Source organism: Enterobacter sp. N5-15, from assembly GCF_057221635.1.
Genome location: NZ_CM170150.1, coordinates 4,639,456 through 4,697,126, shown reverse-complemented (window position 1 = coordinate 4,697,126; position 57,671 = coordinate 4,639,456). Strand labels below are relative to the sequence as shown.

The following is a 57,671-nucleotide window of genomic DNA, read 5'->3' as shown; positions in this document are numbered from 1 at the left end:
GTATTAAAGGTGTGGAAGCGACGGCACAGTTCGATACTGGCCCGGTCGGACATCAGATTTCCTATGATTATGTCGACCCGCGTAATGCAAAAACCAACGAAGTACTGGCCCGCCGCTCTAAGCAGCAGGTTAAGTACCAGCTTGACTGGCAGGTATGGGATCTCGACTGGAACCTTGCCTACCGTTATCTGGGAACACGCTATGATGTCGCGATTGATCCAGACACCTATTCGTCAGAACGCGTGAAAATGGGCGGTGTCAGCCTGTGGGATGTCGCAGTTTCGTATCCTGTCACCTCACATCTCACAGTTCGTGGTAAAATAGCCAACCTGTTCGATAAAGATTACGAGACAGTTTATGGCTACCAAACTGCAGGACGGGAATACACCTTGTCTGGCAGCTACACCTTCTAACCCGCGTCCCACCGTGCTGGTGTTTGATTCCGGCGTCGGTGGGCTTTCGGTCTATGATGAGATTCGGCATCTTCTGCCGGATCTCCATTACATCTACGCCTTCGATAACGTCGCTTTCCCGTATGGGGAAAAGAGCGAAGATTTTATTGTTGAGCGTGTGGTTGAAATCGTCACCGCGGTACAAAAGCGCTATCCCCTTGCGCTGGCCGTTATCGCCTGTAATACGGCGAGCACCGTTTCTCTTCCCGCCCTGCGTGAAAAATTCCCGTTCCCGGTTGTGGGCGTCGTTCCTGCAATAAAGCCTGCCGCGCGTCTGACGGCGAACGGCATTGTGGGTTTGCTGGCAACGCGAGGTACGGTAAAGCGTCCTTATACCCGCGAGCTGATCGACCGTTTTGCCAACGAATGCCAGATTGCGATGCTGGGTTCGGCTGAGCTGGTGGAGATGGCTGAAGCGAAGCTGCATGGAAAGGCGGTATCACTCGACGAGCTGCGTCGTATTCTTCGCCCGTGGCTGCGGATGCCCGAACCCCCGGATACCGTTGTGCTGGGCTGCACCCATTTCCCTCTATTACAGGAAGAGCTATTAGAGGTGCTGCCGGAGGGGACGCGCCTGGTGGATTCCGGTGCGGCTATCGCCCGTCGTACGGCCTGGCTGCTGGAGCATGAAGCACCCGATGCGAAATCTACCGATGCGAATATCGCGTTTTGTATGGCCATCACGAAAGAGACTGAGCAACTTTTACCCGTTTTACGCCGTTATGGCTTTGAAACGCTCGAAAAACTGGCGCTGTAGCACGGTTTTGAGCAAAAAAGAGACGGTTGAAAGTTTTTTTTAAAAGAGGGGTTGTCAACGTCTGAGAACTCCCTATAATGCGCCTCCACTGACACGGAACAACGGCTTACAGGCCGCCGGGTTAGCGGGGTTCAGAGATGAACGCCAGCAGAGAAAAGCGAAAATAATCACTTGACTCTGAATGAGGAAAACGTAATATACGGGACCTCGCAACGGTGAGCTTAACGCCGCGTTGCAACTGCTCTTTAACAATTTATCAGACAATCTGTGTGGGCACTCAAAGTGACATGGATTCTTAACGTCGCAAGACGAAAAATGAATACCAAGTCTCTGAGTGAACATACGTAATTCATTACGAAGTTTAATTCACGAGCATCAAACTTAAATTGAAGAGTTTGATCATGGCTCAGATTGAACGCTGGCGGCAGGCCTAACACATGCAAGTCGAGCGGTAGCACAGGGAGCTTGCTCCTGGGTGACGAGCGGCGGACGGGTGAGTAATGTCTGGGAAACTGCCTGATGGAGGGGGATAACTACTGGAAACGGTAGCTAATACCGCATAACGTCGCAAGACCAAAGAGGGGGACCTTCGGGCCTCTTGCCATCAGATGTGCCCAGATGGGATTAGCTAGTAGGTGGGGTAACGGCTCACCTAGGCGACGATCCCTAGCTGGTCTGAGAGGATGACCAGCCACACTGGAACTGAGACACGGTCCAGACTCCTACGGGAGGCAGCAGTGGGGAATATTGCACAATGGGCGCAAGCCTGATGCAGCCATGCCGCGTGTATGAAGAAGGCCTTCGGGTTGTAAAGTACTTTCAGCGGGGAGGAAGGCGATAAGGTTAATAACCTTGTCGATTGACGTTACCCGCAGAAGAAGCACCGGCTAACTCCGTGCCAGCAGCCGCGGTAATACGGAGGGTGCAAGCGTTAATCGGAATTACTGGGCGTAAAGCGCACGCAGGCGGTCTGTCAAGTCGGATGTGAAATCCCCGGGCTCAACCTGGGAACTGCATTCGAAACTGGCAGGCTAGAGTCTTGTAGAGGGGGGTAGAATTCCAGGTGTAGCGGTGAAATGCGTAGAGATCTGGAGGAATACCGGTGGCGAAGGCGGCCCCCTGGACAAAGACTGACGCTCAGGTGCGAAAGCGTGGGGAGCAAACAGGATTAGATACCCTGGTAGTCCACGCCGTAAACGATGTCGACTTGGAGGTTGTTCCCTTGAGGAGTGGCTTCCGGAGCTAACGCGTTAAGTCGACCGCCTGGGGAGTACGGCCGCAAGGTTAAAACTCAAATGAATTGACGGGGGCCCGCACAAGCGGTGGAGCATGTGGTTTAATTCGATGCAACGCGAAGAACCTTACCTACTCTTGACATCCAGAGAACTTAGCAGAGATGCTTTGGTGCCTTCGGGAACTCTGAGACAGGTGCTGCATGGCTGTCGTCAGCTCGTGTTGTGAAATGTTGGGTTAAGTCCCGCAACGAGCGCAACCCTTATCCTTTGTTGCCAGCGGTTCGGCCGGGAACTCAAAGGAGACTGCCAGTGATAAACTGGAGGAAGGTGGGGATGACGTCAAGTCATCATGGCCCTTACGAGTAGGGCTACACACGTGCTACAATGGCGCATACAAAGAGAAGCGACCTCGCGAGAGCAAGCGGACCTCATAAAGTGCGTCGTAGTCCGGATTGGAGTCTGCAACTCGACTCCATGAAGTCGGAATCGCTAGTAATCGTAGATCAGAATGCTACGGTGAATACGTTCCCGGGCCTTGTACACACCGCCCGTCACACCATGGGAGTGGGTTGCAAAAGAAGTAGGTAGCTTAACCTTCGGGAGGGCGCTTACCACTTTGTGATTCATGACTGGGGTGAAGTCGTAACAAGGTAACCGTAGGGGAACCTGCGGTTGGATCACCTCCTTACCTTAAAGAACCTGCCTTTGTAGTGTCCACACAGATTGTCTGATGAAAAACAGCAGTAAAAATCTCTGCAGGCTTGTAGCTCAGGTGGTTAGAGCGCACCCCTGATAAGGGTGAGGTCGGTGGTTCAAGTCCACTCAGGCCTACCAAACTCCTTTTAAAGGATGAGCGGTACAGAGATTACACACGATGGGGCTATAGCTCAGCTGGGAGAGCGCCTGCTTTGCACGCAGGAGGTCTGCGGTTCGATCCCGCATAGCTCCACCATCTTTTACTGCGAACATAAGAAAACTTCAGAGTGAACCTGAAAAGGTGCACTGCGAAGTTTTGCTCTTTAAAAATCTGGATCAAGCTGAAAATTGAAACGACACATCTTAAATGGTGTGTTCGAGTCTCTCAAATTTTCGCAATTTGATGATGAATCGAAAGAAACATCTTCGGGTTGTGAGGTTAAGCGACTAAGCGTACACGGTGGATGCCCTGGCAGTCAGAGGCGATGAAGGACGTGCTAATCTGCGAAAAGCGCCGGCGAGGTGATATGAACCTTTGACCCGGCGATGTCCGAATGGGGAAACCCAGTGTGATTCGTCACACTATCGTTAACTGAATACATAGGTTAACGAGGCGAACCGGGGGAACTGAAACATCTAAGTACCCCGAGGAAAAGAAATCAACCGAGATTCCCCCAGTAGCGGCGAGCGAACGGGGAGCAGCCCAGAGTCTGAATCAGCTTGTGTGTTAGTGGAAGCGTCTGGAAAGTCGCACGGTACAGGGTGATAGTCCCGTACACGAAAGCACACAGGCTGTGAACTCGAAGAGTAGGGCGGGACACGTGGTATCCTGTCTGAATATGGGGGGACCATCCTCCAAGGCTAAATACTCCTGACTGACCGATAGTGAACCAGTACCGTGAGGGAAAGGCGAAAAGAACCCCGGCGAGGGGAGTGAAAAAGAACCTGAAACCGTGTACGTACAAGCAGTGGGAGCACCTTCGTGGTGTGACTGCGTACCTTTTGTATAATGGGTCAGCGACTTATATTCTGTAGCAAGGTTAACCGTATAGGGGAGCCGAAGGGAAACCGAGTCTTAACTGGGCGTTAAGTTGCAGGGTATAGACCCGAAACCCGGTGATCTAGCCATGGGCAGGTTGAAGGTTGGGTAACACTAACTGGAGGACCGAACCGACTAATGTTGAAAAATTAGCGGATGACTTGTGGCTGGGGGTGAAAGGCCAATCAAACCGGGAGATAGCTGGTTCTCCCCGAAAGCTATTTAGGTAGCGCCTCGTGAACTCATCTTCGGGGGTAGAGCACTGTTTCGGCTAGGGGGCCATCCCGGCTTACCAACCCGATGCAAACTACGAATACCGAAGAATGTTATCACGGGAGACACACGGCGGGTGCTAACGTCCGTCGTGAAGAGGGAAACAACCCAGACCGCCAGCTAAGGTCCCAAAGTCATGGTTAAGTGGGAAACGATGTGGGAAGGCACAGACAGCCAGGATGTTGGCTTAGAAGCAGCCATCATTTAAAGAAAGCGTAATAGCTCACTGGTCGAGTCGGCCTGCGCGGAAGATGTAACGGGGCTAAACCATGCACCGAAGCTGCGGCAGCGACACTTAGGTGTTGTTGGGTAGGGGAGCGTTCTGTAAGCCGTTGAAGGTGTCCTGTGAGGGATGCTGGAGGTATCAGAAGTGCGAATGCTGACATAAGTAACGATAATGCGGGTGAAAAGCCCGCACGCCGGAAGACCAAGGGTTCCTGTCCAACGTTAATCGGGGCAGGGTGAGTCGACCCCTAAGGCGAGGCCGAAAGGCGTAGTCGATGGGAAACAGGTTAATATTCCTGTACTTGGTGTTACTGCGAAGGGGGGACGGAGAAGGCTATGTTAGCCGGGCGACGGTTGTCCCGGTTTAAGCATGTAGGCGGAACGATTAGGTAAATCCGGTCGTTTATTAACGCTGAGGTGTGATGACGAGGCACTACGGTGCTGAAGTAACAAATGCCCTGCTTCCAGGAAAAGCCTCTAAGCATCAGGTAACATCAAATCGTACCCCAAACCGACACAGGTGGTCAGGTAGAGAATACCAAGGCGCTTGAGAGAACTCGGGTGAAGGAACTAGGCAAAATGGTGCCGTAACTTCGGGAGAAGGCACGCTGATATGTAGGTGAAGCCCCTGCGGGTGGAGCTGAAATCAGTCGAAGATACCAGCTGGCTGCAACTGTTTATTAAAAACACAGCACTGTGCAAACACGAAAGTGGACGTATACGGTGTGACGCCTGCCCGGTGCCGGAAGGTTAATTGATGGGGTTAGCGGCAACGCGAAGCTCTTGATCGAAGCCCCGGTAAACGGCGGCCGTAACTATAACGGTCCTAAGGTAGCGAAATTCCTTGTCGGGTAAGTTCCGACCTGCACGAATGGCGTAATGATGGCCAGGCTGTCTCCACCCGAGACTCAGTGAAATTGAACTCGCTGTGAAGATGCAGTGTACCCGCGGCAAGACGGAAAGACCCCGTGAACCTTTACTATAGCTTGACACTGAACACTGGTCCTTGATGTGTAGGATAGGTGGGAGGCTTTGAAGCGTGGACGCCAGTCTGCGTGGAGCCGACCTTGAAATACCACCCTTTAATGGCTGGTGTTCTAACGTAGACCCGTAATCCGGGTTGCGGACAGTGTCTGGTGGGTAGTTTGACTGGGGCGGTCTCCTCCCAAAGAGTAACGGAGGAGCACGAAGGTTAGCTAATCCTGGTCGGACATCAGGAGGTTAGTGCAATGGCATAAGCTAGCTTGACTGCGAGAGTGACGGCTCGAGCAGGTGCGAAAGCAGGTCATAGTGATCCGGTGGTTCTGAATGGAAGGGCCATCGCTCAACGGATAAAAGGTACTCCGGGGATAACAGGCTGATACCGCCCAAGAGTTCATATCGACGGCGGTGTTTGGCACCTCGATGTCGGCTCATCACATCCTGGGGCTGAAGTAGGTCCCAAGGGTATGGCTGTTCGCCATTTAAAGTGGTACGCGAGCTGGGTTTAGAACGTCGTGAGACAGTTCGGTCCCTATCTGCCGTGGGCGCTGGAGAATTGAGGGGGGCTGCTCCTAGTACGAGAGGACCGGAGTGGACGCATCACTGGTGTTCGGGTTGTCATGCCAATGGCATTGCCCGGTAGCTAAATGCGGAAAAGATAAGTGCTGAAAGCATCTAAGCACGAAACTTGCCCCGAGATGAGTTCTCCCTGACCCTTTAAGGGTCCTGAAGGAACGTTGAAGACTACGACGTTGATAGGTCGGGTGTGTAAGCGCAGCGATGCGTTGAGCTAACCGATACTAATGAACCGTGAGGCTTAACCTTACAACGCCGAAGCTGTTTCGGCGGACGAGAGACAGAAGATTTTCAGCTTTGATACAGATTTAACAGAATTTGCCTGGCGGCTTTAGCGCGGTGGTCCCACCTGACCCCATGCCGAACTCAGAAGTGAAACGCCGTAGCGCCGATGGTAGTGTGGGGTCTCCCCATGTGAGAGTAGGGAACTGCCAGGCATCAAATTAAGTAGTAAGCCGGTGCATAAATCCGGTGGTTACAAGCAGTCTTCGGTGGAGCGGTAGTTCAGTCGGTTAGAATACCTGCCTGTCACGCAGGGGGTCGCGGGTTCGAGTCCCGTCCGTTCCGCCACTTATTAAGACATTAAGCCTGCCTTATTGGCAGGCTTAATGGCAAAAACTTTAGGGGCGTAGCTCAGTTGGTAGAGCACCGGTCTCCAAAACCGGGTGTCGCGAGTTCGAGTCTCTCCGCCCCTGCCATATAGAATCCTTTGCTTCGGCAAAGGATTTTTTTTTGCCTGAAACACGGCAGAAAACGCTCTTCTTAATTTTCAGCCAGCATTTCTGCTGGCTGATGTATCAATCCATTACGTTGATTTTTAACAGATCTTTTATCTGCGATTGCTTATCACTGTTTTGCAGCCAAATCGCATACAGCGGCCTGGTAAGCGTGGTGGAATCCATCACGGTATGCAGCCCGGCTTTAGTGTCTGCCCAGCGAACGGGTAACCAGGTACAACCTTTCAGCAGGGACAGCTGCTGACAGGCGATCTCTGCAGAGCTGGTCGTTAACTGCGGAACATCATCAGGTGCAATCAATCCCGTCTCATGCTGCTGAAAATCCGGCCCCCACTCAAGGCGTAAATAGGTCAGGTCTGCCTTCATCATCGAAGGTTCAGAGGCGTAAAGCGCCAGGCCAAACTGCCCCACAATCTGGCTGCTAAATTCGTCCATCTTGGGTGCTTCGGTGGTGATCAGAAGATCAAGCTGGCGCTCATGAAGTTGCTTAACCAGCGACTGCCGTTGTGCAATCCTGGCCTCAAATTGCAGGTGCCCGTGTGAGTGATATAGCCGGGTAAGCCACTGACTTAGCATGCATTCCCACAGAGAAGCGCTGGCCCCTATCGAGAACTCATTATGCCTCGAAGTATGTGCCACCTCTTTACGTGCCGCCTGCCAGGTATTCATCAGCGTTTCTGCGTACGGCAGCAGTTTCTCGCCGGCAGGCGTTAAGCGAATATTGTTACGATGGCGGGTAAAAAGATTCACACCCAATTGATTTTCCAGCTGTCGAATACGAAAACTGACTGCTGACTGCGTCAGGTAAAGGGCTTCAGCTGCTCGCCCAAAGTGGCGTGTTCTGCTCACTTCAAGGAAAGTTTTAAGCAATTCCGTATCCACATCTTTCTCCGCAAAATTATTTGTCGTTATGATTTAAATGTTTTGTTTTACACTCTGTCAAGCGTAACTAATACTCCGCGCCATAAATAGCTCGGCCAAAGAATTAGGAGCGTGTAGGATGGCGGAAAGCTTTACGACGACTAATCGTTTTTTCGACAATAAACATTATCCGCGCGGGTTCTCTCGTCACGGCGATTTCACCATCAAAGAAGCTCAACTGCTTGAGCGCCATGGTTATGCCTTTAACGAGCTGGATCTGGGGAAGCGTGAACCTGCTACCGAAGACGAGAAACAGTTTGTTTCTGTTTGCCGTGGTGAGCGTGAGCCGGAGTCTGAAGCGGAACGTGTATGGATCAAGTACATGGCGCGCATTAAGCGTCCAAAACGCTTCCATACGCTGTCTGGCGGCAAGCCGCAGATGGAAGGTGCAGAAGACTACACCGAGTCTGATGACTAGAATGAAGAGAAGGGGCTACGGCCCCTTTTTTTATGCCAGCAATTTCTGCAAATGCAGCAGTAAACGATCGATAGCGCGATAGCTCAGCGCCTCCTGCAAATGTTTCCTCTCAATGTCAGTGCACCCCTCCACGTCAGCAATGGTTCTGGCCACTTTCAACAAACGCTGCCACGCACGTATAGACAGCCCGAACCGCGTCAACGTCTCCTCCAGCCATCCCGCATCCTCAACGTTAAGAGAACAAAACTGCCGGATCCCGGCATTATCCAGCCGCGCATTCAGCCTGTTCTGACGAGCGTACTGCCGCGTCTGGGCTGCAATCACCCGCTCGCGTACATCCGCTGAGCTTTCACCCGTTATACCCGTTTGCCTGAGCAGACCCGGCGGGGGAAGGGGGATTTCGAGGGATAAATCGAAACGGTCGAGGAACGGGCCGGATAACTTACCCAGATAGCGCAACGTCTGCTCTGGCGTACAGCGGTTATGGTTGCCCTGGTAGTGACCCGTCGGGCTGGGGTTCATCGCCGCGACCAGCTGAAACCGCGCGGGATAGCTTATTTTGGCTCGCGTGCGTGAGATATGTATCTCACCGGATTCAATGGGTTCCCTCAGAGCATCCAGCACGCGGCGCTCAAACTCAGGCAGCTCATCAAGAAACAGAATGCCATTGTGTGCCAGCGAGATCTCTCCCGGCCCGGGGATAGACCCTCCGCCGACCATTGCCGTCAGTGAAGCGCTATGATGCGGAGAACGAAAAGGACGACGGCGCCACTGTTTTTGCAACGACGTCGAACTGATAAGGCTGTATATGGCGGCGCTTTCCAGCGCTTCATGATTATTGAGCGGTGGCAGCAACCCACTCAGCCTGCTTGCCAGCATCGTTTTACCCGTACCCGGCGGACCAATTAACAGAAGATTGTGTCCACCTGCAGCCGTAATCTCCAGAGCCCGTTTACCTTGCTCCTGTCCCATAATCTCGCTGAGATCCTCTGGAGCATCCGCTATAGCATCATCACACTCCTCCGGCTCGGACAGTTCATGTCGCCCTTCCAGCCAGGCACAAACTTCCTGTAAATGCCCCGCGATGAGACACCCCTTCTCGGCGATAAGACTCACTTCTGATGCGTTTTCATTGGCGACAATGATTTGCCGCCCAGCACGTATGGCTTCCAGCGCACCCGATATCGCACCGGGAACGCCTCTTAACGCGCCTGTAAGCGCGAGTTCGCCAACGAACTCATACGAGCCTAGCCGTGTCGTATTAAGCTGCTCAGAAGCCGCGAGAAGGGCAATTGCGATAGGTAAATCGTATCGTCCCCCCTCTTTAGGCAGATCGGCGGGCGCAAGGTTGATGGTGATCTTCTTCGCGGGGAAGGCATAACCGCTATTTATTATTGCGCTGCGAACGCGATCCCTGGCCTCTTTAACCGTCGTTTCAGGTAACCCGACAAGCGTGAGTCCGGGGAGTCCGTTACTCAAATGAACCTCGACGGAAATAAGCGGTGCCTTTACCCCGAGAGCCGCACGCGTATAAACAACTGACAGTGACATTTGCACTACCTCCTGGGGTAACTATGCCAGCGCCTGTTTTGTCTGTTTAGCGTCATTTTGCGAATTTACGCCGCCTGTTCATAGATTTTAAGCGCACAATGAAATCCTTGCATAACCGTGGAAGCCTCCTCGCAGAATGTAAAAAGCCCCGTTTTGACGCTTAAAACCGCAGTAAAAAAATGAAAAATATTCATTTTCTATTTTCCTCATATAAAACAACGATTTTAAGAAATATGATTTGCTGGCTAATCAAATGAGCCATAAATAAATCTTGTGTTTGTTTTGAATTCTGTGATAACTCTTTAGGTATTCCTTCGAACAAGATGCAGAAAGAACTGAAAATGACAGCCCTTCTACGAGTGATTAGCCTGGTCGTGATTAGCGTGGTGGTGATTATTATCCCACCGTGCGGGGCTGCACTTGGACGAGGAAAGGCTTAGAAATCAAGCCTTAACGAACTAAGACCCCCGCACCGAAAGGTCCGGGGGTTTTTTTATGACTAAAAAACGTAAATGAGGAGCAGAGAATGATGACTAGCATAAAATTCTGTTTCTCCCGATTTATGACGGGGAACTAACTATGAATGGGGCACAGTGGGTAGTACATGCGTTGCGCGCGCAGGGAGTCGAAACAGTATTCGGTTATCCGGGTGGCGCAATTATGCCGATTTACGATGCACTGTATGACGGCGGCGTGGAACATCTCTTGTGCCGACACGAGCAGGGCGCAGCGATGGCAGCTATTGGTTACGCCCGTGCCACGGGCAAAACCGGCGTGTGTATGGCGACTTCAGGCCCGGGCGCAACTAACCTCATCACCGGCCTGGCTGACGCGCTGTTGGATTCCGTTCCCGTTGTCGCCATCACCGGCCAGGTGGCGTCTCCGTTCATCGGTACCGATGCTTTCCAGGAAGTCGACGTCCTCGGTTTATCGCTGGCCTGCACCAAACACAGCTTCCTCGTCCAGTCTATCGAAGAACTGCCGCGCGTAATGGCAGAAGCGTTCGAAGTGGCAAGCTCCGGCCGTCCTGGTCCGGTTCTGGTCGATATCCCAAAAGATATCCAGGTGGCACTCGGCGATCTGGAGCCGCACTTCTCCACCGTTGAAAGCGACGATGCGTTTCCGGATGCGGAAGTGGAAGAGGCCCGTCAGATGCTGGCGCAGGCGAAACAGCCGATGCTGTACGTCGGCGGTGGCGTCGGCATGGCGCAGGCCGTTCCAGCCCTGCGCGAATTTATCGCAACAACGCAGATGCCTGCGACCTGCACGCTGAAAGGTCTCGGTGCTGTCGACGCGGATTACCCATACTACCTGGGCATGCTGGGGATGCACGGCACCAAAGCGGCAAACCTGGCGGTGCAGGAGTGCGATCTGCTCATCGCCGTAGGCGCCCGTTTTGACGACCGCGTCACCGGCAAGCTGAATACCTTTGCGCCGAACGCCAAAGTCATTCATATGGATATCGACCCGGCGGAGATGAACAAGCTGCGTCAGGCGCACGTCGCCTTGCAGGGCAGTCTCAACGCGCTGTTACCGGCATTGCAGCAGCCGCTGGATATCAACGCATGGCGTCGGCACACCGCAGACATGCGCGCCGAGCACGCCTGGCGTTACGACCACCCCGGCGAGGCCATCTACGCGCCGCTGCTGTTGAAGCAGTTGTCCGACCGTAAACCGGCTGACAGCGTTGTCACCACCGACGTAGGCCAGCATCAGATGTGGTCCGCGCAGCACATGACCTACACCCGCCCGGAAAATTTCATCACCTCCAGCGGGTTAGGGACGATGGGCTTCGGTCTGCCAGCAGCCGTTGGCGCACAGGTTGCCCGCCCGAACGATACCGTTATCTGTATCTCCGGTGACGGCTCCTTCATGATGAACGTTCAGGAGCTGGGCACCGTTAAGCGTAAGCAGTTGCCGCTGAAAATCGTCTTGCTCGACAACCAGCGTTTAGGGATGGTTCGCCAGTGGCAACAGCTGTTCTTCCAGGAGCGCTACAGCGAAACGACTCTCACCGATAACCCCGATTTCCTCACCCTAGCCAGGGCCTTTGGCATCCCTGGCCAGCACATCACCCGTAAAGATCAGGTTGAAGCGGCGCTCGACACCATGCTGAACAGCGATGGGCCTTACCTGCTTCATGTCTCAATCGACGAACTCGAGAACGTCTGGCCGTTGGTACCGCCTGGTGCCAGTAACTCACAAATGATGGAGAAATTATCATGATGCAGCATCAGGTCGCCGTACAGGCTCGCTTCAACCCGGAAACCTTAGAACGCGTTTTGCGCGTGGTGCGTCATCGTGGTTTTCAGATTTGCTCTATGAATATGGAGACGGCCACTGACGCCCAAAACATCAGTATCGAATTAACCGTTGCCAGCCCTCGGCCGGTCGACTTACTGTTTAGTCAGTTATCAAAGCTGGTAGACGTTGCCCATGTTGCCATCTGCCAGAGCACAACCACATCACAACAAATCCGCGCTTAAGCGTGACAGGACGAAAAAATGACGACAAAAAAAGCTGATTACATTTGGTTCAACGGTGAGATGGTTCGCTGGGAGGACGCGAAGGTCCACGTGATGTCCCACGCGCTGCACTACGGTACCTCCGTATTTGAAGGCATCCGCTGCTACGATTCTCACAAAGGGCCAGTGGTGTTCCGCCATCGCGAACACATGCAGCGTCTGCATGACTCAGCCAAAATTTATCGTTTCCCGGTTTCTCAAAGCGTCGACGAGCTGATGGAAGCCTGTCGCGACGTGATCCGTAAGAACAACCTGACCAGCGCCTATATTCGTCCGCTGGTGTTCGTGGGCGACGTCGGCATGGGCGTGAACCCGCCAGCCGGCTATACCACTGATGTGATCATTGCCGCGTTCCCATGGGGTGCCTACCTGGGTGCAGAAGCCCTGGAGCAGGGGATCGACGCAATGGTCTCTTCCTGGAACCGCGTGGCGCCAAACACCATCCCGACCGCAGCGAAAGCAGGCGGTAACTACCTTTCTTCTCTGCTGGTCGGTAGCGAAGCGCGCCGCCACGGCTATCAGGAAGGTATCGCCCTGGACGTGAACGGCTACATCTCTGAAGGTGCGGGCGAAAACCTGTTTGAAGTGAAAGACGGCATCCTGTTCACGCCGCCGTTTACCTCGTCCGCGCTGCCGGGCATCACCCGTGACGCCATCATCAAGCTGGCGAAAGATCTGGGTATCGAAGTCCGCGAGCAGGTGCTGTCCCGCGAATCCCTGTATCTGGCCGATGAAGTGTTTATGTCCGGTACCGCGGCTGAAATCACGCCGGTACGCAGCGTAGACGGTATCCAGGTGGGCGAAGGCCGCTGTGGTCCGGTCACCAAACGTATTCAGCAAGCGTTCTTTGGCCTCTTCACCGGCGAAACAGAAGATAAATACGGCTGGTTGGATCAGGTTAATCACTAAGCATAAATTTGGGACGGCACGCACCGTCCCATTAAATAGTCAGACGGGAGTAAATAAAGCATGCCTAAGTATCGTTCAGCCACCACCACCCACGGCCGTAATATGGCGGGTGCCCGCGCACTGTGGCGCGCCACCGGGATGACCGACGCCGATTTCGGCAAGCCGATTATCGCCGTAGTGAACTCCTTCACCCAGTTCGTACCGGGCCACGTGCACCTGCGCGATCTCGGCAAACTGGTTGCCGAGCAAATCGAAGCCTCCGGCGGCGTGGCGAAAGAGTTCAACACCATTGCGGTGGATGACGGTATCGCGATGGGTCACGGGGGCATGCTCTATTCACTGCCGTCGCGCGAGCTGATCGCCGACTCGGTTGAGTACATGGTTAACGCCCACTGCGCCGATGCGATGGTCTGCATCTCCAACTGCGATAAAATCACCCCGGGGATGCTGATGGCCTCCCTGCGCCTGAATATTCCGGTGATCTTCGTCTCCGGTGGTCCAATGGAAGCGGGGAAAACCAAGCTCTCCGACAAAATCATCAAGCTCGATCTGGTTGATGCGATGATCCAGGGCGCGGACCCGAAAGTCTCTGACGAGCAGAGTGACCAGGTGGAACGCTCCGCGTGTCCGACCTGCGGCTCCTGTTCCGGGATGTTCACGGCGAACTCCATGAACTGCCTGACCGAAGCGCTGGGTCTTTCTCAGCCGGGCAACGGCTCGCTGCTGGCGACCCACGCCGACCGTAAGCAGCTGTTCCTCAATGCCGGTAAGCGAATCGTTGAGCTGACCAAACGCTACTACGAGCAGGACGACGCCAGCGCGCTGCCGCGCAACATCGCCAGCAAGGCTGCGTTCGAAAACGCGATGACGCTGGATATCGCCATGGGCGGCTCCACCAACACCGTTCTGCACCTGCTGGCCGCCGCGCAGGAAGCCGAAATCGACTTCACCATGAGCGACATCGACAAGCTGTCCCGCAAAGTCCCGCAGCTGTGTAAGGTCGCGCCGAGTACCCAGAAATATCATATGGAAGACGTACACCGCGCGGGCGGCGTGCTGGGCATTCTGGGCGAGCTGGATCGCGCCGGGCTGCTGAACCGTGAAGTGAAAAACGTGCTCGGCCTGACGCTGCCTGAGTCACTGGACCAGTACGACGTGATGCTGACCAAAGACGACGCGGTGAAAAAGATGTTCCGCGCCGGCCCTGCCGGCATTCGCACCACCCAGGCGTTCTCGCAGGACTGTCGCTGGGATACCCTGGACGATGACCGCGCCGAAGGCTGCATCCGCTCGCTGGAACACGCCTACAGCAAAGACGGCGGTCTGGCCGTGCTGTACGGTAACTTTGCGGAAAACGGCTGCATCGTGAAAACCGCAGGCGTGGACGACAGCATCCTGAAATTCACCGGTCCGGCGAAAGTGTACGAAAGCCAGGACGATGCGGTAGAAGCCATCCTCGGTGGCAAAGTGGTGGCAGGCGACGTGGTTGTTATTCGCTACGAAGGGCCGAAAGGCGGTCCGGGCATGCAGGAGATGCTCTACCCAACCACCTTCCTGAAATCCATGGGGCTCGGTAAAGCCTGCGCGCTGATCACCGACGGACGTTTCTCCGGCGGCACCTCCGGCCTCTCTATCGGCCACGTTTCCCCGGAAGCGGCAAGCGGCGGCAACATCGCCATCATCGAAGACGGCGACCTGATCGAAATCGACATTCCGAATCGCGGCATTCAGCTCAAGCTGAGCGACCAGGAGATTGCGGCCCGTCGTGAAGCGCAGGAAGCCCGCGGCGACAAAGCCTGGACGCCGAAAGATCGCCAGCGTGAAGTCTCCTTCGCCCTTCGCGCCTACGCGAGCCTTGCCACCAGTGCAGATAAAGGCGCGGTGCGCGATAAATCTAAACTGGGGGGCTAATGATGGCCGAGTCACAACCCTTATCCGCCGCCCCCGAGGGGGCGGAATACCTGAGAGCGGTGCTGCGCGCGCCGGTCTATGAAGCCGTGCAGGTTACGCCCCTGCAGAAAATGGAAAAACTCTCTTCGCGCCTCGACAACGTCATTCTGGTCAAGCGCGAAGACCGGCAGCCGGTGCACAGCTTCAAGCTGCGCGGCGCTTACGCGATGATGGCCGGGCTGACCGACGAGCAGAAAGCGCGCGGCGTGATTACCGCGTCGGCGGGTAACCACGCCCAGGGCGTTGCGTTCTCGTCTGCCCGTCTGGGGCTGAAGGCGCTGATCGTGATGCCGGTCGCTACCGCAGACATCAAAGTCGATGCGGTGCGCGGTTTCGGCGGAGAAGTGCTGCTCCACGGGGCTAACTTCGACGAAGCAAAAGCCAAAGCGATTGAGCTGGCTCAGCAGCAGGGTTTCACCTGGGTGCCGCCGTTTGATCACCCGATGGTGATTGCCGGGCAGGGCACGCTGGCGCTTGAACTGCTGCAGCAGGATGCCCATCTCGATCGCGTGTTTGTGCCGGTCGGCGGCGGCGGCCTGGCTGCGGGCGTGGCGGTGCTGATCAAACAGCTGATGCCGCAGATTAAAGTCATCGCCGTTGAAGCGGAAGACTCTGCCTGCCTGAAGGCGGCGCTGGATGCGGGGCATCCGGTAGATCTGCCGCGTGTCGGGCTGTTTGCCGAGGGCGTGGCGGTGAAGCGCATTGGAGATGAAACCTTCCGCCTGTGCCAGGAATATCTCGACGATATCGTCACGGTTGATAGCGATGCTATCTGCGCGGCGATGAAAGATCTGTTCGAGGATGTGCGAGCGGTGGCGGAACCTTCCGGCGCGCTGGCGCTGGCGGGGATGAAAAAATACGTCGCGCAGCACAACATTCGCGGCGAGCGGCTGGCGCACGTGCTGTCTGGTGCCAACGTGAACTTCCACGGCCTGCGCTACGTTTCCGAGCGCTGCGAGCTGGGAGAACAGCGGGAAGCGCTGCTGGCGGTGACGATTCCGGAAGAGAAGGGCAGTTTCCTGAAGTTCTGCCAGCTGCTGGGCGGTCGTTCGGTGACGGAGTTTAACTACCGTTTTGCCGATGCCAAAGACGCCTGTATTTTTGTCGGCGTGCGCCTGAGCCGCGGCGTGGAGGAGCGCAAAGAGATCCTCAACCTGCTGCATGAGGGCGGCTACAGCGTGGTCGATCTCTCTGACGACGAGATGGCGAAGCTGCACGTGCGCTACATGGTCGGCGGGCGTCCATCGAAGCCGCTCAGGGAACGTCTGTTCAGCTTTGAGTTCCCGGAATCGCCGGGCGCGCTGCTCAAGTTCCTGCACACGCTGGGCACGCACTGGAACATCTCTCTGTTCCACTACCGCAGCCACGGCACCGACTACGGCCGCGTGCTGGCGGCGTTTGAACTGGGCGAGCACGAGCCGGATTTCGAAACGCGGCTGAACGAGCTGGGCTATGAGTGTCACGACGAAACCCATAACCCGGCCTTCCGCTTCTTCCTGGCAGGCTAGTGGTTCGGCAAAATCTGCCAGAACGCATCAATAAGCGGCTCATGCAGCCGCTTTTTTTGTGCGCACACGCCAAGCTCAAACGGCGTCTTCTCGTCACTGCGCTCCAGAATCATCACGCGATTGCGCACCGGTTCCGGGCTGTTCTCCAGCACCACTTCCGGCAGAAGCGCCACGCCGCAGCCCAGCGCCACCATCGATACCATCGCCTCATGGCCGCTGACCGTTGCGTAAATCGACGGGTTGCTGATTTTCTGACGGCGGAACCACAGCTCAATGCGGCGGCGCACCGGTCCCTGATCGGCCATGATAAACGGCACCGTGGACCAGTCCGGTTTTTCCACCGATACCTGATTACGCACCGGGCAGGGCAGCGCCGGGGCAATCAGCACCACCGCCAGATTCTCCAGCATGGAGAATGCCACCGCGCCCGGCAGGGTTTCAGGTTTCCCGGCAATGGCGAGATCTGCTTCGCCCGTCACCACTTTTTCCATTGCGTCGGAGGCGTCGCCGGTCGTGAGCTTAATTTCAACCGACGGATGCGCCGCGCGGAAGCGGTCCAGAATGGGCGGCAGATGGCTATAGGCGGCGGTCACGGAGCAGAAAATATGCAGCTCGCCGGAAAGTGACGGCCCCTGCTGGTCAATCGAGTGCCGCAGCTGCTGGTACTGCAACAGCGTCTGCTGGGCAAAAATGCGCAGTTCTTCACCCGCTTCCGTGAGGGTGACGGTGCGGTTGTCGCGCACGAACAGCGGCTGGCCGAGGTCTTCCTCAAGGCGCTGGATCTGGCGTGAAAGCGTGGAGGGGCTAACGTGCATCGCCCGGGCGCTGCGGCCAAAATGGCGGCTTTCCGCCAGGTGCAGGAACATTTTCAGATCGCGTAAATCCACCGATTCCACTCCCTCTTTTTATATTGCAAAAATTGCAACATGACGTTGTGAATATATCAATTTCCGCAATAAATTTCCTGTTGTAATGTGGGTACATTCTCGCTGAAGCGCGAACCGAACAATAAGACACACAACATCACGAGGTATCACCCATGGCTAACTACTTTAATACACTGAACTTGCGCCAGCAGCTGGCGCAGCTGGGCAAATGCCGCTTCATGGCGCGCGACGAATTTGCCGATGGCGCGAGCTACCTTCAGGGTAAAAAAGTGGTCATCGTCGGCTGTGGCGCACAGGGTCTGAACCAGGGCCTGAACATGCGTGACTCCGGTCTGGATATCTCCTACGCCCTGCGTAAAGAAGCGATTGCTGAGAAGCGTGCTTCCTGGCGCAAAGCGACCGAAAACGGCTTCAAAGTGGGTACCTACGAAGAGCTGATCCCGCAGGCGGATCTGGTGGTTAACCTGACCCCGGACAAGCAGCACTCAGACGTTGTGCGTTCCGTACAGCCGCTGATGAAAGACGGCGCCGCGCTGGGTTACTCCCACGGCTTCAACATCGTTGAAGTGGGCGAGCAGATCCGTAAAGACATCACCGTAGTGATGGTGGCACCGAAGTGCCCGGGTACGGAAGTACGCGAAGAGTACAAACGCGGCTTCGGCGTGCCGACGCTTATCGCAGTTCACCCGGAAAACGATCCAAAAGGCGAAGGCATGGCGATTGCCAAAGCATGGGCAGCGGCGACCGGCGGCCACCGCGCGGGCGTTCTGGAATCGTCCTTCGTTGCCGAAGTGAAATCTGACCTGATGGGTGAGCAGACTATCCTCTGCGGTATGCTGCAGGCCGGTTCTCTGCTGTGCTTCGACAAGCTGGTGGAAGAAGGTACCGACCCGGCCTACGCGGAAAAACTGATTCAGTTCGGATGGGAAACCATCACCGAAGCGCTGAAGCAGGGCGGTATTACGCTGATGATGGACCGTCTGTCCAACCCGGCAAAACTGCGTGCTTACGCGCTGTCTGAACAGCTGAAAACCATCATGGCACCGCTGTTCCAGAAACATATGGACGACATCATCTCCGGCGAATTCTCTTCCGGCATGATGGCGGACTGGGCGAACGACGATAAAAACCTGCTGACCTGGCGTGAAGAGACCGGTAAAACCGCATTCGAAACCGCGCCACAGTATGAAGGTAAAATCGGCGAGCAGGAGTACTTCGATAAAGGCGTACTGATGATCGCCATGGTGAAAGCAGGCGTTGAGCTGGCGTTCGAAACCATGGTGGATTCCGGCATCATCGAAGAGTCTGCGTACTACGAATCTCTGCACGAGCTGCCGCTGATTGCGAACACCATCGCCCGTAAGCGTCTGTACGAAATGAACGTGGTGATCTCTGATACCGCAGAATACGGTAACTACCTGTTCTCTTACGCCTGCGTACCGCTGCTGAAAGAGTTTATGACCACTCTGCAGACGGGCGATCTGGGCAAAGCGATTGCGGAAGGTGCCGTGGATAACGCGCAGCTGCGCGATGTGAACGAAGCGATTCGCAGCCACCAGATCGAGAAAGTGGGCCACAAACTGCGTGGCTACATGACCGATATGAAGCGTATCGCGGTAGCGGGTTAACACCAGGTGCGGGCTGATGCCCTCACCCCGACCCTCTCCCACGGGGAGAGGGTGCAAACATTAAAGGCCTTCTCTTAGAGAAGGCCTTGCTGTTTATTTCCGATACAGCACTTTGATAATGTGATAACCGAACTGGGTATGCAGCGGGCCGGTTGGCTCCAGCACCGGGCAGGAGAACACCACTTTATCGAACGCCGGAACCATCTGACCCTGGCGGAACTCACCCAGATCGCCGCCGCGTTTGCCTGACGGGCAGATGGAGTGCTTCTTAGCCAGCTTGCCGAAGTCGGCACCGTTTTTAATCTGCTCCAGAAGATCTAAAGCCAGTTTCTCTTCTTTAACGAGAATGTGCACTGCTGCTGCTGTTTTTGCCATGATCGTGCCTTGAATAGGTTGAAATAAATCGGGGCGCAATATACCACGCGTCAGCGGCGATAAAGCACCTTAATGATATGGTAGCCAAATTTGGTTTTTACCGGGCCGTAGGGCTTCAGAAGCGGGCAGCTAAAGACCGCCTGATCGAACGGGCCGACCATCGCACCTTGTTGAAACTCGCCGAGATCACCGCCATTGCGCCCGGAAGGGCATTTAGAGTAACGCTTCGCCAGATGATCAAAGCTGATGCCGCGCTCCAGCTTGGCCAAGATCTCCTGAGCCAGTTTCTCTTCTTTTACCAGAATATGCAGGGCTGCTGCGGTCTTTTTCATGGTTCTGCTCTACGGGTTAAACGCGATTTCTCCACTTTATCATTAGCCGGTAAATCTGCGCCCGGCTTTCTGCTACAATCCACACCCCGTTCGAAGATTGAGCAACACTCCCATGCGTTTAAACCCTGGACAACAACAAGCGGTCGAATTCGTTACTGGACCATGCCTGGTGCTGGCAGGGGCCGGTTCGGGTAAAACCCGCGTGATCACCAACAAAATCGCCCATCTGATCCACAACTGCGGGTATCAGGCGCGACACATTGCGGCGGTCACTTTTACCAATAAAGCGGCGCGCGAGATGAAAGAGCGTGTCGGTCAGACGCTGGGCCGTAAAGAGGCGCGCGGCCTGATGATCTCCACCTTCCACACGCTGGGGCTGGATATCATCAAACGCGAGTATGCGGCGCTGGGAATGAAGTCCAACTTCTCGCTCTTTGATGATACCGATCAGGTGGCGCTGCTCAAAGAGCTCACCGAGGGGCTGATCGAAGATGATAAAGTGCTGTTGCAGCAGCTGATCTCGACGATCTCGAACTGGAAAAACGATCTGATGACGCCGGCCCAGGCCGCAGCGATCGCCAAAGGCGAACGGGATCGGATCTTCGCCCACTGCTACGGTCTGTACGATGCGCATATGAAAGCGTGTAACGTGCTGGACTTTGACGACCTGATCCTGCTGCCCACGCTGCTGCTGCAGCGCAATGAAGAAGTGCGCGAGCGCTGGCAGAATAAAATCCGCTACCTGCTGGTGGATGAATATCAGGACACCAACACCAGCCAGTACGAGTTGGTGAAGCTGCTGGTGGGGCAGCGCGCGCGTTTCACCGTGGTAGGCGACGACGACCAGTCGATTTACTCCTGGCGCGGTGCTCGCCCGCAAAACCTGGTGCTGCTGAGCAAAGATTTCCCCGCCCTGCAGGTGATTAAGCTGGAGCAGAACTACCGCTCCTCCGGGCGTATCCTGAAGGCAGCAAACATCCTGATTGCCAATAACCCGCACGTATTTGAGAAGCGTCTCTTCTCCGAACTGGGCTACGGCACGGAGCTGAAAGTGCTCAGCGCCAACAATGAGGATCATGAGGCGGAGCGCGTGACGGGCGAGCTCATCGCTCACCACTTCGTCAACAAAACCGAATATAAGGATTACGCGATCCTCTATCGCGGCAATCACCAGTCGCGCGTCTTTGAAAAGATGCTGATGCAGAACCGCATTCCGTACAAAATCTCGGGCGGCACGTCGTTCTTCTCACGACCAGAAATCAAAGATCTGCTGGCCTATCTGCGCGTGCTCACTAACCCGGATGACGACAGCGCGTTTCTGCGCATCGTGAATACGCCAAAGCGCGAGATTGGCCCGGCGACGCTGCAAAAGCTCGGCGAGTGGGCGATGACCCGCAACAAAAGTATGTTTACCGCCAGCTTCGACATGGGGCTGAGCCAGACGTTAACCGGACGCGGGTATGACTCGTTAACCCGCTTCACCCACTGGCTCGGCGAAGTGCAGCGTCTCGCGGAGCGCGAGCCGGTGGCGGCAGTGCGCGATCTCATTCACGGCATCGACTATGAGTCCTGGCTTTATGAAACCTCAGCCAGCCCGAAAGCGGCTGAGATGCGCATGAAAAACGTTAACCAGCTCTTCAGCTGGATGACCGAAATGCTGGAGGGCTCTGAAATCGACGAGCCGATGACCCTGACGCAGGTGGTCACCCGCTTTACCCTGCGCGACATGATGGAGCGCGGCGAGAGCGAAGAAGAGGCCGATCAGGTTCAGCTGATGACGCTGCATGCGTCCAAAGGGCTGGAGTTCCCGTATGTGTATCTGGTCGGCATGGAAGAGGGATTGTTGCCGCACCAGAGCAGCATTGATGAAGACAACGTCGACGAGGAGCGCCGCCTGGCCTACGTGGGGATCACCCGTGCGCAGAAAGAGCTGACGTTCACGCTGTGTAAAGAGCGCCGCCAGTATGGTGAACTGGTACGCCCGGAGCCGAGTCGTTTCCTGCTGGAACTGCCGCAGGATGACGTTATCTGGGAACAGGAGCGTAAAGTGATTACCGCAGAAGAGCGGATGCACAAGGGGCAGGCTAACGTGGCAAACATCCGCGCCATGCTGGCAAAAGCCAAAGAGAAAGGATAAGTCCGAAGGGCTTGTAGGCCGGGTAAGCGCAGCGCCACCCGGCATTTTTCACTCTCTTATTTTACTTCCAACACCCAGTGCACATAGCTCTGCCACTGGCACTCCTGCTCGATCATCTCGGCCCCTAACGGGTGACGATCAATCCAGTTCTCCGGCAGCGTCAGCGAAAGCTTCTCGTCATCGGCCACCAGATTAATGGCGGGCAGCAAATCATCGCGGCGGCGGCTGGCAAACAGGATCGCCAGACGCAGCAGGCGGCACATATGCTCGGCCACGCGCGGCGGTACGGCGTTTTGCTGATGCAAAGAGGAGAGATCGACGGCATTGGTCTGGTTCAGCAGCAGCGTTGCCAGCAATTTTTTCTGCGCGGGTGTATAGCCCGGTAAATCAAGGTTGCGGACCAGATACGCTGCGTGAGCCGGTGCCTGCTTAAAATCAATGCTCAGCCCCACTTCATGGAGCGCGCAGGCGCTCAGCAATAAATCCCGGCTCAGATGATCAAGATCCCAGACGTTAGCGACCCGATCGGCGAAGCGTGACGCCAGCTGCGATACGCGTCCTGCCTGATCGATATCAACCAGAAAACGACGCTGCACGTTGCGCAGGGTACGGCTGCGGATATCCTGATCGACCGACAGATGCAACATCCCGTAGACCAGACCTTCGCGCAGCGCGCCACCGGCCAGGGTCATACACTGGATGTTCAACTCGGTGAAAATGGCGATAAGAATGGCCAGCCCGCTCGGGAAGACCAGCGCGCGTTCCAGCGTCAGGCCTTCAATTTCCAGCTCTTCCAGGCGTCCGCACTGAATAGCGCGCTGTTTCAGCTGCTGAAGTTTGGCAAGCGTAATCCGCTCGTCCATTCCCTGCGCCATCATGATTTCCTGCAGAGCCTGCACGGTACCCGAGGCACCCACGCAGACTTTCCAGCCGTGATAGCGCAGCTCGTCCATCACCGGGCGTAACACTTCGCGCGCGGCGTTTTCTGCCTCGTCGAAGTTCTCTTTACCCAGGTTTCGATCGGTAAAGTAGCGCTCAAGCCAGGTCACGCAGCCCATCGACAGGCTGAACAGCGACGTTGCCTGCGCGCCGGTGCCGGTCACAAGCTCGGTACTGGCACCGCCAATATCCACTACCAGGCGACGGTCGTCACCCCCCGTGGTGTGTGCAACACCCTGATAAATCAGGCGAGCTTCTTCTTCACCGCTGATAACCTGAACCGGACAACCGAGAATTTCCTGCGCTCTGGCAATAAAATCCACGGCGTTAACCGCCAGGCGGAGTGTCGCAGTGGCGACCACGGTGATTTGGGCATGCGGGATATCCTGCAGACGCTCGGCAAAGAGTCGCAGACACTGCCAGCCACGTTCCATGGCTTCAGGTGAGAGGTGATTGTCACTGCTCAGGCCCGCCGCGAGGCGGACCTTGCGCTTGATGCGCATCAGCGTTTGTATGCTTCCCGCCACCTCGCGCACAACCAGCATATGAAAACTATTCGAACCGAGATCAATTGCCGCATAAAGCGAGGTGGAGCTGAGCATATTTTTTAACCTGAACGACGACGATTACGCGGTGCGCCGCCTGAACGACGCGGACCATTGCCGGAGCGCGGGCGGGTTAGACGCTTAGGCGGCGGCAGTTCGCTTAACAGCGCTTCCGGATTGTATTTGCTCTGCGGAATAGAGTGACCGATATAAGTCTCAATGGCTGGAAGATTCAGCGCATACTCTTCACACGCAAGGCTAATCGAGTGACCGCTTGCGCCCGCACGACCGGTACGACCGATACGGTGTACGTAGTCTTCGCAGTCGTCTGGCAGATCGTAGTTAAAGACGTGCGTCACGGCCGGAATGTGCAGACCACGAGCAGCAACGTCGGTTGCGACCAGAATATCGAGATCGCCACGGGTAAATTCTTCAAGAATACGCAGGCGTTTTTTCTGCGCCACGTCGCCGGTCAGCAGGCCAACACGGTGACCGTCTGCAGCCAGATGGCCCCAGATGTCTTCACAACGGTGTTTGGTGTTCGCGAAGATAATGGCGCGATCTGGCCACTCTTCTTCGATCAGCGTTTGCAGCAGACGCATTTTCTCTTCATTGGAAGGATAGAAGAGCTCTTCTTTAATGCGGTGACCCGTTTTCTGCTCAGGTTCCACTTCTACATATTCGGCGTTGTTCATCTGTTCGAACGCCAGTTCGCGAACGCGGTATGAGAGGGTTGCAGAGAACAGCATATTCAGACGCTGATTGGCCGGAGGCATACGGCGGAACAGCCAGCGGATATCTTTAATGAAGCCCAGATCGTACATGCGGTCAGCTTCATCGAGCACCACAACCTGGATTGCGCCGAGGTTGATGTGATTCTGTTTAGCGTAGTCGATAAGACGGCCGGTGGTACCGATCAGGATATCCACACCGCTTTCCAGCACTTTCAGCTGTTTATCGTAGCCGTCGCCGCCATAGGCCAGGCCAAGCTTCAGGCCGGTAGACTGCGCCAGGGGTTCAGCGTCTGCGTGGATCTGTACCGCCAGTTCTCGCGTCGGGGCCATAATTAGCGCGCGCGGCTGGTTAACTTTGCGGTCTGCAATCGCTGGGTGAGAAAGTAAATAATGAAACGTTGACGTTAAAAACGCCATCGTTTTGCCGGTACCGGTTTGCGCCTGCCCGGCAACATCGCGACCGGCCAGCGTCAGCGGCAGCGCGAGGGCCTGAATGGGCGTGCAGTTATGAAACCCTTTATTTTCAAGGGCTTCAATCACCTGCGGGTGCAGCGCGAAGTCGGAAAACTTCTGTTCTGTTAAATGTGTTTTGCTCATAGTGTGGTAGAATATCAGCTTACTATTGCTTTACGAAAGCGTATCCGGTGAAATAAAGTCAACCTTTAGTTGGTTAATGCGACATCAACACGTCGTTGGTGGAGACAAAACCAACGTACCAGGCTTATTCCTGTGGAGTTATATATGAGCGATAAAATTATTCACCTGACTGACGACAGTTTTGACACGGACGTACTTAAGGCTGACGGGCTGATCCTCGTCGATTTCTGGGCTGAATGGTGTGGTCCTTGCAAAATGATCGCCCCGATTCTGGATGAGATCGCCGACGAATATCAGGGCAAACTGACCGTTGCCAAGCTGAACATCGACCAGAACCCGGGCACCGCACCAAAATACGGTATCCGTGGCATTCCGACCCTGCTGCTGTTCAAAAACGGCGAAGTGGCGGCGACCAAAGTGGGCGCGCTGTCCAAAGGTCAACTGAAAGAGTTCCTGGACGCTAACCTGGCGTAAGGTTTCTCCGCTGTGCGTTCAGAGCTCCCGGCTAAATGATGTGGAACTCTGGACGCCCGGCTGAAGTCGTGCTAAGTTAGCTATGACTTCGTTTTAAACATATCTTGTTGTTTGAATCTTGTTTTACCCGATACTTCCCGTTGTTGACATCAACAGTGCGTGAAGTGGCTAAATTCCGGGCTTGTCACTCAATCCGTCTTGTCGTTTCAGTTCTGCGTTCTTTCCCTGTGACCAGACAGCGAACAGACATGAGTTGATGGCCGCTAAACAGGCATGGATGACCCTGCCATACCATTCACAACATTAAGTTCGAGAATCACCCCGAGTTTAAGAACCCACACCATTATGAATCTTACCGAATTAAAGAATACGCCGGTTTCTGAGCTGATCACTCTCGGCGAAAATATGGGGCTGGAAAACCAGGCTCGTATGCGCAAGCAGGACATCATTTTCGCCATCCTGAAGCAGCACGCTAAGAGTGGCGAAGATATCTTTGGCGACGGTGTGCTGGAGATATTGCAAGACGGATTTGGTTTCCTCCGCTCTGCAGACAGCTCCTACCTCGCCGGCCCTGACGACATCTACGTATCCCCTAGCCAAATCCGCCGTTTCAACCTCCGCACTGGTGACACCATTTCAGGTAAGATTCGTCCTCCTAAAGAGGGTGAACGCTACTTTGCGCTGTTGAAAGTTAACGAAGTTAACTACGACAAGCCGGAAAACTCGCGTAATAAGATCCTCTTTGAGAACTTAACGCCGCTGCACGCGAACTCTCGCCTGCGCATGGAGCGTGGTAACGGTTCTACCGAAGACTTAACCGCACGTGTTCTGGATCTGGCATCACCAATTGGTCGTGGCCAGCGTGGTCTGATTGTGGCACCGCCGAAAGCGGGTAAAACCATGCTGCTGCAGAACATCGCGCAGAGCATCGCCTACAACCACCCAGACTGCGTGCTGATGGTGCTGCTGATTGACGAACGTCCGGAAGAAGTGACCGAGATGCAGCGTCTGGTTAAAGGTGAAGTGGTTGCTTCTACCTTCGACGAGCCAGCCTCTCGCCACGTTCAGGTTGCGGAAATGGTTATCGAGAAGGCGAAACGCCTGGTTGAGCACAAGAAAGACGTGATCATCCTGCTCGACTCCATCACCCGTCTGGCGCGTGCCTACAACACCGTGGTGCCGGCGTCCGGTAAAGTGCTGACCGGTGGTGTGGATGCTAACGCCCTGCATCGTCCGAAACGCTTCTTTGGTGCTGCACGTAACGTGGAAGAGGGCGGCAGCCTGACCATCATCGCGACGGCGCTGATCGATACCGGTTCAAAAATGGACGAAGTGATTTACGAAGAATTTAAAGGTACAGGCAACATGGAACTGCACCTCTCTCGTAAAATCGCTGAAAAACGCGTCTTCCCGGCTATCGACTACAACCGTTCCGGTACCCGTAAAGAAGAGCTGCTCACCACGCAGGAAGAGCTGCAGAAAATGTGGATCCTGCGCAAAATCATCCATCCAATGGGTGAAATTGACGCGATGGAGTTCCTCATTAACAAACTGGCGATGACCAAAACCAACGACGATTTCTTCGACATGATGAAACGCTCGTAACGCAAATAAAGCCAGCAAACGCCACGTTTTTACGTGGCGTTTTTCATTTTTGGACTATACGCTAGTACCATCTACTCCCAATTTTGACCGGTCGGTGCGACAATAGGGCCGTTTGTGCAGCTAAAGAAATAATTGATTGAAAAATATACAAAGGGAGTTGTAAGAAGCCATCTTTATTACTTCTGAGGCTGTGGCTTCATGGTTATACTTCCGGGACTAACATTTGTTGAGAGCAATCCATTGTGAATCTATTCACCGCCGTTACTGAACTGATCAGTATTTTTTTATTCACAACCTGTTTTTTGTTCATTGCGCGCAAGGTGGCAAAACGAATAGGGTTGGTGGATAAGCCTAATTTTCGTAAACGCCATCAGGGACTTATTCCTTTAGTCGGCGGGATTTCTGTTTACGCAGGGATTTGCTTCACGTTTGGTATTGCCGATTATTATATCCCGCATGCCGCCCTCTACATTGCCTGTGCCGGTGTACTGGTGTTAGTCGGGGCCCTTGATGACCGGTTCGATATCGCGGTGAAAATACGCGCCACCGTTCAGGCGGGCATTGGCGTGGTGATGATGGTTGTGGGCGGACTGTATCTGCGAAGCCTCGGCTATGTGTTCGGCCCCTGGGAATTAGTTCTGGGCCCATTTGGCTTCTTCCTGACACTCTTTGCCGTCTGGGCGGCAATCAATGCTTTCAACATGGTGGATGGCATCGACGGCCTGCTCGGTGGGTTGTCATCCGTCTCGTTCGCCGCTATCGGCATTATTTTATGGTTTGATGGCCAGTACAGTCTGGCAATGTGGTGTTTCGCCATGATTGCCGCCATTCTGCCTTATATCCTCTTAAACCTCGGAGTGCTGGGCCGCCGCTATAAAGTCTTTATGGGAGATGCGGGCAGTACGCTGATTGGTTTTACGGTTATCTGGATCCTGCTTGAAACCACACAGGGTCAAACCCATCCGATAAGTCCCGTAACAGCGCTGTGGATTATTGCCATCCCATTAATGGATATGGTGGCGATTATGTACCGCCGCCTGCGCAAAGGGATGAGTCCTTTCTCTCCCGACCGCCAACACATTCATCATCTCATTATGCGCGCGGGTTTTACTTCTCGTCAGGCATTTGTGCTGATTACGCTTGCCGCCGCTATTTTGGCCGCGATTGGTGTAGCTGCAGAATATTCTCATATTATTCCTGAATGGGTTATGTTGGCATTATTCTTGCTGGCATTTTTCCTGTACGGCTACTGCATTAAGCGCGCATGGAAAGTAGCGCGATTTATTAAACGTCTTAAACGCAGGATGCGTCGTAACAGTGGCAAAAATACAACATTAACTAAGTAAAACCGGGACTATGATGACTCAACCGTTGGCGGGAGCGAAATCAGTGGTAACTGAGAATGAACTGGATATTCGGGGTTTGTTTCGCGTGTTATGGGCAGGCAAACTTTGGATTGCGGGGATCGCGCTGGGGTTTGCACTGTTAGCGCTGGCCTATACGTTCTTTGCAAAACAAGAGTGGAGCGCCACGGCAATCACAGACAGGCCAACGGTTAATATGCTTGGGGGATACTATTCCCAGCAGCAATTCCTGCGAAACCTGGACATCAAAGCCAGTCTTGCAACGCCAGACCAGGCCTCCGTTATGGATGAAGCCTATAAAGAGTTTGTGATGCAGCTGGCTTCGTGGGATACCCGCCGCGACTTCTGGTCCCAGACGGATTACTACAAGCAGCGCCGGGTTGATAACACCAAAGCCGATGCCGCCCTGCTGGACGATCTGATTAACAATATTCAGTTCATGCCGGGCGACGCGCTGCGTAACGTCAACGACAGCGTCAAGCTGATTGCAGAAACCGCGCCGGATGCCAACAACCTGTTGCGTCAGTACGTCGCATTTGCCAGCCAGCGTGCCGCAAGCCATCTTAACGAAGAGCTTAAAGGTGCCTGGGCGGCTCGTACCATCCAGATGAAAGCGCAGGTGAAACGTCAGGAAGAGGTGGCGAATACCATTTTCGGTCGCCGCGTGCATAACATTGAGCAGGCGCTGAAAATTGCGGAACAGCACAATATTTCCCGTACTGAGACGGACGTGCCGGCTGATGAACTGCCTGACTCTGAAATGTTCCTTCTTGGTCGCCCTATGCTGCAGGCGCGTCTGGAAAACCTGAAGGCCGTTGGGCCTGATTTTGACCTCGATTACGATCAAAATCGCGCGATGCTCAATACGCTTAATGTCGGTCCATCCCTGGACCCGCGTTTTCAGACCTATCGTTATTTGCGAACGCCTGAAGAACCTGTAAAACGCGATAGTCCGCGTCGTGCATTCCTGATGATTATGTGGGGGATTGTAGGCGCACTGACGGGCGCTGGCGTGGCGTTAACGCGTCGTCGCAAAAACTAAGAACGCCGTCTACGATGAAGGCTGCGGCCTTCATCGCCTAATCGAAGAGAATCGATGTGAAAGTACTTACCGTATTTGGCACCAGGCCGGAGGCCATTAAGATGGCACCTCTGGTTCATGCGCTGGCCAGCGATCCTGATATTGAAGCGAAAGTCTGCGTCACGGCCCAACACCGTGAGATGCTCGATCAGGTTTTAACGCTCTTCTCCATCGTCCCGGATTACGACCTTAATATTATGAAGCCGGGACAAGGGCTAACGGAGATAACCTGTCGCATTCTGCAAGAGCTTAAGCCGATCCTGGAGTCATTCAAACCTGACGTGGTGCTGGTACACGGTGACACCACCACTACCGTGGCGACAAGCCTGGCCGCGTTTTACCAGCGAATTCCCGTGGGGCATGTTGAGGCGGGTCTGCGTACCGGCAATCTTTATTCGCCGTGGCCGGAAGAGGCCAACCGCACGTTAACGGGTCATCTGGCGATGTACCACTTTGCGCCAACGGAAAACTCCCGTCAGAACCTGCTGCGTGAAAATATCGCCGATAACAAAATCTTTGTGACCGGCAATACGGTCATTGACGCGTTAATTTGGGTACGTGACCGCGTCCTGGCAAATAGCGATCTTCAGAAAGAACTCGCTGCCCGCTATCCGTTCCTTCACAACGGCAAAAAAACCATTCTGGTCACTGGCCACCGACGCGAAAGTTTTGGCCGGGGTTTTGAGCAAATCTGCCATGCGCTGGCTGAAATCGCCGCGCAGAACGACGATGTGCAAATTGTCTATCCAGTACACCTTAACCCTAACGTCAGCGAGCCGGTTAACCGCATCCTGGGCCACGTCGAAAACGTTCTGCTGATCGAACCGCAGGACTACATGCCGTTTGTCTGGCTGATGAACCATGCCTGGCTGATCCTCACCGATTCCGGCGGAATTCAGGAAGAAGCGCCATCCCTCGGCAAACCGGTGCTGGTGATGCGCGAAACGACCGAACGTCCGGAAGCCGTCAAGGCCGGTACGGTGCGTCTGGTCGGCACCAACGCACAGCTGATCGTCGAAGAGGTCACGCGCCTGCTGCACGACGATGAAGCGTATCAGGCGATGAGCCGGGCCCACAATCCGTATGGAGACGGGCAGGCTTGTGGTCGTATTTTGCATGCACTTAAACACAATCGGGTATCGCTATGAGTTTTACTACCATCTCTGTCATTGGTCTTGGCTACATTGGCTTGCCCACCGCGGCGGCGTTTGCCTCTCGTCAAAAACAGGTTGTCGGTGTGGATATCAACGCACGCGCGGTGGAAACCATCAACCGTGGCGAAATTCATATTGTGGAACCCGATCTTGACCGCGTGGTGAAAGAGGCGGTAGAGGGGGGCTTCCTGCGTGCCAGCACGACCCCAGTTGAAGCGGATGCCTACCTGATTGCCGTCCCTACCCCGTTTAAAGGCGACCACGAGCCCGACATGGCGTTCGTCGAGGCGGCGGCAAAATCCATCGCACCTGTGCTGAAGAAAGGGGCGCTGGTGATCCTGGAATCGACCTCTCCGGTCGGTGCTACCGAGCAGATGGCACAGTGGCTGGCCGACGCGCGCCCTGATTTAAGCTTCCCGCAGCAGGCGGGTGAGCAGGCAGATATCAACATCGCCTACTGTCCGGAGCGCGTCCTGCCGGGCCAGGTCATGGTCGAACTGATTAAAAACGACCGCGTCATTGGCGGTATGACGCCCGTCTGTTCCGAACGTGCCAGCGCGCTGTACAAGATTTTCCTGGAAGGCGAGTGTGTGGTGACCAACTCCCGCACCGCCGAGATGTGCAAGCTGACGGAAAACAGCTTCCGCGACGTCAATATCGCCTTTGCGAACGAACTGTCGCTGATCTGCGCCGATCAGGGGATTAACGTCTGGGAGCTGATTAGCCTGGCGAATCGCCATCCGCGTGTAAACATTCTCCAGCCAGGCCCGGGCGTGGGCGGACACTGTATCGCCGTCGATCCGTGGTTTATCGTGGCGCAGAATCCGGCGCAGGCGCGTCTGATTCGCACCGCGCGTGAAGTGAACGACAGCAAGCCTCACTGGGTGCTCAATCAGGTTAAAGCGACGGTAGCGGATTGCCTGACAGAGAGCGGCAAGCGCGCCAGCGAGCTGAAAATTGCCTGCTTTGGTCTGGCATTTAAACCCAATATTGACGATCTGCGTGAAAGCCCGGCGATGGAAATTGCCGAGATGATTGCCGAATGGCACAAGGGGGAAACGCTGGTGGTTGAGCCGAATATTCATGAATTACCGGCAAAACTGGCGGGGCACTGCACGCTGACGGCGCTGGGCGATGCGCTGGCGACGGCGGACGTGCTGGTGCTGCTGGTGGATCATAAAGAGTTTAAAGCGACGTCCGGTGATGCCGTTCGTCAGCAGTATATTGTGGATACCAAAGGTGTCTGGCGTTGAATAGCCTGAATGGGGTGCTCGAGTCCCTGCAGTGGGAGAGCGCCTTTTTCGGCCTGCCGTCGGCCATCGTGCGTCTGCGCGATGACGCGCCGGTGCTGGCTGAATCGGATTTTATCGCCTGGCAACGGGTGCAGGCGAAGATCCCTGCGGAGCGTGCCGATCTGCTTGACGCGCTCCAGCAGCATGGCTTTCAGCTGGTTGAAGGTGAGGTTGATCTTTCCATTACCCTCACCCGGCACGATGCGTCCGGCGCGGAAATTGCAAAGGATCGGGACATCCCCGTGCTGCGTCAGATGGCGACCCGGGCGTTTGCGCAGAGCCGCTTTCGTGCGCCCTGGTATGCACCTGACGATAGCGGGCGTTTCTATGCCCAGTGGATAGAGAATGCGGTCAAAGGCACCTTTGACCACGTCTGCCTGGTTTTCCGTGCAGGGGACGGTCAAATCCAGGGGTTCGTCTCACTGCGCAAGCTCAACGATCGCGAGGCGCGCATTGGCTTATTAGCCGGACGCGGCATGGGTGAGAAACTCATGCAGGCGGCGCTGCACTGGGCGCAGCAGCAGCAGCTTGTGACGCTGCGGGTTGCGACCCAACTGGGCAACACCGCCGCGCTTAAACGTTATATTGCGAGTGGTGCCAACATCGACGCCACCGCCTACTGGTTATACAGGTGACAAGATGATTCCATTTAACGCACCACCCGTTGTCGGAACTGAACTCGACTATATGCAGTCTGCCATGGGCAGCGGCAAACTCTGTGGTGACGGCGGTTTTACCCGTCGCTGTCAGCAGTGGATGGAACAGCGTTTTCGCAGCGCCAAAGTGCTGCTGACCCCGTCCTGTACGGCATCGCTGGAAATGGCGGCACTGCTGCTGGATATCCAGCCCGGTGATGAAGTGATTATGCCGAGCTATACCTTCGTTTCCACCGCGAACGCCTTTGTGCTGCGCGGAGCGAAAATCGTCTTTGTGGATATCCGCCCGGATACCATGAACATTGATGAGACGCTGATTGAAGCGGCGATCACTGACAAAACGCGCGCGATCGTGCCGGTTCACTACGCGGGCGTGGCCTGTGAAATGGACACCATCATGGCCATCGCCAAAAAACATAATCTGTTTGTGGTGGAAGATGCCGCGCAGGGCGTGATGTCCACCTACAAGGGACGTGCGCTGGGCACTATCGGCCACATTGGCTGCTTTAGCTTCCACGAAACCAAAAACTACACGGCGGGTGGAGAAGGTGGCGCGACGCTGATTAACGACCGGGCCCTCGTGGAGCGGGCGGAAGTGATCCGCGAAAAAGGCACCAACCGCAGCCAGTTCTTCCGGGGGCAGGTAGACAAATACACCTGGCGCGATATCGGCTCCAGCTATCTGATGGCGGATCTGCAGGCGGCGTACCTGTGGGCGCAGCTGGAAGCGGCGGAACGTATCAACCTTCAGCGTCTTTCCCTGTGGCAAACGTATTACGATGCGCTTGAGCCTCTGGCCAAAGCCGGGCGTATTGAACTGCCGACCATCCCGGCAGATTGCGTCCACAATGCGCATATGTTCTACATCAAGCTGCGCGATAACGACGACCGCGGCGAGCTTATCGCCTGGCTGAAAGAGGCCGAGATTATGGCGGTGTTCCACTATATCCCTCTGCACTCCAGCCCGGCCGGAGAAGCGTTTGGCACGTTCGCGGGTGAAGATCGTTACACCACGAAAGAAAGTGAGCGTCTGCTTCGCCTGCCACTGTTCTACAACCTCGCGCCTGTTAACCAGCGTACGGTGATTAATACCCTTCTGAGTTATTTCGGCTGATATGTCTCTGGCAAAAGCATCGGTGTGGACCGCCGCGTCCACGCTTGTAAAAATTGGCGCCGGGCTGCTGGTCGTCAAGCTGCTGGCCGTCTCATTTGGCCCCTCAGGCGTGGGGCTGGCGGGTAATTTCCGCCAGCTTGTCACCGTCCTTGGGGTGCTGGCCGGTGCCGGTATCTTCAACGGCGTGACCAAATACGTTGCGCAGTATCACGATGATGCGGCTCAGCTGCGCAGAGTGGTAGGCACCTCTTCGGCGATGGTCACGGGTTTTTCGACCCTGATGGCGATGATATTTCTGCTGGCGGCGGCGCCCATCAGCCAGGGGTTGTTCGGGCACACCCATTACCAGGGGCTGGTGCGTTTGGTCGCGCTGGTTCAGATGGGCATTGCCTGGGCTAACCTGCTGCTGGCGCTGATGAAAGGGTTTCGTGATGCTGCCGGTAACGCGCTTGCCTTAATCCTGGGCAGCGTCATCGGCGTGATTGCCTATTACTTCTGCTTTCGCCTGGGCGGCTATGAAGGCGCACTGCTGGGGCTGGCGCTGGTCCCGGCGCTGGTTGTTGTGCCAGCGGCGTTTATGCTGATGCGTCGGGGCGTCATCCCTCTGAGCTACCTGAAACCTCAATGGGACACGATGATTGCCAGCCAGCTGGGTAAATTTACCCTGATGGCGCTCATCACCTCCGTCACGCTGCCGGTGGCCTACGTGATGATGCGAAACCTGCTGGCGGCGCATTATAGCTGGGATGAAGTGGGGATCTGGCAGGGCGTAAGCAGTATTTCCGACGCCTATCTCCAGTTTATTACGGCTTCCTTTAGCGTTTACCTGCTGCCAACCTTATCGCGTCTGACGTCCAGACAGGATATTACCCGTGAGATTTTCCGTTCGCTGCGCTTTGTGTTGCCGGCCGTCGCGGCGGCCAGCTTTACCGTCTGGTTACTGCGCGATGTTGCTATCTGGCTACTGTTCTCGGCGAAGTTCACCGCCATGCGCGATCTCTTTGCCTGGCAGCTGGTGGGTGATGTGCTGAAAGTGGGTGCTTACGTTTTCGGCTATCTGGTGATTGCAAAAGCGTCCCTGCGGCTGTATATCCTGGCGGAAATTAGCCAGTTTGCGTTACTGACAGCATTTTCACACTGGCTGATACCCGCGCACGGTGCACTGGGGGCGGCTCAGGCCTACATGGCAACCTATATCGTTTATTTCGCCGCCTGTTGCGGCGTATTTTTATTGTGGCGTAAACGCGCATGACTGCACTGATTCACATCCTGGGATCGGATATCCCACACCATAACCAGACCGTTTTACGGTTCTTCAACGACGAGCTGGCATCGGGTAATCCTGATGCGCGTGAGTTTATGGTTGCAGGTCAGGATAAGGGCCTGAGCGCAGCATTTCCGGCGCTAACTGTTCGCTTCTGGCCGGATAAGGCCGCGCTGGCGAAGGCGGTTGTTGCCAAAGCCAAAGCGGATCGTAAGCAACGTTTCTTTTTCCACGGGCAGTTCAATACCGGCCTGTGGCTGGCGCTGCTCAGCGGGGGCATTAAACCCTCCCAGTGCAGCTGGCATATCTGGGGAGCCGATCTCTACGAAGTCTCCCGCGGCTGGAAATTCCGTCTTTTCTATCCGCTGCGCCGCATGGCGCAGGGGCGCGTAGGCTGCGTGTTTGCCACTCGTGGCGATCTCAACTATTTTGCTAAGCAGCACCCGAACGTGCGCGGAGAATTACTCTATTTCCCAACCCGCATGGATCCGGCGCTGAACGCCATGGCGAATGACGCGGTGCGTGAAGGCAAGCTAACGATCCTGGTGGGGAATTCCGGCGATCGCAGTAACGAACACGTCGCGGCGCTCAGGGCGGTGCATCAGCAGTTCGGCGACACGGTGAACGTGGTGGTGCCGATGGGCTATCCCGCCAACAACGACGCCTATATTGATAAGGTTCGCCAACAGGGACTTGCGCTGTTTAGTACAGAAAATCTGCACATCCTCAGCGATAAGCTGGAATTTGATGAGTATCTTGCGCTGCTGAGAAAATGCGATCTTGGCTATTTCATCTTTGCCCGACAGCAGGGAATCGGCACGCTGTGTCTGCTGATTCAGGCGGGTGTACCGTGCGTGCTCAACCGCGACAACCCGTTCTGGCAGGACATGGCCGAGCAGCATATTCCGGTGCTGTTTACCTCTGACACGCTGAATGTCGAGGCGGTACGGGAAGCCCAACGCCAGCTCACGCTGGTGGATAAAAATAGCATCGATTTTTTCAGCCCGAATTATCTCACGCCGTGGCATCGCGCGCTGCGTATCGCTTCAGGAGACAAAGCATGAGTCAGTTGCAATTCAGCGGCTTACTGGTTGTCTGGCTTCTGAGCACCCTGTTTATCGCCACGCTTACCTGGTTTGAGTTCCGCCGGGTGCGCTTCAACTTTAACGTGTTCTTCTCGTTACTGTTTCTGCTGACCTTCTTTTTCGGCTTCCCGCTCACCAGCATTCTGGTCTTCCGTTTTGACGTGAGCGTCGCGCCGCCGGAAATCCTGCTCCAGGCGCTTCTGGCGGCGACCTGCTTCTATGCGGTCTACTACGTCACCTATAAAACGCGTCTGCGTTCAGCGCAGGCTGCAGCCCCGCGTCGGGCGCTTTTTACCATGAATCGGCTGGAGACCCACCTGACGTGGGTGATGCTGATGACCATCGCCCTGGTCAGCGTCGGTATCTTCTTCATGCACAACGGCTTCCTGCTGTTTAAGCTCCACTCTTACAGCCAGATTTTTTCGGCAGAAGTCTCGGGCGTGGCGCTTAAGCGTTTCTTCTACTTCTTCATTCCGGCGATGCTGGTGATCTTTTTCCTGCGTCAGGACAGCAAAGCGTGGCTGTGCTTCCTGGTCAGCACCGTCGCGTTTGGCATTCTGACCTACATGATTGTGGGCGGTACGCGCGCGAACATTATTATCGCCTTCGCTATCTTCCTGTTTATCGGCATCATCCGCGGCTGGATCTCGCTGTGGATGCTGGTTGCGGCAGGGGTGTTTGGCATTGTGGGGATGTTCTGGCTGGCGCTGAAGCGCTACGGGATGAACGTGGCGGGCGATGAGGCGTTTTACACGTTCCTCTACCTGACGCGCGATACCTTCTCGCCGTGGGAAAACCTGGCATTGCTGCTGCAAAACTACGACAAGATTGATTTCCAGGGGCTGGCACCGATTGTTCGCGACTTCTACGTCTTTATCCCTTCCTGGCTATGGCCGGACCGGCCTGGCGTGGTGCTTAACACGGCAAATTACTTTACCTGGGAAGTGCTGAATAACCATTCCGGTCTGGCAATCTCGCCAACGCTGATTGGTTCCCTGGTGGTGATGGGAGGGGCGTGGTTCATACTCCCCGGGGCGGTTGCCGTGGGGCTGATTATCAAGTGGTTCGACTGGCTTTACGTGCGTGGCAACGAAGAGACCAACCGCTACAAAGCCGCCATTTTGCACAGTTTCTGCTTTGGTGCCATTTTCAATATGATCGTTCTGGCGCGCGAAGGGCTGGACTCGTTCGTGTCGCGCGTGGTGTTTTTCATGGTCGTGTTCGGCGTCTGCCTGTTACTGGCCAAACTGCTGTACTGGCTGTTTGACAGCGCAGGGCTTGTGCACAAGCGCGAGCGGCAGGGCAGCACAACGCTGTCGCAAGTCTGAGTAAGGATAGTAATGACTGATAAAATTTCTGCACCGCGCTATGCGCTACGTGGCCTGCAGCTTATCGGCTGGCGCGACATGCAGCACGCGCTGGACTTTCTGTTCGCCGACGGCCAGATGAAATCCGGTACGCTGGTGGCCATCAACGCGGAAAAAATGCTGGCGGTTGAGGATAATGCGGAAGTCAAAAGCCTGATTGAAGCGGCTGAATTTAAATACGCGGACGGGATCAGCGTGGTCCGCTCTATCCGTAAAAAGTATCCTGACGCTAATGTTTCCCGCGTGGCGGGGGCCGATCTCTGGGAGCGGCTTATGGCCCGCGCAGGTGCGCAGGGCACGCCCGTGTTCCTGATTGGCGGTAAGCCGGAGATACTGGCCCAGACGGAGGAGAAACTGCGTCGTCAATGGAATGTTAATATTGTCGGCAGCCAGGATGGTTACTTCAAGCCGGAAGATCGGCAGGCTCTGTTTGAGCGCGTTCGTGACAGCGGGGCGAAAATTGTCACCGTGGCGATGGGGTCCCCGCGCCAGGAGATCCTGATGCGCGACTGCCGTCTGGTCTGTCCGGATGCCCTCTACATGGGCGTCGGCGGCACGTATGACGTCTTTACCGGCCACGTTAAGCGTGCGCCCAAGGTCTGGCAAAATCTGGGGTTGGAGTGGCTGTACCGGCTGCTATCGCAACCGACGCGCATTAAACGACAGATCCGTCTGCTTCGCTACCTCGCCTGGCATTACACCGGGAAAATGTAATCAAAATGTAGCGCGATATGCTATTCGCGCTGCAACTCGCCTGCAAAACTGCTGATAATCTGTGCAATGCATTCATTTTTTTAATGCATCGTTTGCCATTTGGCAGATTTTAAGAAACCATTCGCTCCGTATTTTAGTACCCCTAAAAAACAATACCCGGTCTTAAGCCGGGAAACAGCAAACACAATCGAGGATCTATGGCAGAGAAAAAACCGGAGCTACAGCGTGGGCTGGAAGCTCGTCATATTGAACTGATAGCGCTGGGCGGCACTATCGGCGTGGGCCTGTTTATGGGCTCCGCAAGTACGCTCAAATGGGCAGGCCCTTCCGTATTACTGGCGTATATTATCGCCGGGCTGTTTGTTTTCTTCATTATGCGTTCCATGGGCGAAATGCTCTTCCTGGAGCCGGTAACCGGCTCCTTCGCCGTATACGCGCATCGTTATATGAGCCCGTTCTTCGGCTACCTGACGGCCTGGTCATACTGGTTTATGTGGATGGCGGTGGGCATCTCTGAGATCACCGCGATAGGGGTTTACGTCCAGTTCTGGTTCCCGGACATGGTCCAGTGGATACCCGCGCTCATTGCCGTGGGGCTGGTGGCGCTGGCAAACCTGGCCGCCGTGCGCCTTTACGGTGAAATTGAGTTCTGGTTCGCAATGATCAAAGTCACCACGATTATCGTGATGATTGTCGTCGGCCTGGGCGTGATTTTCTTCGGCTTTGGCAACGGTGGACACGCTATCGGCTTCGGCAACCTGACCGAAAACGGTGGCTTCTTCGCCGGCGGCTGGAAGGGCTTCCTGACGGCGCTGTGTATCGTTGTGGCCTCGTATCAGGGCGTGGAGCTGATCGGTATTACCGCCGGTGAAGCGAAAAACCCGCAGGTCACGCTGCGTAGCGCAGTAGGCAAAGTGCTGTGGCGTATCCTGATTTTCTATGTGGGCGCGATCTTCGTCATCGTGACCATCTTCCCGTGGAACGAAATTGGCACGACCGGTAGCCCGTTTGTATTAACCTTCGCCAAAATTGGTATCACGGCGGCGGCGGGTATCATCAACTTTGTGGTCCTGACGGCAGCGTTGTCAGGCTGTAACAGTGGGATGTACAGCTGCGGGCGTATGCTCTATGCGCTCTCGAAGAACAACCAGCTGCCTGCGGCAATGAGCAAAGTCTCACGTGCCGGGGTGCCGGTGGCGGGGGTGGCGGTCTCCATAGTGATCCTGCTGATTGGCTCTTGCCTGAATTACATCATTCCTAACCCGCAGCGCGTGTTCGTTTACGTCTACAGCGCCAGCGTACTGCCGGGCATGGTGCCGTGGTTTGTCATCCTCATCAGCCAGCTGCGTTTCCGCCAGGCGCATAAAAAGGCGATTGAAAGCCATCCGTTCCGCTCAATTCTGTTCCCCTATGCGAACTATTTGACGATGGCGTTCCTGATTTGCGTATTAATCGGGATGTACTTTAATGAAGATACCCGCATGTCGCTGTTTGTCGGGGTGATCTTCCTTGCGGCTGTAACGGCTGCATATAAGCTTTTTGGCCTGGGCCGCCGTGCTACCACGCAGAAAGTGGAGGAATAAGCGGCAAAATGTGCAAACCATAACCAAACGCGCATTTTTTTCAAAAAAGCACTAGACAGCGGGGACGGAGGTACGTAATATCCAGCCCCGCAACGGCGCTAAGCGCCCGTAGCTCAGCTGGATAGAGCGCTGCCCTCCGGAGGCAGAGGTCTCAGGTTCGAATCCTGTCGGGCGCACCATTTACCCGGTGCTGGAGCTGCGGTGGTCTGAGAAGTAGTCAGTACCGCGTGAGTTAAGAATACAGTGGTGGCTATAGCTCAGTTGGTAGAGCCCTGGATTGTGATTCCAGTTGTCGTGGGTTCGAATCCCATTAGCCACCCCATTATTTGAAAGAGTTGTGAATTGCGAAGGTGGCGGAATTGGTAGACGCGCTAGCTTCAGGTGTTAGTGTCCTTTGGATGTGGGGGTTCGAGTCCCCCCCCTCGCACCACGACTTTTTAAATGAATTGAACTAAAAATTCAAAAAAGCAGTACATCGGCGAGTAGCGCAGCTTGGTAGCGCAACTGGTTTGGGACCAGTGGGTCGGAGGTTCGAATCCTCTCTCGCCGACCAATTTTGAACCCCGCTTCGGCGGGGTTTTTTGTTTTCTGCGATTCTTCATCCCTGTCGTCTTTTCCCAACAACGTCCTTTTTCATTGTCGCAATCCAGCGACATACAACTCATTGAAAGATAGATAAAAAACCAGTTATGCGTTTTGCTGTCTCCTCCTGGCGACATATTCCCGTCTTTTCCCGATACGTTCTAGTGCTTAAGACGGCGCTTAACAGCATAATTTCCTTTTATCTTAAAATGTTGCGTCATGTAAAAGTTCTGGGTGTCATGTTGGCACGTTACGTGCAATAATATGCGTGTAGATGCTCATTCCATCTCTTATGTTCGCCTTAGTGCCTCATAAACTCAGGAATGACGCAGAGCCATTTACGGTGCTTATCGTCCACTGACAGATGTCGCTTCGGCCTCATCAGACACCATGGACACAACGTTGAGTGAAGCACCAAATATGTTGTCTTACAGACCTGTTTTAACGCCTGCTTTTATAGCAGGCGTTTTTTTATGCCTTATTCCCTGTACCTGCGCATGATCAGGGCGACCAACAGTAGGGCGGCTGACGAGACCGTATAGAGCGCCTGCACTGAGCCAAACTCAACTGCCACCATTGCTGCAATGCCGGTGAACAGCGAGGCGCTGAGCGTTTGCCAGCGCCAGGCTTTACCGCTGGCTGAAGCGGTTTGCGTGAAATGAAAACTACTGAGTACGCCAAACGTGCCCGCTGCGAAGAGAACATTCGAGGCCAGATGCGCGATAAAGATCATGCCCAGCGCACATGCCGTCCACCCGGATAAAAACGGCAGCACACCATAACCAGTTAGAAAGATGCCGAGACAAAGGATGATTCGCGGCGTGTGAGCGGAAAAGCGCGTCAGGCTCTCTTTTTTTAGCAGCATGGGGCCGCAAAGTTGTCCCATGCTTCTCGCGAAAAGCAGAGGCAAAGCAAGGCCCGCCGCATCCTGAGGATGGAGTTGCTGCGCCAGTGCCGGAAGAAGTGCCATGGCAGGTGAGCCAACGGCTGCCAGCGCCGGTAAAATGAGCAGGCTGCGTTTTTGCCGAACGGTCAGCGTCTGCCAGCGTAGTGGTGCGGGGGCTTCCTCTTCACCGGAGAGCGGTAGCAATGGCGCAGAAAACCGACGTCCAGCCAGCCATAGCAGTAACAGTGACCCGAAAAAGCTCGCGGCATCAATAGCCAGCAAGGTAAACACGGAGGTCTGCTGGAACAGCACCACGCCGAGTCCGGTACCTAATAATACCTGAGAAGCAAAAATCACATTTTCCAGACAGGTCGCAGCAGGCAGCTCTGCTTCGCTAAGTCCGCGCTTAAAGAGCAATGTCAGCGCGGGCCAACTCATCCCGCTGAGCAGCGCTTCGGTGGATTGCACAGCGAGTAATGCGGCAACGCTGTGGTAACCCACGCCAAGCAGGGGAAAGAGCAGGGCGAGCAAGCCTAGTCCCTCGGTCAGTATCAGCAGGGAGATCGGAGAACAGCGTGAGCACAGCTTTTCACCGATCGTGCTGCCGATGAATCCGGGTACCGTAGCGAAAAGAAAAGCGAGAGTAAGCAGAGCGGGCGGGGCTGACCATGCTAACAGCAAACCGAAGACCACAACCTGGGTTAGACCATTCCCCAGTGAAGAAAAGATAAAAGCACAGGCAAGCAGGCGTAGCCAGCGGTGGCAGCGCAGCGCTTGGATAAGCGCATACAAAAGCGAGTTCATTGAGATTTCCTTTCAAAAACGATTTAGTCCACGCTGCAAAATGTGCGCGTGTGTGAAAAAAGGTTAATGAAAAGACATCGTTACATTGGCGGATTCGTTTGCGGATGTGGGTGAAAAGAATGTAGCAGGAGAAAGACGATAAAAAAAGGAGGCCCTCTGGCCTCCTTTTTATTTACTGCTGCGTACCGTTATTTTGCAGCGTCAATAGCAATCCATCACGACGCATGGCGGCTGCCTCTTCCGGCTTATGCTGCTTGTCCAGCGTATCGGCAAGCCATGCGTAGTCGAAGGCATCCGGACGCTGTTTCAGCGCCGCGCGGAAGGCGAGGCTCGCCTCCTGCCATTCTCCGTGCTTCATCAGCGATTGACCAAGCGTGCTCCACAGCAGCGGGCGGTCACCGACGGTTTTAATCTGCTGACGCAGCACTTTTTCGATTTGCTCTGGATTATTGGTTTTCAGGCGCGGGATCACCATCACCAGGCGATCGTCGTACTGGCGCTTCAGACCGTCGAGAAGGATCTCCTGAGCCGTGTCATGGTCGTCACATTCAATAAGATGTTCCGCCATGGCAACCTGCAGAGGAACCTGCTGACGCGTTTTACGGCTCTGATTCTTCCACCACGTTTTCAGACCGTCGCTGCCCAGGTCGGCGCGCGCCTGATCCATCAGGCCAATCCATGCCAGACGCTGAAGCTTATCACGATGTTCATCGTCGCCTACCTCGGCCTTCGCCATTGACGGAATGATGTCCAGCAGCGAGCCCCAGGCGCCGGTACGAATATACGCCTGCTCGGCAAGACGCAGCACTTCCGGATGACGTGGCGCGACTTCGAGCAGGCGATCGATACCGTGGCGAGCCGCGTGATTTTCATTGCGCGCCAGCTGCAGACGAACGCGCGTGATTTCTACCGGAATCGGGTCACCATGAGCCAGCTCTGCCGCCCGCTCCAGATGCTGATTGGCACGGGCTTCGTCACCGCGCTGCTGCGCCGCTTCGGCTGCGAGCAGATAATTCACCACCGGCTGTTCGGCATGGTCGGCGTTTTTTGACATCAGCTTTTCTACCTGCTGATAATCGCCTTCGGCCAGTTTCAGCAGCGCTTGCTCCGTTTGCTTACGGGCACGACGGCGCTTACGGCCAACGAACCAGCCGCGCGTGTGGGCACCGGTGCGGAAAATACGGCGCAGGATCCACTCGATCGCAAACAGCACCACCACGCCGAGGATCAGAATGATCGTCAGGCCCGTTACGCTGGTTTCGATGTTGTAGTTATCGGTCTGGATCAGGACGTAACCCTGATGGCCCGCAAGCATGGGGCCCAGCACGATCCCGGCGATCAGCAGGATGAAGAGTAATAAAACTTTTAGCATCATTACTCTCCTTGCGGTGCGCTTTCAGGCGCCGGAGCCGGAGCTGGTGCCGCTCCGCCCGACGGCTCTGCCGGCACGCCCGGCTGCGCCAGCAGGTTACGTACGCGCGTCTGCATCAGCTTCTCCAGAATCGGCTGGCTGGCCAGCTTATCCGGCACGTTCATGGTGATGTTCTGCTGGCTCAGCTTATCAATGTCTTCGAGGAAGGCGGTGGTCGTCGCATCATCGGTGTTGTAGTAGGCGCGTACCCACGTTGAGACGTTATCCAGTGCCTGTTTGTAGGTCTCTTCCTGATGACGCGGTACGGCCTGAGCCGCTACCAGCAGGCGGGAACGAATGTTCTCGCGCAGATAGATATCCTGGTTCGGCGCCAGCAGAGGCACGGCGGTTTCGTCGCGACGGCGAATAGTAATGAAGCTGTCCATAAAGTTCTGCCAGCTTTTCTGCAGGTTTATGCGCCATTCGCTCAGGGAGCTGGAAAGCTCGGTACCGTCGGAATCCATCGGGGAGTCGTCGTCGTTATTATCCGCCAGCTGCAGGTTATCAATCTGATTCGAAAGCTGGTTCACCTTGAGGATAATGCCGTCGTAATCCACCTGCGAGACGGCGGAGAGGCTGGCGATGTCTTCGGTAATCGCGCGACGGGCCGCGATGAGGCTCGGGTCGTTCATGTCTGCCAGGCTCGCATCGGCGCTTTTCAGCAGCGCGGCGGCAGTGGTGACGTCCTGATCGCTCCAGAGCTTACGTCCGGCGAGCTTCACCAGGAAGTCCGCCTGCGACAGCAGCCAGGTTTTGGCATCGGTGCCGGAAATCGTGGCGACTTTCTGCTGCACGTCGCCCAGCTGTTTGGTCAGCTCTTCCTGTTTGCTGTTCGCCTCGGCAAGCGCGGCGGCCTGCTGCTTAATCACCGCTTCCAGCTCGGTTTTCTGCGTCTCCTGCGCTTTTTGCAGGGCGGTGAGCTGATTCACCAGCGCATCGCTGGTGGACGTTTGATTAGCACCCTGTTGCTTCACCAGACCGTACAGGCCAACCCCTGCTGCCAGCGCAATGGCGATGGCAATCGCGCTCAGCGTGAGGCTCGTTTTATTGCTGCCGTTTTTCTTCTCAGCGGTTTTCTCTGTCGTCTCTGGCTGTGGCGTCGTCTCCACAGTCTCCCTGGTCTCTTCAACCACGGCGGAGGATTTGTCGTGTTCCGTCATTATGGCTTCCCATTTGAGAGTTATTGTAATGCGCGCAGCAGCGCATCGTTGTCGGCGTTATCAGCGATCCGAATATCCTGCCAGCCCAGTTCCCGGGCCTGGTTCGCCAGACGCTCACTGACGACCAGAAGCCGACAGCGGAGTAACCAGTTTTCGCGATACCAAAGCGGTATCAGCGACCAAAGCTGTTGTAACATTTCACCGCTGGTGACCACCAGCGTATTAACGCCGCGCGCGTGCCAGCGCATCGCCTCTTCCGCGCCATCGTAGTGTTTTGCACAGCGCTGATAACACTCAATGAACGTTACGTCTGCACCACGTTCACGCAGCGTTTCGCCCAACAGTTCGCGGCCACCATTACCGCGTAAAATGAGCGCACGCTTTCCGGCAATAGTTTGTAATTCAGGTAATTGTAGCAAGACTTCACTGATTTCCCGATCTAACGGGTAACGAACGTCCGCGCTGCTTACGGTATGCAGCGCCAGTGCCGTTGTGCGGCCAATCGCAAAATAGCGGGGGGCGGTTGGCCAGGTCAAACCCTGCTGTTGCAGCTGCGCGTGGGCAAATTCCACGGCATGTTGCGACAGCGCAAACAGCAGGTCGCCTTCCTGAAGGGTATTCATCTGGTCGGCGAGCGCAGAGAGCTCCCGACCGGGGGAGAATTCAATGAGCGGAAAACTCCAGGCCACCTGCCCCAGTGCGCGCAGACGGCTCACTAACTGCTCTCCTGCGGGAGAAGGGCGGGTGACGAGAATACTCATGCAGGGGGCTCTCCATTATAAACGTCAGCCAGAATCTCGCGGGCGCCGTTATCCAGCAGCTCTTCAGCCAGCGACACGCCAAGCTGCTCGGCATCTTGCGCTTTACCGCGACGTTCGCCGCGTACCATCAGCGAACCGTCCGGGGCGCCCACCAGCGCGCGCAGCCACAGTTCGCCATCTGTTAATTCAGCATAGCTGCCAATCGGTACCTGGCATCCCCCTTCGAGGCGGGTATTCATTGCACGCTCGGCTTTTACGCGAATAGCGGTCTCGTCGTGGTTCAGCGGCGCGAGCAGTTCGCGGGTACGCGCATCGTCCAGACGGCACTCGATGCCGACGGCACCCTGACCCACGGCCGGCAGCGACAGTTCTGGCGGCATCGCCACGCGAATACGCGACTCCAGCCCCAGACGCTTCAGGCCGGCAACGGCGAGGATAATGGCATCGTAATCGCCGTTATCCAGCTTGCCCAGACGCGTGCCGACGTTACCGCGCAGCGAGCGAATGATTAGGTCAGGACGACGCTCCGCCAGCTGACACTGACGGCGTAAACTGGACGTGCCAACCACGCTCCCTTCCGGCAGCGCGTCGAGGGAGTCATAGTGGTTAGAGACAAACGCATCGCGCGGATCTTCGCGCTCGCAGATAGTCACCAGCCCCAGCCCTTCCGGGAACTCGACGGGCACGTCTTTCATCGAATGTACGGCGATATCGGCGCGGTTCTCAAGCAATGCCAGTTCCAGCTCTTTGACAAACAGGCCTTTGCCGCCCACTTTCGCCAGGGGCGTATCGAGGATCACGTCACCGCGCGTGACCATCGGCACCAGCTCGACGCGCAATCCACTGTGGCAGGCTTCGAGGCGCTGCTTCACATAATGTGCCTGCCAGAGCGCGAGAGGGCTTTGGCGTGTGGCAATTCTCAAAACATTGTCTAACATGCTTGTTACCGTCATTATCAATCGCTAACCATCCTAACATTGTTGACTCTGGGATGGCAGTTTTACGGTTGATGAAGCGCGAGAGGGACAAGGCGGCGTATTCGTCAGCCATAGCCGTATTCAGGAATTTACACGTACAGAACGGTGCTACACTTGTATGTAGCGCATCTTTCTTTACGGTCAACCGGCAAGGTGTTAAATTGATCACGTTTTAGACCATTTTTTCGTCGCTACCACCAAAAATGATAAGGGCGAAAAAGGGTAACGGTTATCTTTTTGAAATACTGCGGGTCCGCTGTTATTCGTGTTTTGAATAGCTTGCGACACCCGGAAACATCAGGCGATACGTCTTGTACCTCTATATTGAGACTCTGAAACAGAGACTGGATGCCATTAATCAACTGCGTGTGGATCGCGCGCTTGCTGCCATGGGCCCTGCTTTCCAGCAGGTATACAGTCTGCTGCCGACATTATTGCACTATCACCATCCGCTAATGCCTGGCTACCTTGACGGTAACGTTCCCCAGGGCATTTGCCTTTTCACGCCTGATGAAACCCAACAGCATTACCTGAACGAGCTGGAACTCTACCGCGGCATGCCGCCACAGGAGTCTCCGAAAGGTGAACTGCCGATTACCGGCGTTTACTCTATGGGGAGCACCTCATCGGTAGGGCAAAGCTGTTCTTCGGACCTGGACATCTGGGTCTGCCATCAGTCCTGGCTCGATAACGACGAGCGTCAGCTGCTGCAGCGCAAGTGCAGCCTGCTGGAGAGCTGGGCGGCCTCGCTCGGCGTGGAAGTAAGCTTCTTCCTGATTGATGAAAACCGTTTCCGCCATAACGAAAGCGGCAGTCTGGGTGGTGAGGACTGCGGCTCGACTCAGCACATCTTATTGCTGGATGAATTTTACCGTACTGCTGTGCGTCTGGCCGGGAAGCGTATTCTGTGGAATATGGTCCCTTGCGAAGAAGAAGAGCATTACGATGACTACGTCATGTCGCTTTACGCGCAGGGCGTACTGACGCCAAACGAATGGCTGGACCTCGGCGGTCTGAGCTCTCTGTCAGCCGAAGAGTATTTTGGCGCAAGCCTCTGGCAGCTTTATAAAAGTATCGACTCACCGTACAAAGCGGTGCTGAAAACGCTGCTGCTGGAAGCTTATTCCTGGGAATACCCCACGCCGCGCCTGCTGGCGAAAGATATCAAGCAGCGTTTGCACGACGGGGAGATCGTCTCCTTCGGGCTGGACGCCTACTGCATGATGCTGGAGCGCGTGACCGAATACCTGAAAGCCATTGATGACACCACGCGTCTTGACCTGGTGCGTCGATGTTTCTATCTCAAAGTCTGTGAGAAATTGAGTCGCGAGCGCGCCTGCGTGGGCTGGCGTCGTGAAGTGGTCAGTCAGTTAGTGAAAGAGTGGGGATGGGACGAAGCGCGTTTGTCCATGCTCGACAACCGGGCCAACTGGAAAATCGATCAGGTGCGTGAAGCGCACAACGAACTGCTCGATGCGATGATGCAGAGCTACCGTAACCTGATCCGCTTTGCGCGCCGTAACAACCTCAGCGTTTCCGCCAGCCCGCAGGACATCGGGGTGTTGACCCGTAAGCTGTACGCCGCGTTTGAAGCGCTGCCGGGTAAAGTCACCCTGGTTAACCCGCAGATTTCGCCAGACCTGTCAGAACCGAACCTGACCTTTATCTATGTGCCGCCGGGCCGCGCGAACCGCACCGGGTGGTATCTGTATAACCGTGCGCCAAGCATGGATTCGATCGTCAGCCATCAGCCGCTGGAATATAACCGCTACCTGAACAAGCTGGTGGCCTGGGCCTGGTTCAACGGCCTGCTGACCTCGCGCACGCGCCTGTTTATCAAAGGCAACGAGGTGGTTGATCTCGCTAAGCTGCAGGAGATGGTCGCGGATGTGTCGCACCACTTCCCGCTGCGTCTGCCTGCCCCAACGCCGAAAGCGCTCTACAGCCCGTGCGAGATTCGCCATCTGGCGATTATCGTCAACCTGGAATACGACCCGACGGCGGCCTTCCGCAATCAGGTGGTTCACTTTGACTTCCGCAAGCTGGACGTCTTCAGCTTTGGCGAGCAGCAAAACTGTCTGGTGGGCAGCGTGGATCTGCTGTACCGCAACTCGTGGAACGAAGTGCGTACCCTGCATTTCAACGGCGAGCAGGCGATGATCGAAGCGCTGAAAACCATTCTCGGCAAGATGCACCAGGATGCCGCCCCGCCGGACAGCGTCGAAGTGTTCTGCTATAGCCAGCACCTGCGCGGTTTAATTCGTACCCGCGTGCAGCAGCTGGTTTCTGAGTGTATCGAACTGCGTCTCTCCAGCACCCGTCAGGAGACCGGACGCTTCAAAGCGCTGCGCGTCTCCGGTCAGACCTGGGGCCTGTTCTTCGAGCGCCTGAACGTGTCGGTACAGAAGCTGGAAAACGCCATCGAGTTCTACGGCGCGATTTCGCACAACAAGCTGCATGGCCTGTCGGTGCAGGTGGAAACTAATCACGTTAAGCTGCCGCAGGTGGTGGACGGATTCGCCAGCGAAGGGATTATCCAGTTCTTCTTTGAAGAGTCGGGCGAGGATGCCGGGTTTAACATCTATATTCTGGATGAGACCAACCGCGCCGAGGTGTATCACCACTGTGAAGGCAGTAAAGAGGAGCTGGTGCGCGACGTCAGCCGCTTCTACTCCTCTTCGCATGACCGTTTCACCTACGGCTCAAGCTTTATCAACTTTAACCTGCCGCAGTTCTACCAGATTGTGAACGTCGACGGTCGTACGCAGGTGATCCCGTTCCGGACCCAGGCCGTAACGCCTGCCGCGCCTGCCAATCAGGAAACCGCGCCGCTGTTGCAGCAGTATTTCTCCTGAGCCTTTTCGCCGGGTGGCGCTGACGCTTACCCGGCCTACGGTTCGAGCCGTTGTAGGCCCGGTAAGGCGCAGCCGCCACCGGGCAACAAAACTACCTGAAACTCACAGCCTCACCCGCCTGCGCGGTCGCGGCCTGTTCCAGCAGATCCCAGAACGTGACGCCGCTGCGGTCGCAAACCCACTCCCCGTCTTTCAGATCGAAATGATAGCCGCCCTGTTTCGCGGCCAGCCAGACCTGGTGAAGCGGCTCCTGGCGGTTAATAATAATTTTGCTGCCATTTTCGAAGCTCAGGGTCAGAATGCCGCCGTTGATTTCACAATCGATATCGCTGTCGCCGTCCCAGTCGTCAAGACGCTCTTCGATGGTCATCCACAGGTTGTCGGCAAGGCGATGGAATTCACTGTCGTTCATGGTTTTGTTCCTGTTTTTCGTGATGCCGGCAGTATAACCCTAAATAATTCCCGTTGCAGGAAAGCGGCAAACTCTTGCTTTTGTGTCTTCTCCTGCGATGATAGAAACAGATTTGAACTTACGGGCAACTTTATAATGAAAAACGCTTTCCGAACGCTTGCCGTTCTCATCACGCTGTTTAGCCTGACTGGCTGCGGACTGAAGGGACCACTGTACTTCCCACCTGCGGATAAAACCGCGCCGCCGCCGACGAAACCCGTGCAAAGCGGCATTGAGTCTACCACGCCAAATACTAACGATCGTGGCGACAACGGTGGCCCGACTCAGGTTAATCTCTGACGACAACGTTCTGTACCCGCGCAATGGAGCAAATGATGCAGTTCTCTAAAATGCATGGCCTTGGCAACGATTTTATGGTCGTCGACGCGGTAACGCAGAATGTGTTTTTCTCCCCGGAACTGATCCGTCGCCTGGCGGATCGGCATCTGGGCGTGGGGTTCGATCAGCTGCTGGTGGTCGAGCCACCGTACGATCCCGACCTCGATTTCCACTACCGTATTTTTAACGCGGACGGCAGCGAAGTTAACCAGTGCGGAAACGGCGCGCGCTGTTTTGCCCGCTTTGTCCGCCTGAAAGGGCTGACCAACAAGCGTGATATTCGCGTCAGCACGGCCAATGGTCGCATGGTGCTCAGCGTCACCGATGATGAACTGGTGCGCGTGAACATGGGCGAGCCTAACTTCGAGCCCTCCGTCGTGCCGTTTCGCGCAAACAAAGCGGAAAAGACCTATATTATGCGTGCGGCCGAGCAGACAGTATTGTGCGGCGTCGTCTCAATGGGTAACCCACACTGCGTGATTCAGGTTGATGATGTGGAAACCGCCGCGGTTGAAACGCTCGGCCCGGTGCTGGAAAGCCACGAGCGTTTCCCGGAGCGCGCGAACATCGGCTTTATGCAGGTGGTGAAGCGCGAGCACATTCGCCTGCGGGTTTACGAGCGCGGCGCGGGCGAGACTCAGGCCTGCGGAAGCGGTGCCTGTGCTGCGGTGGCCGTGGGCATCTCTCAGGGGTTACTGGCAGAAGAGGTTCGCGTGGAGTTACCGGGCGGTCGGCTTGATATCGCCTGGAAAGGACCGGGTCATCCACTGTATATGACTGGCCCGGCGGCACATGTCTATGACGGGTTTATCCATCTATGAAACAACCAGGGGAAGAACTGCAGGAAACAGTGACGGAACTGGACGACAGAGCTGTTGTTGATTATCTGCTGCGCAATCCTGAGTTTTTTATTCGCAATGCACGCGTCGTCGAAGAGATGCGCGTGCCGCATCCGGTTCGCGGGACCGTGTCGCTGGTCGAATGGCACATGGCGCGCTCGCGCAACCACATCAATCAGCTTGAAGAGAACATGACGCTGCTGATGGAGCAGGCCAGCACCAACGAAAGCCTGTTCTATCGTCTGCTGCACCTGCAGGCGCGTCTGGCGTCGGCGCACAGCCTTGACGAGTTCCTCAGCCGCTTTCACCGCTGGGCCCGGGAGCTGGGGCTGGCAGGCGCAACGATTCGTCTGTTCCCTGACCGCTGGCGCATTGGCGCGCCGTCGGGGTTTACCCATCTGGCGCTCAGCCGTCAGGCGTTTGAACCGCTGCGCATTCAGCGTCTGGGCCATGAGCACCACTATCTGGGGCCGCTGAACGGGCCTGAGCTGCTGGTGGTATTACCGGAAGCCAAAGCGATTGGCTCGGTGGCGATGTCGCTGATGGGGCGCGATGGCGATCTGGGGGTCATGTTATTTACCAGCCGCGACGCGCATCACTATGAGCAGGGGCAAGCCACGCACCTGCTGCAGGAGATCGCCCTGATGCTGCCCGAGCTGCTGGAGCGCTGGATTGAGCGCGTATGACGGACGGACTGCTCGCCACTGACGTTTCGCGCTTTCTGCGCTATCTGGGCGTGGAGCGTCAGCTTAGCCCCATTACCCTGCTCAACTACCAGCGTCAGCTTGATGCCATCATGCAGATTGCCGACGAAATCGGCCTGAAAAGCTGGCAACAATGTGACGCTGCGACGGTACGCGGGTTCGTCGTGCGTAGCCGTAAAAAAAATCTCAGCCCGGCGAGCCTGGCACTCAGGCTCTCAGCGCTGCGCAGTTTCTTCGACTGGCTGGTCAGCCAGGGGGGCTTAAAAGCCAACCCGGCAAAGGGGATCGCCACGCCGAAAGCGCCGCGCCATCTGCCTAAAAATATCGACGTCGATGACGTAAACCGCCTGCTGGATATCGACCTTAACGATCCGCTGGCCGTGCGCGACCGCGCGATGCTGGAGGTGATGTACGGCGCAGGCCTGCGTCTGTCTGAACTCGTCAACCTTGACCTCAAGCATCTCGATCTGGAATCTGGTGAAGTGTGGGTGATGGGTAAGGGCAGCAAAGAGCGCCGTCTGCCGATTGGCCGCAACGCGGTCTCCTGGATTGAGCACTGGCTTGACCTACGCGGGCTGTTTGGCAGCGAAGAGGATGCGCTGTTCCTGTCGAAACTCGGCAAACGGATCTCGGCGCGTAACGTGCAGAAGCGCTTTGCGGAGTGGGGCATTAAGCAGGGGCTGAACAGCCACGTTCACCCGCACAAGCTGCGCCACTCCTTTGCGACACACATGCTTGAGTCGAGCGGCGATCTGCGCGGCGTGCAGGAACTGCTTGGCCACGCAAATCTGTCGACCACTCAAATCTATACCCACTTAGACTTCCAACACCTTGCCTCGGTGTATGACGCGGCGCATCCACGCGCCAAACGGGGGAAATAATGCGTTTTTACCGCCCACTTGGTCAGATCTCGGCCCTGACGTTTGACCTTGATGACACCCTTTATGACAACCGCGAGGTGATCCTGCGTACCGAGCAGGAGTCGCTGGCGTTTGTGCAGAACTATCATCCCGCGCTGAAAGCGATACAGAACAAGGATTTTCAGAAGCTGCGTCAGTCCCTGCGTGAGACCGAGCCGGACATTTACCACGACGTGACCGAATGGCGTCGTCGTGCGGTTGAGCAGGCGATGCTCAACGTGGGCCTGAGCGTGCAGGACGCGGCCATCGGGGCCGAAGCGGCAATGGAAAACTTCGCCAAATGGCGCAGCCGTATCGACGTGCCGCAGGAAACCCACGAGACGCTGGCGAAGCTTGCCGAAAAGTGGCCGCTGGTGGCCATCACCAACGGCAATGCCCAGCCCGAGCTGTTTGGCCTCAGCGATTACTTTGAATTTGTGCTGCGCGCAGGCCCTCACGGGCGCGCGAAGCCGTTCAGCGATATGTACCATCTGGCGGCGGATAAGCTTAACCTGCCGCTGGGTAACATTCTGCACGTGGGGGATGACCTGACCACGGACGTGGCCGGGGCTATTCGCTGCGGCATGCAGGCCTGCTGGATCAAGCCGGAAAACGCCGACCTGATGACCACGCTGGACAGTCGTCTTCTGCCGCACGTGGAAATTTCACGGTTGGCATCCCTCACGACGCTGATATAATCACCAGTAATATTGTATAAATTACCAGGGGTTTGCAGTTGTAGGCCCGGTAAGCGAAGCGCCACCGGGCGTTTTGCTGTGTTCCTGAATACTATGTGACGGTGCCAATGGACGTTTCTTACCTGCTCGACAGCCTTAATGACAAACAGCGTGACGCGGTTGCCGCCTCGCGCACCAACATGCTGGTGCTGGCTGGGGCGGGCAGTGGTAAGACGCGCGTGCTGGTACACCGTATTGCCTGGCTGCAGAGCGTGGAGAACTGCTCACCGTACTCCATTATGGCGGTGACGTTTACCAACAAGGCGGCGGCAGAGATGCGCCACCGTATTGCCCAACTGATGGGCACCAGCCAGGGCGGCATGTGGGTCGGCACCTTCCACGGCCTGGCGCACCGCCTGCTGCGCGCGCACCATATGGACGCCAACCTGCCGCAGGATTTCCAGATCCTCGACAGCGAAGACCAGCTCCGCTTGCTGAAGCGCCTGATCAAGGCGATGAACCTCGACGAGAAGCAGTGGCCGCCGCGTCAGGCGATGTGGTACATCAACGGCCAGAAAGACGAGGGGCTGCGCCCGCACCACATTCAGAGCTTCGGCAACCCGGTCGAGCAGACCTGGCAGAACGTCTACAAGGCCTATCAGGAAGCGTGCGATCGCGCCGGTCTGGTGGATTTCGCCGAGCTGCTGCTGCGCGCCCACGAGCTGTGGCTCAACAAGCCGCACATCCTGCAGCACTACCGTGAACGCTTCACCAATATCCTGGTGGACGAATTCCAGGATACCAACAACATCCAGTACGCGTGGATCCGCCTGCTGGCCGGTGATACCGGCAAGGTGATGATCGTGGGCGATGATGACCAGTCGATTTACGGCTGGCGCGGGGCGCAGGTGGAGAACATCCAGCGCTTCCTCAACGATTTCCCCGGCGCGGAAACCATCCGTCTGGAGCAGAACTACCGCTCCACCAGCAACATCCTGAGCGCGGCCAACGCCCTGATTGAAAACAACAACGGGCGTCTGGGTAAAAAGCTGTGGACCGACGGCGTCGACGGCGAACCGATTTCGATTTACTGCGCCTTCAACGAGCTCGACGAAGCCCGCTTCGTGGTGAACCGCATAAAAACCTGGCAGGACAACGGCGGCGCGCTGGAGCAGTGCGCCATTCTCTACCGCAGCAACGCCCAGTCGCGCGTGCTGGAAGAGGCGCTCCTGCAGGTGAGCATGCCGTACCGCATTTATGGCGGCATGCGCTTCTTCGAACGCCAGGAAATCAAAGATGCGCTGTCGTATCTGCGCCTCATTGCGAACCGTAACGACGACGCGGCGTTTGAGCGCGTGGTCAATACGCCGACCCGCGGGATTGGCGACCGCACGCTGGACGTGGTGCGTCAGGCCTCGCGCGATCGCCAACTGACGCTGTGGCAGGCGTGCCGCGAGCTGCTGCAGGAAAAAGCCCTCGCCGGGCGCGCCGCCAGCGCGTTACAGCGCTTCCTTGAGCTGATTGACGCCCTGGCGCAGGAAACCGTCGATATGCCGCTGCACGTGCAGACCGACCGGGTGATTAAAGACTCCGGCCTGCGCACCATGTACGAGCAGGAAAAGGGCGAGAAGGGCCAGACCCGTATTGAGAACTTAGAGGAACTGGTCACGGCAACGCGCCAGTTCAGCTATAACGAAGAAGACGAAGACCTGATGCCGCTGCAGGCGTTCCTCTCCCACGCCGCGCTGGAAGCGGGCGAAGGGCAGGCGGATACCTGGCAGGATGCGGTTCAGCTGATGACCCTGCACTCCGCCAAAGGCCTGGAGTTCCCGCAGGTGTTTATTGTCGGGATGGAAGAGGGGATGTTCCCGAGCCAGATGTCGCTGGATGAGGGCGGTCGTCTGGAAGAGGAGCGTCGTCTGGCCTACGTGGGCGTGACGCGCGCGATGCAAAAGCTGACGCTGACCTATGCCGAAACCCGCCGCCTGTACGGTAAAGAGGTTTATCACCGTCCGTCGCGCTTTATCGGCGAACTGCCGGAGGAGTGCGTGGAAGAGGTGCGTCTGCGGGCGAGCATCAGCCGTCCGGTCAGCCATCAGCGCATGGGCTCGCCGATTGCGGAAACCGACACCGGCTATAAGCTGGGCCAGCGCGTGCGCCATTCGAAGTTTGGCGAAGGTACCATTGTGAATCTGGAAGGCAGCGGCGAGCACAGCCGTCTGCAGGTGGCGTTCCAGGGGCAGGGGATCAAATGGCTGGTGGCGGCCTATGCGAAGCTGGAAACAGTCTAACATTCAGAAAAATATAATTATTTTGTAATAATCTGCTAGCCTTATACAGTGAAGGTCAATTAATGCCCTTCAGCGTTCCGTTGCGTGTTGACGCCACAGTTATAGCTGGCGTAACATGCGCGCACGATTACGCTAAGAGGACATTCGCCTTGGACACACCCAGTAGATACTGGCTCAATTCCCTGTCATCCAGGAACAACTCCTAAGGCTATCTCCTCTTGCTGATGGCCTTAGTGGTTGTCAGCGACCTGCATTATTCCCGTCGCGCTGAGTCAGGCTGTTTAATGGTCTGAAACCCAATTTGTTTCTGTGTGCCCACCGAACTGTCCGATATTTTTTGCATTGGGAGTCCCGGTCATGTTGAGCGCATTTCAACTCGAAAATAACCGACTGACTCGGCTTGAAGCCGAAGAGTCACAGCCCCTCATTGATGCCGTATGGGTGGATCTGGTCGAGCCGGACGACGATGAGCGCCTTCGCGTACAATCTGAGCTGGGGCAAAGCCTGGCAACCCGCCCGGAACTGGAAGACATCGAAGCATCCGCGCGTTTTTTTGAAGACGAAGACGGGCTGCATATTCACTCCTTCTTCTTCTTTGAAGATGCGGAAGACCACGCGGGTAACTCCACCGTGGCGTTTACCATTCGCGACGGCCGTCTGTTTACCCTGCGCGAGCGCGAGCTGCCGGCATTCCGTCTTTACCGCATGCGCGCCCGCAGCCAGGCAATGGTGGACGGTAACGCTTACGAGCTGCTGCTCGATCTGTTCGAGACCAAAATTGAACAGCTGGCGGACGAAATTGAAAACATCTACAGCGACCTGGAAAAGCTGAGCCGCGTGATCATGGAAGGCCATCAGGGCGATGAGTACGACGAAGCGCTCTCCACGCTGGCGGAGCTGGAAGATATCGGCTGGAAGGTGCGTTTGTGTCTGATGGATACCCAGCGCGCGCTGAACTTCCTGGTGCGCAAGGCGCGTCTGCCGGGCGGTCAGCTGGAGCAGGCGCGCGAGATCTTACGAGATATCGAATCCCTGCTGCCGCACAACGAATCTCTGTTCCAGAAGGTGAACTTCCTGATGCAGGCGGCGATGGGCTTTATCAACATCGAGCAGAACCGCATCATCAAGATCTTCTCGGTGGTGTCCGTGGTGTTCCTGCCGCCGACGCTGGTGGCGTCCAGCTACGGGATGAACTTTGAGTTTATGCCGGAGCTGAAGTGGAGCTTTGGCTACCCGGGGGCGATTATCTTTATGATCCTCGCGGGGCTGGCGCCGTATCTGTACTTTAAGCGTCGTAACTGGCTGTAAAAATCTGGCGGGTGGCGCTGCGCTTACCCGCCCTACGCTCGAATTCCCTCTCCCAAAGGGAGAGGGTTAGGGTGAGGGCAACATCACAGCCCTTTGCGCACTCTGCGCTGGGTATAAATCGCATCCGCGACGAAAATCGCCAGCGCCACCCAGATAAAGGCGAACGTCACCATCTTATCCGCCCCCGGTACTTCGCCGTAAAACACCACTGCCAGCAGGAACATCAGCGTCGGGCCAATGTACTGGAAGAAGCCCAGCGTGGAGAGACGCAGGCGCGTCGCGGCACCGGTGAAGCACAGCAGAGGAATGGTGGTCACCACGCCCGCCGCCATCAGCATCAGGTTCAGCGACCACGGGTTGCTGCCCATATGGCTGGTGGCGCTGTCGGCGATGCCAAAGAGATAAATCGCCGCCACGGGCAGCAGCCACAGGGTTTCAAACAGCATCCCCGTCTGCGCTTCCACCGCAATCTTCTTACGCACCAGGCCATAGAACGCAAAGCTGAACGCCAGACCGAGGGCAATAATCGGCAGCGAGCCGAAGGTCCAGAGCTGCACCAGTACGCCGCAGAAGGCCAGAATCACCGCCACCCACTGCATCCGGCGGAAGCGCTCTCCGAGGAAAATCATCCCCAGCACGATGTTCACCAGCGGGTTAATGAAGTACCCCAGGCTCGCTTCGAGCATGTGATGGTTATTCACCGCCCAGATAAACAGCAGCCAGTTGCCGCCAATCAGAACCGCTGACAGCGCCAGCAGGAAGACCTTTTTAGGGGTTTTAAACAGCGTTTTGACGCCCGACCACTGACGGCTGAGGCTCATCAGCGCGATCATAAAAAAGAACGACCAGATAACGCGGTGAGTCAGGATCTCATCGGCCGGAACGTAGGCGATAAGCTTGAAATACGCCGGGGCGATACCCCAAATAAAATAAGCGGCAAGGGCGAGTAAAACGCCCTGCCGCGTCTGTTTAGCATCCATCGGGAAAATCCGTTACAAAGAAGTGAATTAATTTTACCCGATTTTGCCGTATCAACCCACCATATAA

49 protein-coding genes, 8 tRNA genes and 3 rRNA genes (2 of these 60 only partly in view) are annotated in these 57,671 nt (G+C 55.9%); 45 read left to right on the top strand and 15 right to left on the bottom strand.

Translation table 11 applies throughout. The annotated features are described in order from the left end of the window. The 9 genes from btuB to AC2TE5_RS22235 form a co-directional block, all read left to right on the top strand. Positions 1-413: the 3' end of a TonB-dependent vitamin B12 receptor BtuB gene (btuB, locus tag AC2TE5_RS22275; RefSeq protein WP_159515128.1), read on the top strand. The gene continues 1,441 nt to the left of window position 1, outside the view; 413 of the gene's 1,854 nt are visible here — the last part of the coding sequence; its start codon lies off the left edge, out of view; it ends in the stop codon at positions 411-413. Beyond that, positions 358-1,209 (top strand): glutamate racemase, encoded by an 852-nt coding sequence (gene murI / locus AC2TE5_RS22270; RefSeq protein ID WP_121423302.1) that lies wholly within the window; start codon positions 358-360, stop codon positions 1,207-1,209. The genes btuB and murI overlap by 56 nt, the downstream gene beginning before the upstream one ends. 383 nt (positions 1,210-1,592) lie before the next feature. Continuing rightward, a 16S ribosomal RNA gene (locus tag AC2TE5_RS22265) occupies positions 1,593-3,132 on the top strand. Positions 3,133-3,201: 69 nt separating this feature from the next. Further along, a tRNA-Ile gene (locus AC2TE5_RS22260) sits at positions 3,202-3,278 on the top strand. Between the two features lie 42 nt (positions 3,279-3,320). Continuing rightward, a tRNA-Ala gene (locus tag AC2TE5_RS22255) sits at positions 3,321-3,396 on the top strand. A 181-nt stretch (positions 3,397-3,577) separates the two neighbouring features. Then, positions 3,578-6,483: ribosomal RNA gene (locus AC2TE5_RS22250) — 23S ribosomal RNA — on the top strand. Between the two features lie 72 nt (positions 6,484-6,555). Beyond that, positions 6,556-6,671: ribosomal RNA gene (gene rrf / locus AC2TE5_RS22245) — 5S ribosomal RNA — on the top strand. Together the 16S, 23S and 5S rRNA genes with 4 tRNA genes alongside form the textbook arrangement of a ribosomal RNA operon. 56 nt (positions 6,672-6,727) lie before the next feature. Then, positions 6,728-6,804 (top strand) — tRNA-Asp (locus AC2TE5_RS22240). A 52-nt stretch (positions 6,805-6,856) separates the two neighbouring features. Next, positions 6,857-6,932: transfer RNA gene (locus AC2TE5_RS22235), tRNA-Trp, on the top strand. 99 nt (positions 6,933-7,031) lie between these two features. Here the strand turns inward: AC2TE5_RS22235 and hdfR are convergent. Continuing rightward, a complete protein-coding gene (gene hdfR / locus AC2TE5_RS22230; RefSeq protein WP_029739573.1) occupies positions 7,032-7,853 on the bottom strand; it encodes an HTH-type transcriptional regulator HdfR in 822 nt (273 codons plus the stop codon). A 118-nt stretch (positions 7,854-7,971) separates the two neighbouring features. On the opposite strand from hdfR, the gene AC2TE5_RS22225 reads away from it, so the two are divergent. Next, positions 7,972-8,310, top strand: coding sequence for a MaoP family protein (locus tag AC2TE5_RS22225; protein ID WP_023309658.1), 339 nt, complete (start codon positions 7,972-7,974; stop codon positions 8,308-8,310). Positions 8,311-8,340: 30 nt separating this feature from the next. On the opposite strand, the gene AC2TE5_RS22220 is transcribed toward AC2TE5_RS22225, so the two are convergent. After that, complete coding sequence (locus AC2TE5_RS22220; RefSeq protein WP_159515126.1) at positions 8,341-9,861, bottom strand: YifB family Mg chelatase-like AAA ATPase; 1,521 nt, start codon at positions 9,859-9,861, stop codon at positions 8,341-8,343. A 341-nt stretch (positions 9,862-10,202) separates the two neighbouring features. On the opposite strand from AC2TE5_RS22220, the gene ilvL reads away from it, so the two are divergent. The 7 genes from ilvL (at position 10,203) to ilvA (ending at position 16,753) form a co-directional block, all read left to right on the top strand. After that, positions 10,203-10,301, top strand: a complete 99-nt coding sequence (gene ilvL / locus AC2TE5_RS22215) for an ilv operon leader peptide (RefSeq protein WP_001311244.1) — start codon at positions 10,203-10,205, stop codon at positions 10,299-10,301. An 86-nt stretch (positions 10,302-10,387) separates the two neighbouring features. Continuing rightward, the gene (gene ilvX, locus AC2TE5_RS22210) at positions 10,388-10,438 is read left to right on the top strand and encodes a peptide IlvX (RefSeq protein WP_484613374.1); all 51 of its coding nucleotides are present in this window, start codon (positions 10,388-10,390) and stop codon (positions 10,436-10,438) included. 2 nt (positions 10,439-10,440) lie between these two features. Next, entirely contained in the window at positions 10,441-12,087 is a 1,647-nt protein-coding gene (gene ilvG / locus AC2TE5_RS22205) for an acetolactate synthase 2 catalytic subunit (protein ID WP_484612379.1), read from the top strand. Further along, a complete protein-coding gene (gene ilvM, locus AC2TE5_RS22200) occupies positions 12,084-12,347 on the top strand; it encodes an acetolactate synthase 2 small subunit (RefSeq protein ID WP_003860184.1) in 264 nt (87 codons plus the stop codon). Before ilvG ends, ilvM begins: the two co-directional genes overlap by 4 nt. 18 nt (positions 12,348-12,365) lie before the next feature. Then, positions 12,366-13,295: a branched-chain-amino-acid transaminase gene (gene ilvE, locus AC2TE5_RS22195; RefSeq protein WP_023309654.1), complete on the top strand. Its 930-nt coding sequence runs from the start codon at positions 12,366-12,368 to the stop codon at positions 13,293-13,295. A 60-nt stretch (positions 13,296-13,355) separates the two neighbouring features. Next, entirely contained in the window at positions 13,356-15,206 is a 1,851-nt protein-coding gene (gene ilvD / locus AC2TE5_RS22190; protein WP_063145043.1) for a dihydroxy-acid dehydratase, read from the top strand. Between the two features lie 2 nt (positions 15,207-15,208). Continuing rightward, positions 15,209-16,753 carry a threonine ammonia-lyase, biosynthetic gene (gene ilvA / locus AC2TE5_RS22185; RefSeq protein ID WP_155858068.1) on the top strand — a complete coding sequence of 515 codons (1,545 nt, stop codon included), beginning with the start codon at positions 15,209-15,211 and terminating at the stop codon, positions 16,751-16,753. Here the strand turns inward: ilvA and ilvY are convergent. After that, the gene (gene ilvY, locus AC2TE5_RS22180) at positions 16,750-17,640 is read right to left on the bottom strand and encodes an HTH-type transcriptional activator IlvY (RefSeq protein WP_032641403.1); all 891 of its coding nucleotides are present in this window, start codon (positions 17,638-17,640) and stop codon (positions 16,750-16,752) included. The genes ilvA and ilvY overlap by 4 nt on opposite strands. 152 nt (positions 17,641-17,792) lie before the next feature. Here ilvY and ilvC point away from each other — a divergent pair, with 152 nt between their 5' ends. Beyond that, positions 17,793-19,268 carry a ketol-acid reductoisomerase gene (gene ilvC, locus AC2TE5_RS22175; protein WP_023333828.1) on the top strand — a complete coding sequence of 492 codons (1,476 nt, stop codon included), beginning with the start codon at positions 17,793-17,795 and terminating at the stop codon, positions 19,266-19,268. A 93-nt stretch (positions 19,269-19,361) separates the two neighbouring features. Here ilvC and ppiC (AC2TE5_RS22170) read toward each other — a convergent pair whose 3' ends face one another. After that, a complete protein-coding gene (gene ppiC / locus AC2TE5_RS22170; RefSeq protein WP_023309650.1) occupies positions 19,362-19,643 on the bottom strand; it encodes a peptidylprolyl isomerase PpiC in 282 nt (93 codons plus the stop codon). A 50-nt stretch (positions 19,644-19,693) separates the two neighbouring features. After that, complete coding sequence (ppiC, locus tag AC2TE5_RS22165; RefSeq protein WP_004886860.1) at positions 19,694-19,975, bottom strand: peptidylprolyl isomerase PpiC; 282 nt, start codon at positions 19,973-19,975, stop codon at positions 19,694-19,696. A gap of 112 nt (positions 19,976-20,087) precedes the next feature. On the opposite strand from ppiC (AC2TE5_RS22165), the gene rep reads away from it, so the two are divergent. Next, positions 20,088-22,112: a DNA helicase Rep gene (rep, locus tag AC2TE5_RS22160; protein WP_032646096.1), complete on the top strand. Its 2,025-nt coding sequence runs from the start codon at positions 20,088-20,090 to the stop codon at positions 22,110-22,112. Positions 22,113-22,168: 56 nt separating this feature from the next. Here rep and gppA read toward each other — a convergent pair whose 3' ends face one another. Together gppA and rhlB are read right to left on the bottom strand one after the other, a co-directional pair. After that, positions 22,169-23,653, bottom strand: a complete 1,485-nt coding sequence (gene gppA, locus AC2TE5_RS22155; RefSeq protein WP_484612378.1) for a guanosine-5'-triphosphate,3'-diphosphate diphosphatase — start codon at positions 23,651-23,653, stop codon at positions 22,169-22,171. Between the two features lie 5 nt (positions 23,654-23,658). Next, the gene (rhlB, locus tag AC2TE5_RS22150; protein ID WP_484612377.1) at positions 23,659-24,927 is read right to left on the bottom strand and encodes an ATP-dependent RNA helicase RhlB; all 1,269 of its coding nucleotides are present in this window, start codon (positions 24,925-24,927) and stop codon (positions 23,659-23,661) included. A gap of 144 nt (positions 24,928-25,071) precedes the next feature. Here rhlB and trxA point away from each other — a divergent pair, with 144 nt between their 5' ends. From trxA to AC2TE5_RS22065, 17 genes are all read left to right on the top strand, one after another. Next, positions 25,072-25,401, top strand: a complete 330-nt coding sequence (gene trxA / locus AC2TE5_RS22145) for a thioredoxin TrxA (protein WP_006179218.1) — start codon at positions 25,072-25,074, stop codon at positions 25,399-25,401. A 345-nt stretch (positions 25,402-25,746) separates the two neighbouring features. After that, entirely contained in the window at positions 25,747-27,006 is a 1,260-nt protein-coding gene (gene rho, locus AC2TE5_RS22140; RefSeq protein ID WP_001054528.1) for a transcription termination factor Rho, read from the top strand. A gap of 242 nt (positions 27,007-27,248) precedes the next feature. Continuing rightward, on the top strand, positions 27,249-28,352 hold the full coding sequence (wecA, locus tag AC2TE5_RS22135; RefSeq protein ID WP_024907962.1) for a UDP-N-acetylglucosamine--undecaprenyl-phosphate N-acetylglucosaminephosphotransferase: 1,104 nt from the start codon (positions 27,249-27,251) through the stop codon (positions 28,350-28,352). Between the two features lie 13 nt (positions 28,353-28,365). Continuing rightward, positions 28,366-29,412, top strand: a complete 1,047-nt coding sequence (gene wzzE / locus AC2TE5_RS22130; RefSeq protein WP_213330342.1) for an ECA polysaccharide chain length modulation protein — start codon at positions 28,366-28,368, stop codon at positions 29,410-29,412. 56 nt (positions 29,413-29,468) lie between these two features. Then, a complete protein-coding gene (gene wecB, locus AC2TE5_RS22125; protein ID WP_121423335.1) occupies positions 29,469-30,599 on the top strand; it encodes a non-hydrolyzing UDP-N-acetylglucosamine 2-epimerase in 1,131 nt (376 codons plus the stop codon). Beyond that, on the top strand, positions 30,596-31,858 hold the full coding sequence (gene wecC / locus AC2TE5_RS22120; protein ID WP_484612376.1) for a UDP-N-acetyl-D-mannosamine dehydrogenase: 1,263 nt from the start codon (positions 30,596-30,598) through the stop codon (positions 31,856-31,858). The genes wecB and wecC overlap by 4 nt, the downstream gene beginning before the upstream one ends. Continuing rightward, on the top strand, positions 31,855-32,532 hold the full coding sequence (gene rffC / locus AC2TE5_RS22115; protein ID WP_484612375.1) for a dTDP-4-amino-4,6-dideoxy-D-galactose acyltransferase: 678 nt from the start codon (positions 31,855-31,857) through the stop codon (positions 32,530-32,532). The genes wecC and rffC overlap by 4 nt, the downstream gene beginning before the upstream one ends. Before the next feature lie 4 nt (positions 32,533-32,536). After that, positions 32,537-33,667 (top strand): dTDP-4-amino-4,6-dideoxygalactose transaminase, encoded by a 1,131-nt coding sequence (gene rffA / locus AC2TE5_RS22110; protein WP_047646990.1) that lies wholly within the window; start codon positions 32,537-32,539, stop codon positions 33,665-33,667. A 1-nt stretch (position 33,668) separates the two neighbouring features. After that, positions 33,669-34,919, top strand: coding sequence for a lipid III flippase WzxE (wzxE, locus tag AC2TE5_RS22105; RefSeq protein ID WP_257259615.1), 1,251 nt, complete (start codon positions 33,669-33,671; stop codon positions 34,917-34,919). Further along, positions 34,916-35,995: a TDP-N-acetylfucosamine:lipid II N-acetylfucosaminyltransferase gene (locus tag AC2TE5_RS22100; RefSeq protein ID WP_484612374.1), complete on the top strand. Its 1,080-nt coding sequence runs from the start codon at positions 34,916-34,918 to the stop codon at positions 35,993-35,995. Before wzxE ends, AC2TE5_RS22100 begins: the two co-directional genes overlap by 4 nt. Further along, a complete protein-coding gene (gene wzyE / locus AC2TE5_RS22095) occupies positions 35,992-37,344 on the top strand; it encodes an ECA oligosaccharide polymerase (protein WP_484612373.1) in 1,353 nt (450 codons plus the stop codon). Before AC2TE5_RS22100 ends, wzyE begins: the two co-directional genes overlap by 4 nt. Before the next feature lie 12 nt (positions 37,345-37,356). Then, positions 37,357-38,097 carry a lipopolysaccharide N-acetylmannosaminouronosyltransferase gene (gene wecG / locus AC2TE5_RS22090; protein WP_484612372.1) on the top strand — a complete coding sequence of 247 codons (741 nt, stop codon included), beginning with the start codon at positions 37,357-37,359 and terminating at the stop codon, positions 38,095-38,097. A 197-nt stretch (positions 38,098-38,294) separates the two neighbouring features. Continuing rightward, positions 38,295-39,680 carry a bifunctional threonine/serine APC transporter ThrP gene (thrP, locus tag AC2TE5_RS22085; protein WP_213330354.1) on the top strand — a complete coding sequence of 462 codons (1,386 nt, stop codon included), beginning with the start codon at positions 38,295-38,297 and terminating at the stop codon, positions 39,678-39,680. Positions 39,681-39,782: 102 nt separating this feature from the next. Further along, positions 39,783-39,859, top strand: a tRNA-Arg gene (locus AC2TE5_RS22080). A 67-nt stretch (positions 39,860-39,926) separates the two neighbouring features. After that, positions 39,927-40,002, top strand: a tRNA-His gene (locus AC2TE5_RS22075). A gap of 22 nt (positions 40,003-40,024) precedes the next feature. Next, positions 40,025-40,110 (top strand) — tRNA-Leu (locus tag AC2TE5_RS22070). Between the two features lie 46 nt (positions 40,111-40,156). Beyond that, positions 40,157-40,233 (top strand) — tRNA-Pro (locus AC2TE5_RS22065). Between the two features lie 507 nt (positions 40,234-40,740). Here AC2TE5_RS22065 and AC2TE5_RS22060 read toward each other — a convergent pair. The 5 genes from AC2TE5_RS22060 to hemC all read right to left on the bottom strand — a co-directional run bounded on the left by AC2TE5_RS22060 (position 40,741) and on the right by hemC (position 46,222). Then, entirely contained in the window at positions 40,741-41,952 is a 1,212-nt protein-coding gene (locus AC2TE5_RS22060) for an MFS transporter (RefSeq protein ID WP_484612371.1), read from the bottom strand. 172 nt (positions 41,953-42,124) lie between these two features. Continuing rightward, positions 42,125-43,324 (bottom strand): protoheme IX biogenesis protein HemY, encoded by a 1,200-nt coding sequence (hemY, locus tag AC2TE5_RS22055; protein WP_484613373.1) that lies wholly within the window; start codon positions 43,322-43,324, stop codon positions 42,125-42,127. 2 nt (positions 43,325-43,326) lie between these two features. Beyond that, a complete protein-coding gene (gene hemX, locus AC2TE5_RS22050; RefSeq protein WP_063145026.1) occupies positions 43,327-44,523 on the bottom strand; it encodes a uroporphyrinogen-III C-methyltransferase in 1,197 nt (398 codons plus the stop codon). A gap of 20 nt (positions 44,524-44,543) precedes the next feature. Further along, positions 44,544-45,284, bottom strand: a complete 741-nt coding sequence (gene hemD / locus AC2TE5_RS22045; protein ID WP_213823062.1) for a uroporphyrinogen-III synthase — start codon at positions 45,282-45,284, stop codon at positions 44,544-44,546. Next, positions 45,281-46,222 carry a hydroxymethylbilane synthase gene (gene hemC, locus AC2TE5_RS22040; RefSeq protein WP_257259625.1) on the bottom strand — a complete coding sequence of 314 codons (942 nt, stop codon included), beginning with the start codon at positions 46,220-46,222 and terminating at the stop codon, positions 45,281-45,283. Before hemC ends, hemD begins: the two co-directional genes overlap by 4 nt. Positions 46,223-46,572: 350 nt before the next feature. Here hemC and cyaA point away from each other — a divergent pair, with 350 nt between their 5' ends. Further along, the gene (cyaA, locus tag AC2TE5_RS22035; RefSeq protein ID WP_159515111.1) at positions 46,573-49,116 is read left to right on the top strand and encodes a class I adenylate cyclase; all 2,544 of its coding nucleotides are present in this window, start codon (positions 46,573-46,575) and stop codon (positions 49,114-49,116) included. A gap of 91 nt (positions 49,117-49,207) precedes the next feature. Here the strand turns inward: cyaA and cyaY are convergent, their stop codons facing one another. Then, a complete protein-coding gene (cyaY, locus tag AC2TE5_RS22030; RefSeq protein WP_213730199.1) occupies positions 49,208-49,528 on the bottom strand; it encodes an iron donor protein CyaY in 321 nt (106 codons plus the stop codon). Positions 49,529-49,663: 135 nt separating this feature from the next. Between cyaY and lptM the strand changes: the two genes are divergently transcribed. The 8 genes from lptM (at position 49,664) to corA (ending at position 56,624) form a co-directional block, all read left to right on the top strand. Further along, on the top strand, positions 49,664-49,867 hold the full coding sequence (gene lptM, locus AC2TE5_RS22025) for an LPS translocon maturation chaperone LptM (RefSeq protein ID WP_014885650.1): 204 nt from the start codon (positions 49,664-49,666) through the stop codon (positions 49,865-49,867). 35 nt (positions 49,868-49,902) lie between these two features. Further along, complete coding sequence (gene dapF / locus AC2TE5_RS22020; protein WP_008501545.1) at positions 49,903-50,727, top strand: diaminopimelate epimerase; 825 nt, start codon at positions 49,903-49,905, stop codon at positions 50,725-50,727. Further along, positions 50,724-51,431 (top strand): DUF484 domain-containing protein, encoded by a 708-nt coding sequence (locus AC2TE5_RS22015; protein WP_023309626.1) that lies wholly within the window; start codon positions 50,724-50,726, stop codon positions 51,429-51,431. The genes dapF and AC2TE5_RS22015 overlap by 4 nt, the downstream gene beginning before the upstream one ends. Continuing rightward, complete coding sequence (gene xerC, locus AC2TE5_RS22010; protein WP_121423322.1) at positions 51,428-52,330, top strand: tyrosine recombinase XerC; 903 nt, start codon at positions 51,428-51,430, stop codon at positions 52,328-52,330. Before AC2TE5_RS22015 ends, xerC begins: the two co-directional genes overlap by 4 nt. Continuing rightward, positions 52,330-53,046, top strand: coding sequence for a 5-amino-6-(5-phospho-D-ribitylamino)uracil phosphatase YigB (yigB, locus tag AC2TE5_RS22005; protein ID WP_159515109.1), 717 nt, complete (start codon positions 52,330-52,332; stop codon positions 53,044-53,046). The genes xerC and yigB overlap by 1 nt, the downstream gene beginning before the upstream one ends. 107 nt (positions 53,047-53,153) lie before the next feature. Further along, on the top strand, positions 53,154-55,316 hold the full coding sequence (gene uvrD, locus AC2TE5_RS22000; RefSeq protein ID WP_484612370.1) for a DNA helicase II: 2,163 nt from the start codon (positions 53,154-53,156) through the stop codon (positions 55,314-55,316). A gap of 149 nt (positions 55,317-55,465) precedes the next feature. Further along, positions 55,466-55,522 (top strand): YsgD/CorL family protein, encoded by a 57-nt coding sequence (ysgD, locus tag AC2TE5_RS21995; RefSeq protein ID WP_212743980.1) that lies wholly within the window; start codon positions 55,466-55,468, stop codon positions 55,520-55,522. 151 nt (positions 55,523-55,673) lie between these two features. After that, the gene (gene corA / locus AC2TE5_RS21990) at positions 55,674-56,624 is read left to right on the top strand and encodes a magnesium/cobalt transporter CorA (protein ID WP_008501540.1); all 951 of its coding nucleotides are present in this window, start codon (positions 55,674-55,676) and stop codon (positions 56,622-56,624) included. An 83-nt stretch (positions 56,625-56,707) separates the two neighbouring features. On the opposite strand, the gene rarD is transcribed toward corA, so the two are convergent. Next, on the bottom strand, positions 56,708-57,604 hold the full coding sequence (rarD, locus tag AC2TE5_RS21985) for an EamA family transporter RarD (RefSeq protein ID WP_023333804.1): 897 nt from the start codon (positions 57,602-57,604) through the stop codon (positions 56,708-56,710). A gap of 51 nt (positions 57,605-57,655) precedes the next feature. Next, positions 57,656-57,671, bottom strand: partial view of an acyl-CoA thioesterase YigI gene (yigI, locus tag AC2TE5_RS21980; protein WP_032644790.1) — the 3' end only. The gene runs 452 nt beyond the window's last position; only the last 16 of its 468 coding nucleotides appear in the window; its start codon lies beyond the right edge, outside the window — the gene reads right to left on this strand; its stop codon occupies positions 57,656-57,658.

Excerpts from the sequence above, each read along its gene's own strand:
- murI (WP_121423302.1), top strand. The coding sequence starts at position 358 with ATGGCTACCAAACTGCAGGACGGGAATACACCTTGTCTGGCAGCTACA.
- AC2TE5_RS22225 (WP_023309658.1), top strand. The coding sequence starts at position 7,972 with ATGGCGGAAAGCTTTACGACGACTAATCGTTTTTTCGACAATAAACAT.
- AC2TE5_RS22220 (WP_159515126.1), bottom strand. The coding sequence starts at position 9,861 with ATGTCACTGTCAGTTGTTTATACGCGTGCGGCTCTCGGGGTAAAGGCA.
- ilvL (WP_001311244.1), top strand. The coding sequence starts at position 10,203 with ATGACAGCCCTTCTACGAGTGATTAGCCTGGTCGTGATTAGCGTGGTG.
- ilvG (WP_484612379.1), top strand. The coding sequence starts at position 10,441 with ATGAATGGGGCACAGTGGGTAGTACATGCGTTGCGCGCGCAGGGAGTC.
- ilvM (WP_003860184.1), top strand. The coding sequence starts at position 12,084 with ATGATGCAGCATCAGGTCGCCGTACAGGCTCGCTTCAACCCGGAAACC.
- ilvE (WP_023309654.1), top strand. The coding sequence starts at position 12,366 with ATGACGACAAAAAAAGCTGATTACATTTGGTTCAACGGTGAGATGGTT.
- ilvD (WP_063145043.1), top strand. The coding sequence starts at position 13,356 with ATGCCTAAGTATCGTTCAGCCACCACCACCCACGGCCGTAATATGGCG.
- ilvA (WP_155858068.1), top strand. The coding sequence starts at position 15,209 with ATGGCCGAGTCACAACCCTTATCCGCCGCCCCCGAGGGGGCGGAATAC.
- ilvC (WP_023333828.1), top strand. The coding sequence starts at position 17,793 with ATGGCTAACTACTTTAATACACTGAACTTGCGCCAGCAGCTGGCGCAG.
- ppiC (WP_023309650.1), bottom strand. The coding sequence starts at position 19,643 with ATGGCAAAAACAGCAGCAGCAGTGCACATTCTCGTTAAAGAAGAGAAA.
- ppiC (WP_004886860.1), bottom strand. The coding sequence starts at position 19,975 with ATGAAAAAGACCGCAGCAGCCCTGCATATTCTGGTAAAAGAAGAGAAA.
- rep (WP_032646096.1), top strand. The coding sequence starts at position 20,088 with ATGCGTTTAAACCCTGGACAACAACAAGCGGTCGAATTCGTTACTGGA.
- gppA (WP_484612378.1), bottom strand. The coding sequence starts at position 23,653 with ATGCTCAGCTCCACCTCGCTTTATGCGGCAATTGATCTCGGTTCGAAT.
- rhlB (WP_484612377.1), bottom strand. The coding sequence starts at position 24,927 with ATGAGCAAAACACATTTAACAGAACAGAAGTTTTCCGACTTCGCGCTG.
- trxA (WP_006179218.1), top strand. The coding sequence starts at position 25,072 with ATGAGCGATAAAATTATTCACCTGACTGACGACAGTTTTGACACGGAC.
- rho (WP_001054528.1), top strand. The coding sequence starts at position 25,747 with ATGAATCTTACCGAATTAAAGAATACGCCGGTTTCTGAGCTGATCACT.
- wzzE (WP_213330342.1), top strand. The coding sequence starts at position 28,366 with ATGACTCAACCGTTGGCGGGAGCGAAATCAGTGGTAACTGAGAATGAA.
- wecC (WP_484612376.1), top strand. The coding sequence starts at position 30,596 with ATGAGTTTTACTACCATCTCTGTCATTGGTCTTGGCTACATTGGCTTG.
- rffA (WP_047646990.1), top strand. The coding sequence starts at position 32,537 with ATGATTCCATTTAACGCACCACCCGTTGTCGGAACTGAACTCGACTAT.
- wzxE (WP_257259615.1), top strand. The coding sequence starts at position 33,669 with ATGTCTCTGGCAAAAGCATCGGTGTGGACCGCCGCGTCCACGCTTGTA.
- AC2TE5_RS22100 (WP_484612374.1), top strand. The coding sequence starts at position 34,916 with ATGACTGCACTGATTCACATCCTGGGATCGGATATCCCACACCATAAC.
- wzyE (WP_484612373.1), top strand. The coding sequence starts at position 35,992 with ATGAGTCAGTTGCAATTCAGCGGCTTACTGGTTGTCTGGCTTCTGAGC.
- wecG (WP_484612372.1), top strand. The coding sequence starts at position 37,357 with ATGACTGATAAAATTTCTGCACCGCGCTATGCGCTACGTGGCCTGCAG.
- thrP (WP_213330354.1), top strand. The coding sequence starts at position 38,295 with ATGGCAGAGAAAAAACCGGAGCTACAGCGTGGGCTGGAAGCTCGTCAT.
- AC2TE5_RS22060 (WP_484612371.1), bottom strand. The coding sequence starts at position 41,952 with ATGAACTCGCTTTTGTATGCGCTTATCCAAGCGCTGCGCTGCCACCGC.
- hemY (WP_484613373.1), bottom strand. The coding sequence starts at position 43,324 with ATGCTAAAAGTTTTATTACTCTTCATCCTGCTGATCGCCGGGATCGTG.
- hemX (WP_063145026.1), bottom strand. The coding sequence starts at position 44,523 with ATGACGGAACACGACAAATCCTCCGCCGTGGTTGAAGAGACCAGGGAG.
- hemD (WP_213823062.1), bottom strand. The coding sequence starts at position 45,284 with ATGAGTATTCTCGTCACCCGCCCTTCTCCCGCAGGAGAGCAGTTAGTG.
- hemC (WP_257259625.1), bottom strand. The coding sequence starts at position 46,222 with ATGTTAGACAATGTTTTGAGAATTGCCACACGCCAAAGCCCTCTCGCG.
- cyaY (WP_213730199.1), bottom strand. The coding sequence starts at position 49,528 with ATGAACGACAGTGAATTCCATCGCCTTGCCGACAACCTGTGGATGACC.
- lptM (WP_014885650.1), top strand. The coding sequence starts at position 49,664 with ATGAAAAACGCTTTCCGAACGCTTGCCGTTCTCATCACGCTGTTTAGC.
- dapF (WP_008501545.1), top strand. The coding sequence starts at position 49,903 with ATGCAGTTCTCTAAAATGCATGGCCTTGGCAACGATTTTATGGTCGTC.
- AC2TE5_RS22015 (WP_023309626.1), top strand. The coding sequence starts at position 50,724 with ATGAAACAACCAGGGGAAGAACTGCAGGAAACAGTGACGGAACTGGAC.
- xerC (WP_121423322.1), top strand. The coding sequence starts at position 51,428 with ATGACGGACGGACTGCTCGCCACTGACGTTTCGCGCTTTCTGCGCTAT.
- yigB (WP_159515109.1), top strand. The coding sequence starts at position 52,330 with ATGCGTTTTTACCGCCCACTTGGTCAGATCTCGGCCCTGACGTTTGAC.
- uvrD (WP_484612370.1), top strand. The coding sequence starts at position 53,154 with ATGGACGTTTCTTACCTGCTCGACAGCCTTAATGACAAACAGCGTGAC.
- corA (WP_008501540.1), top strand. The coding sequence starts at position 55,674 with ATGTTGAGCGCATTTCAACTCGAAAATAACCGACTGACTCGGCTTGAA.
- rarD (WP_023333804.1), bottom strand. The coding sequence starts at position 57,604 with ATGGATGCTAAACAGACGCGGCAGGGCGTTTTACTCGCCCTTGCCGCT.